The organism is Streptomyces sp. NPDC021019 (assembly GCF_044333295.1).
In the GTDB taxonomy this organism is placed as follows: domain Bacteria; phylum Actinomycetota; class Actinomycetes; order Streptomycetales; family Streptomycetaceae; genus Streptomyces.
The window spans coordinates 221165-273929 of the sequence record NZ_JBIRQR010000009.1 but is presented as its reverse complement, the minus strand read 5'-3'; the positions used below and the strand labels follow the sequence as shown (position 1 = coordinate 273929).

At 72.6% G+C, this 52765-nt stretch carries 46 protein-coding genes (1 of these 46 only partly in view); 18 read left to right on the top strand and 28 right to left on the bottom strand.

Features of this window, described 5'->3' with window-relative positions; translation table 11 throughout:
• Window positions 1–102 precede the first annotated feature (102 nt).
• Both ACH4RG_RS34005 and ACH4RG_RS34000 read right to left on the bottom strand, forming a co-directional pair.
• Window positions 103–633: a hypothetical protein gene (locus ACH4RG_RS34005; protein ID WP_397925210.1), complete on the bottom strand. Its 531-nt coding sequence runs from the start codon at window positions 631–633 to the stop codon at window positions 103–105.
• Window positions 634–676: 43 nt separating this feature from the next.
• On the bottom strand, window positions 677–1042 hold the full coding sequence (locus tag ACH4RG_RS34000; RefSeq protein WP_018959684.1) for an SH3 domain-containing protein: 366 nt from the start codon (window positions 1040–1042) through the stop codon (window positions 677–679).
• A 133-nt stretch (window positions 1043–1175) separates the two neighbouring features.
• On the opposite strand from ACH4RG_RS34000, the gene ACH4RG_RS33995 reads away from it, so the two are divergent.
• Window positions 1176–3350: a PQQ-binding-like beta-propeller repeat protein gene (locus ACH4RG_RS33995; RefSeq protein WP_398540717.1), complete on the top strand. Its 2175-nt coding sequence runs from the start codon at window positions 1176–1178 to the stop codon at window positions 3348–3350.
• A gap of 298 nt (window positions 3351–3648) precedes the next feature.
• Here the strand turns inward: ACH4RG_RS33995 and ilvD are convergent, their stop codons facing one another.
• The 4 genes from ilvD to ACH4RG_RS33975 all read right to left on the bottom strand — a co-directional run bounded on the left by ilvD (window position 3649) and on the right by ACH4RG_RS33975 (window position 8273).
• A complete protein-coding gene (ilvD, locus tag ACH4RG_RS33990) occupies window positions 3649–5499 on the bottom strand; it encodes a dihydroxy-acid dehydratase (protein ID WP_397925208.1) in 1851 nt (616 codons plus the stop codon).
• A 145-nt stretch (window positions 5500–5644) separates the two neighbouring features.
• Window positions 5645–6262 (bottom strand): TetR family transcriptional regulator, encoded by a 618-nt coding sequence (locus ACH4RG_RS33985; protein ID WP_397925252.1) that lies wholly within the window; start codon window positions 6260–6262, stop codon window positions 5645–5647.
• 23 nt (window positions 6263–6285) lie between these two features.
• Window positions 6286–7119, bottom strand: a complete 834-nt coding sequence (locus tag ACH4RG_RS33980) for a sugar phosphate isomerase/epimerase family protein (RefSeq protein ID WP_397925250.1) — start codon at window positions 7117–7119, stop codon at window positions 6286–6288.
• Between the two features lie 203 nt (window positions 7120–7322).
• Complete coding sequence (locus ACH4RG_RS33975) at window positions 7323–8273, bottom strand: Ppx/GppA family phosphatase (RefSeq protein ID WP_397925206.1); 951 nt, start codon at window positions 8271–8273, stop codon at window positions 7323–7325.
• A 39-nt stretch (window positions 8274–8312) separates the two neighbouring features.
• Between ACH4RG_RS33975 and ACH4RG_RS33970 the strand changes: the two genes are divergently transcribed.
• On the top strand, window positions 8313–9182 hold the full coding sequence (locus ACH4RG_RS33970) for a hypothetical protein (protein ID WP_398162396.1): 870 nt from the start codon (window positions 8313–8315) through the stop codon (window positions 9180–9182).
• Window positions 9183–9274: 92 nt separating this feature from the next.
• Here ACH4RG_RS33970 and ACH4RG_RS33965 read toward each other — a convergent pair whose 3' ends face one another.
• The gene (locus ACH4RG_RS33965; RefSeq protein ID WP_398540713.1) at window positions 9275–11272 is read right to left on the bottom strand and encodes a hypothetical protein; all 1998 of its coding nucleotides are present in this window, start codon (window positions 11270–11272) and stop codon (window positions 9275–9277) included.
• Between the two features lie 156 nt (window positions 11273–11428).
• On the opposite strand from ACH4RG_RS33965, the gene radA reads away from it, so the two are divergent.
• The gene (gene radA, locus ACH4RG_RS33960; protein WP_018959693.1) at window positions 11429–12850 is read left to right on the top strand and encodes a DNA repair protein RadA; all 1422 of its coding nucleotides are present in this window, start codon (window positions 11429–11431) and stop codon (window positions 12848–12850) included.
• 79 nt (window positions 12851–12929) lie between these two features.
• The gene (gene disA, locus ACH4RG_RS33955; RefSeq protein WP_007456913.1) at window positions 12930–14054 is read left to right on the top strand and encodes a DNA integrity scanning diadenylate cyclase DisA; all 1125 of its coding nucleotides are present in this window, start codon (window positions 12930–12932) and stop codon (window positions 14052–14054) included.
• Between the two features lie 285 nt (window positions 14055–14339).
• Here disA and ACH4RG_RS33950 read toward each other — a convergent pair whose 3' ends face one another.
• Window positions 14340–15086, bottom strand: coding sequence for a hypothetical protein (locus ACH4RG_RS33950; RefSeq protein WP_397931332.1), 747 nt, complete (start codon window positions 15084–15086; stop codon window positions 14340–14342).
• A 292-nt stretch (window positions 15087–15378) separates the two neighbouring features.
• On the opposite strand from ACH4RG_RS33950, the gene ACH4RG_RS33945 reads away from it, so the two are divergent.
• The 5 genes from ACH4RG_RS33945 (at window position 15379) to cseC (ending at window position 20275) form a co-directional block, all read left to right on the top strand.
• Complete coding sequence (locus tag ACH4RG_RS33945; RefSeq protein ID WP_026290844.1) at window positions 15379–16284, top strand: A/G-specific adenine glycosylase; 906 nt, start codon at window positions 15379–15381, stop codon at window positions 16282–16284.
• A 309-nt stretch (window positions 16285–16593) separates the two neighbouring features.
• Window positions 16594–17265 (top strand): SigE family RNA polymerase sigma factor, encoded by a 672-nt coding sequence (locus tag ACH4RG_RS33940; protein ID WP_397925198.1) that lies wholly within the window; start codon window positions 16594–16596, stop codon window positions 17263–17265.
• Window positions 17266–17486: 221 nt separating this feature from the next.
• Window positions 17487–18164: a hypothetical protein gene (locus tag ACH4RG_RS33935; RefSeq protein WP_397925248.1), complete on the top strand. Its 678-nt coding sequence runs from the start codon at window positions 17487–17489 to the stop codon at window positions 18162–18164.
• 63 nt (window positions 18165–18227) lie between these two features.
• Window positions 18228–18941 (top strand): two-component system response regulator CseB, encoded by a 714-nt coding sequence (gene cseB / locus ACH4RG_RS33930; protein ID WP_397925196.1) that lies wholly within the window; start codon window positions 18228–18230, stop codon window positions 18939–18941.
• Entirely contained in the window at window positions 18938–20275 is a 1338-nt protein-coding gene (gene cseC / locus ACH4RG_RS33925) for a two-component system sensor histidine kinase CseC (RefSeq protein ID WP_397925194.1), read from the top strand. The genes cseB and cseC overlap by 4 nt, the downstream gene beginning before the upstream one ends.
• Window positions 20276–20585: 310 nt before the next feature.
• Here the strand turns inward: cseC and ACH4RG_RS33920 are convergent, their stop codons facing one another.
• The gene (locus ACH4RG_RS33920) at window positions 20586–21290 is read right to left on the bottom strand and encodes a M23 family metallopeptidase (protein ID WP_397925192.1); all 705 of its coding nucleotides are present in this window, start codon (window positions 21288–21290) and stop codon (window positions 20586–20588) included.
• A gap of 457 nt (window positions 21291–21747) precedes the next feature.
• On the opposite strand from ACH4RG_RS33920, the gene ACH4RG_RS33915 reads away from it, so the two are divergent.
• On the top strand, window positions 21748–22134 hold the full coding sequence (locus ACH4RG_RS33915) for a trypco2 family protein (RefSeq protein WP_397925190.1): 387 nt from the start codon (window positions 21748–21750) through the stop codon (window positions 22132–22134).
• Window positions 22131–25391 carry an NACHT domain-containing protein gene (locus ACH4RG_RS33910; protein WP_398540712.1) on the top strand — a complete coding sequence of 1087 codons (3261 nt, stop codon included), beginning with the start codon at window positions 22131–22133 and terminating at the stop codon, window positions 25389–25391. Before ACH4RG_RS33915 ends, ACH4RG_RS33910 begins: the two co-directional genes overlap by 4 nt.
• 84 nt (window positions 25392–25475) lie before the next feature.
• On the opposite strand, the gene ACH4RG_RS33905 is transcribed toward ACH4RG_RS33910, so the two are convergent.
• Window positions 25476–28004 carry an ATP-dependent Clp protease ATP-binding subunit gene (locus ACH4RG_RS33905; RefSeq protein WP_018959703.1) on the bottom strand — a complete coding sequence of 843 codons (2529 nt, stop codon included), beginning with the start codon at window positions 28002–28004 and terminating at the stop codon, window positions 25476–25478.
• A 450-nt stretch (window positions 28005–28454) separates the two neighbouring features.
• On the opposite strand from ACH4RG_RS33905, the gene ACH4RG_RS33900 reads away from it, so the two are divergent.
• On the top strand, window positions 28455–29057 hold the full coding sequence (locus ACH4RG_RS33900) for an SCO3374 family protein (protein ID WP_397925186.1): 603 nt from the start codon (window positions 28455–28457) through the stop codon (window positions 29055–29057).
• On the opposite strand, the gene ACH4RG_RS33895 is transcribed toward ACH4RG_RS33900, so the two are convergent.
• From ACH4RG_RS33895 to ACH4RG_RS33845, 11 genes are all read right to left on the bottom strand, one after another.
• Window positions 29036–29371: an Lsr2 family protein gene (locus ACH4RG_RS33895; protein WP_003968298.1), complete on the bottom strand. Its 336-nt coding sequence runs from the start codon at window positions 29369–29371 to the stop codon at window positions 29036–29038. The genes ACH4RG_RS33900 and ACH4RG_RS33895 overlap by 22 nt on opposite strands.
• Before the next feature lie 144 nt (window positions 29372–29515).
• Window positions 29516–30085 (bottom strand): amino-acid N-acetyltransferase, encoded by a 570-nt coding sequence (locus ACH4RG_RS33890; RefSeq protein ID WP_397925184.1) that lies wholly within the window; start codon window positions 30083–30085, stop codon window positions 29516–29518.
• Between the two features lie 9 nt (window positions 30086–30094).
• Window positions 30095–30550 carry a BlaI/MecI/CopY family transcriptional regulator gene (locus ACH4RG_RS33885; RefSeq protein WP_397925182.1) on the bottom strand — a complete coding sequence of 152 codons (456 nt, stop codon included), beginning with the start codon at window positions 30548–30550 and terminating at the stop codon, window positions 30095–30097.
• A 131-nt stretch (window positions 30551–30681) separates the two neighbouring features.
• The gene (locus tag ACH4RG_RS33880) at window positions 30682–30861 is read right to left on the bottom strand and encodes a hypothetical protein (RefSeq protein WP_097967278.1); all 180 of its coding nucleotides are present in this window, start codon (window positions 30859–30861) and stop codon (window positions 30682–30684) included.
• An 82-nt stretch (window positions 30862–30943) separates the two neighbouring features.
• Window positions 30944–31528 carry a hypothetical protein gene (locus ACH4RG_RS33875; RefSeq protein ID WP_397925246.1) on the bottom strand — a complete coding sequence of 195 codons (585 nt, stop codon included), beginning with the start codon at window positions 31526–31528 and terminating at the stop codon, window positions 30944–30946.
• Between the two features lie 162 nt (window positions 31529–31690).
• A complete protein-coding gene (locus ACH4RG_RS33870) occupies window positions 31691–32488 on the bottom strand; it encodes a type III pantothenate kinase (protein ID WP_097915092.1) in 798 nt (265 codons plus the stop codon).
• Window positions 32488–33555 (bottom strand): carboxylating nicotinate-nucleotide diphosphorylase, encoded by a 1068-nt coding sequence (nadC, locus tag ACH4RG_RS33865; protein ID WP_397925180.1) that lies wholly within the window; start codon window positions 33553–33555, stop codon window positions 32488–32490. The genes ACH4RG_RS33870 and nadC overlap by 1 nt, the downstream gene beginning before the upstream one ends.
• 112 nt (window positions 33556–33667) lie before the next feature.
• A complete protein-coding gene (locus ACH4RG_RS33860; protein WP_397931322.1) occupies window positions 33668–35359 on the bottom strand; it encodes an L-aspartate oxidase in 1692 nt (563 codons plus the stop codon).
• Window positions 35356–36375, bottom strand: a complete 1020-nt coding sequence (gene panC, locus ACH4RG_RS33855; protein ID WP_397925176.1) for a pantoate--beta-alanine ligase — start codon at window positions 36373–36375, stop codon at window positions 35356–35358. Before panC ends, ACH4RG_RS33860 begins: the two co-directional genes overlap by 4 nt.
• Window positions 36372–36524 carry a hypothetical protein gene (locus ACH4RG_RS33850; protein ID WP_398540711.1) on the bottom strand — a complete coding sequence of 51 codons (153 nt, stop codon included), beginning with the start codon at window positions 36522–36524 and terminating at the stop codon, window positions 36372–36374. The genes panC and ACH4RG_RS33850 overlap by 4 nt, the downstream gene beginning before the upstream one ends.
• On the bottom strand, window positions 36521–37471 hold the full coding sequence (locus ACH4RG_RS33845; RefSeq protein ID WP_397925172.1) for a Rossmann-like and DUF2520 domain-containing protein: 951 nt from the start codon (window positions 37469–37471) through the stop codon (window positions 36521–36523). The genes ACH4RG_RS33850 and ACH4RG_RS33845 overlap by 4 nt, the downstream gene beginning before the upstream one ends.
• A gap of 257 nt (window positions 37472–37728) precedes the next feature.
• Between ACH4RG_RS33845 and ACH4RG_RS33840 the strand changes: the two genes are divergently transcribed.
• Together ACH4RG_RS33840 and ACH4RG_RS33835 are read left to right on the top strand one after the other, a co-directional pair.
• Window positions 37729–38892, top strand: coding sequence for a threonine aldolase family protein (locus ACH4RG_RS33840; protein ID WP_398540710.1), 1164 nt, complete (start codon window positions 37729–37731; stop codon window positions 38890–38892).
• A 451-nt stretch (window positions 38893–39343) separates the two neighbouring features.
• Window positions 39344–40456 carry a DUF5937 family protein gene (locus ACH4RG_RS33835; RefSeq protein WP_397925244.1) on the top strand — a complete coding sequence of 371 codons (1113 nt, stop codon included), beginning with the start codon at window positions 39344–39346 and terminating at the stop codon, window positions 40454–40456.
• A gap of 13 nt (window positions 40457–40469) precedes the next feature.
• Here ACH4RG_RS33835 and ACH4RG_RS33830 read toward each other — a convergent pair whose 3' ends face one another.
• Both ACH4RG_RS33830 and ACH4RG_RS33825 read right to left on the bottom strand, forming a co-directional pair.
• Window positions 40470–41150, bottom strand: coding sequence for a response regulator (locus ACH4RG_RS33830; protein WP_397925168.1), 681 nt, complete (start codon window positions 41148–41150; stop codon window positions 40470–40472).
• 159 nt (window positions 41151–41309) lie between these two features.
• A complete protein-coding gene (locus tag ACH4RG_RS33825) occupies window positions 41310–42512 on the bottom strand; it encodes a sensor histidine kinase (protein ID WP_397925166.1) in 1203 nt (400 codons plus the stop codon).
• 96 nt (window positions 42513–42608) lie between these two features.
• Here ACH4RG_RS33825 and ACH4RG_RS33820 point away from each other — a divergent pair, with 96 nt between their 5' ends.
• Both ACH4RG_RS33820 and ACH4RG_RS33815 read left to right on the top strand, forming a co-directional pair.
• A complete protein-coding gene (locus tag ACH4RG_RS33820) occupies window positions 42609–43622 on the top strand; it encodes an SAM-dependent methyltransferase (protein WP_398540709.1) in 1014 nt (337 codons plus the stop codon).
• 52 nt (window positions 43623–43674) lie between these two features.
• Window positions 43675–44817, top strand: coding sequence for an NADH-quinone oxidoreductase subunit D (locus ACH4RG_RS33815; protein WP_398540708.1), 1143 nt, complete (start codon window positions 43675–43677; stop codon window positions 44815–44817).
• 36 nt (window positions 44818–44853) lie between these two features.
• Here ACH4RG_RS33815 and ACH4RG_RS33810 read toward each other — a convergent pair whose 3' ends face one another.
• From ACH4RG_RS33810 to ACH4RG_RS33795, 4 genes are all read right to left on the bottom strand, one after another.
• Window positions 44854–45951, bottom strand: coding sequence for a hypothetical protein (locus tag ACH4RG_RS33810; protein WP_397925162.1), 1098 nt, complete (start codon window positions 45949–45951; stop codon window positions 44854–44856).
• 101 nt (window positions 45952–46052) lie between these two features.
• Window positions 46053–47021 carry an ABC transporter substrate-binding protein gene (locus ACH4RG_RS33805; protein ID WP_397925160.1) on the bottom strand — a complete coding sequence of 323 codons (969 nt, stop codon included), beginning with the start codon at window positions 47019–47021 and terminating at the stop codon, window positions 46053–46055.
• Between the two features lie 63 nt (window positions 47022–47084).
• Window positions 47085–47759, bottom strand: a complete 675-nt coding sequence (locus tag ACH4RG_RS33800; protein WP_398540707.1) for an ABC transporter permease — start codon at window positions 47757–47759, stop codon at window positions 47085–47087.
• A gap of 3 nt (window positions 47760–47762) precedes the next feature.
• The gene (locus ACH4RG_RS33795; protein ID WP_397925156.1) at window positions 47763–48524 is read right to left on the bottom strand and encodes an ABC transporter permease; all 762 of its coding nucleotides are present in this window, start codon (window positions 48522–48524) and stop codon (window positions 47763–47765) included.
• A 183-nt stretch (window positions 48525–48707) separates the two neighbouring features.
• Between ACH4RG_RS33795 and ACH4RG_RS33790 the strand changes: the two genes are divergently transcribed.
• Complete coding sequence (locus ACH4RG_RS33790) at window positions 48708–49910, top strand: ABC transporter ATP-binding protein (RefSeq protein WP_397925154.1); 1203 nt, start codon at window positions 48708–48710, stop codon at window positions 49908–49910.
• Between the two features lie 31 nt (window positions 49911–49941).
• Here ACH4RG_RS33790 and ACH4RG_RS33785 read toward each other — a convergent pair whose 3' ends face one another.
• Window positions 49942–51063 carry an alpha/beta hydrolase gene (locus tag ACH4RG_RS33785; protein ID WP_398540706.1) on the bottom strand — a complete coding sequence of 374 codons (1122 nt, stop codon included), beginning with the start codon at window positions 51061–51063 and terminating at the stop codon, window positions 49942–49944.
• A 160-nt stretch (window positions 51064–51223) separates the two neighbouring features.
• Between ACH4RG_RS33785 and ACH4RG_RS33780 the strand changes: the two genes are divergently transcribed.
• Window positions 51224–52765 carry the 5' portion of a phosphatidylglycerol lysyltransferase domain-containing protein gene (locus tag ACH4RG_RS33780; protein WP_397925150.1) on the top strand. The gene runs 291 nt beyond the window's last position, so the window shows 1542 of its 1833 coding nt (coding positions 1–1542); it begins with the start codon at window positions 51224–51226; its stop codon lies beyond the right edge, outside the window.

Here is a 52765-nt window from a genome sequence, read left to right as displayed (position 1 = left end):
ACCCCCCGGATCATGGTTAACAAGGGGGGGAAGTCATGCCGGGCCCGGAGGCCGGCAGCCCCGTTGCGAGGCCACCAAAAAGGTAATGGGGGGGGGCGGCCCTCAGGCGCGCTTCGGGCGCTTGCGGCCGGAGGTCCTGCGGGCCGCCGGGTTGCCGGCCCGGGTCGAGCGGCGCTTCTCGAACTGGGCGCGGGCCTTCTCGTACTCGGTGCGGCGCAGCTTCTCGCCCGGGGCCTCGGTGAGCGAGCGGACGAAGTAGGCGAGGAGCGAGCCGATGAAGCCGATCGACTTCAGGCCGCGCAGGGAGTCCTCGCGGTCCGGGTCCTTCGGGCGGGCGCCGAAGCCCTCCCAGGTCTTGCGGAACGCGATGGCGCTGCAGATGGAGAACATCCCGATCACCAGCATCCCGACGATGCCCCCGACCTCCGCGATCTCCAGCCCCTCGTAGGCGAAGCGCAGGAGGAGACAGGCGGCCACGGCGGCGGCCAGCGAGCCGACGGCGACGCCGGCCCGCCGGAGGCCGTAACCGCCGTCGTGGTCGACCCAGGTCGTGCCGAAGAAGCGGATGGGCTCGGGCCGCGGGCCCGGGGCCGTGGCGGGCGGGGTGCCGGGGGCTGCGCTGTTCTCGCTCACGAGGTCGATTATCCCCGCAGCCCCCGGGTGCCCGGCGGAGCCGTCAGTCGCAGCGCGGTGCGACGTAGCCGTCACGCCCCGTGTAGACGTAGGCGTCCGCGACGAACTGGCCGTTGGCGATGTTGTCCCAGAGGTTCGACGTGCCGTACGGACCGGTGACCCACTCGCCCGGCTTCTGGCAGTAGATCGGGATCTTCTGCCCGTACGGCATGGTCCTGACGATGCGGTAGCTGGTGCCGGGGCCGGTGCGGACGTTGACCCGGTAGCCCGGGGCGACCGGGTAGCGGGTGCCGGACGCGGTGGTCTCCACCTTCAGCTCGGCCTCCGCCACGGCCGTCGCCCTCTCCGCTCCTTCCGCCCCGTCCACCTCGTCGCGCGTGGGCTCTGCGGTGTGCTCTTCAACGCCCATGTGGGCCTCCCCCGTTGAGATGTCGCGTACGCGAGGCGCGTACGACGCGCAGGCTAGCAAGCCCCGTGTCTCTCGCACGCACCATCGACTAGGCTCCGTGCGTCGCATGCGCACGAACACACGGGGGTGGACGATGCCGCCGCTGCGAGAGCCCGGAGCGCATCCGGAAGCGGAGTTTCCGCAGTACGCCGGCGCGTACCGTCTTGAGGCCCGTCTCGGCTCGGGCGGCATGGGGGTCGTGCATCTGGCGCGCTCGGCGTCGGGGATGCAGCTCGCGGTGAAGGTGGTGCACGCGCCGTACGCGGCGGATCCCGAGTTCAGGGCGCGGTTCCGGCAGGAGGTGGCGGCCGCGCGGCGGGTGAGCGGGGCGTTCACGGCTCCCGTCGTCGACGCCGATCCGGAGGCCGGGCGGCCCTGGATGGCCACCCTCTACGTTCCCGGGCCCACGCTCGCCGAGCAGGTGAAGCGGAGCGGCCCGATGGCCCCCGCCGAGCTGCGCAGGCTGACCGCCGGGCTCGCCGAGGCGCTGCGGGACATCCATCGGGTGGGCGTGATCCACCGCGATCTGAAGCCGAGCAACGTGCTGCTGACCGACGGGGGCCCCAAGGTCATCGACTTCGGGATCTCCCGGCCGTACGACAGTGATCTGCGCACCGAGACGGGCAAGCTGATCGGTTCGCCGCCCTATATGGCTCCCGAGCAGTTCCAGCGGCCGCGCGAGGTCGGGCCGCCGGTCGACGTGTTCGCGCTGGGGGCCGTGATCGTGCACGCGGCGACGGGCCGGGGCCCGTTCGACTCGGACAGCCCGTACATCGTGGCGTACCAGGTGGTGCACGATCAGCCGGACCTCGGTGGAGTGCCGGAGGACCTCGCGCCGCTGGTCGCCCGGTGCCTGGCGAAGGACCCGGCCGACCGGCCCACGCCGGGCGAGGTGATGGAGGCGCTGCTGCCCCCGTCGTACGAGGCCGACGCGTTCCTGCCGTCGCAGCGGCGCCGGGCGGTGGTCGCGGCGGCGGTGCCGGCGGCGCGGGAGCGGGACGGTTCGGAGGCGGACACGCATGTGAGCCCCGCGCCCGTGGTGCGGCGCCGGCGGTTGCCGCGCGTCCGGCTGGTCGTGGCGGCGGCGCTGCTCCTGCTGGTGGCGGGGGCGGGCGCCGGGGCGTACGCCGTGTGGGGCGCGGGTACGGCCGCGAGCCGCCCGGAGGCGGGACGCGCGGGGGCCGGAGACGGGCAGGACGACGACGCCGTCACCCCGTGGCGTACCGCGTTGCGGACCTCCGGCACCGCCACGCCCGCCTGTTCCACCGCCGGGGCGGGGGGTGCCCTGTACTGCTCTGCGGCCGGGGGCGGCACCGCCAGGATCGATCCGGCGGACGGGCGCGTGCTGTGGTCGGCCCGGTCCTCCTCCTCGCGGACGGCCGCCCACGCTCCGGTCGTCTCGGGCGGGGTCGTGCTGTCCGCCGGTCCGGACGGGAAGCTGCGTGCGTTCGACCCGGTGAAGGGCACCGCCGTCCGGGACACCGCCCTGTCCGCGAGTCCCGGTGGCGCCTTCCCGGCGGGCGACACGCTGCTGACCGTCGCGGACGACGGCACGGTGACGGCGCTGGACGGGGCGAGCGGGGCGACCCGCTGGGAGGGGCCGCTGGCGAAGCACAGCCGGCCCGACTTCGCCCTGTACGACGGGGCGTCCGGGCTCGCCTACGCCTTCGAGCAGACGTCCTCCGGCGCGTCGACCCTGGTCACCGCGGTGGACGCCGCGACCGGCCGGGCGTCCTGGCAGCGGCGGCTGGACGGGGCCCTCACCCCGGTCGGGACCGCCGGGGCCGGGGAGCTGGTGCTGTCGGCGATGGACGAGAACTCGGACACCACCGAGCTGGTCCGGTACGTGCCCGGCACCGGCGGATCGGTCCGGATCCCGCTGCCCTTCACGTTGAACGGGCCGCAGGTGGTCGTGGCCGGGGACGTCGCGTACCTGCTGGCGCGGGGCGGGTCGCTGTTGGCCGTCGACACCGCGGCGGACGGGGCGAAGGCCGAGCTGTGGCGGCTGGAGACGGGGGTCGGGCGGGCTTCCGCCCCGGTGCTCGGGGAGGGCGGCCACCTGTACTTCTCCGCCGCGGACGGGCGGTTGCTGGCCGTCGACACGGATCGGGGTGCGCTGGTGGGGCAGACCCGGGCGCGGCTGAGCGGCGGGAAGCTCGCCTACGCCTCCGACCTGCCCGCCCCGGTCACGGCGGGGCGGGCGGTCGTGGGGACGGCGCCGGACGGGTCGGTCTTCGCGGTGGACGGGGCGGAGCCGGGGGGCTGGTGACGGCGGGCCCGGCCTCGGGTTCCTCCCGGGGCTCTGCCCCGGACCCCGCTCCTCAATCGCCGGAGGGGCTGAAATGGGCCGCCCGGAGCCGCTGGGACAGCCGGTGGAGAGACTGAACGGGTCGCCCGGATCCGCTGGGAGAGTCGCCGGAGGGACTGAGAAGTCGTCCGGAGCCACCGGGCAGGCCGGGACGGTCACCGGAGCCCTCGGAGAGGTACCCGAAGCACCGGCGAGGTTCCCGAAGGCGCCGGAGAGGTGCCCGAAGGCCCCGGGGAGGCCGAGCCCCTGAGCAGAAACGTCAGCCCAGCTTCGAGACGTCCCTGACCGCGCCGCGGTCCGCGCTCGTCGCCATCGCCGCGTAGGCGCGCAGCGCGGCCGAGACCTTGCGGTCGCGGTTCTTCGGCGCGTACACGCCGTTCAGCGCCTCGCGGCGGGTGGCCAGCTCGGTGTCGTCGACGAGCAGTTCGATGGAGCGGTTCGGGATGTCGATCCGGATCCGGTCGCCGTCCTCGACGAGCGCGATGGTGCCGCCGGAGGCAGCCTCGGGCGAGGCGTGGCCGATGGAGAGGCCCGACGTTCCGCCGGAGAACCGGCCGTCGGTGACCAGCGCGCAGACCTTGCCCAGACCCCGGCCCTTGAGGAAGGAGGTGGGGTAGAGCATCTCCTGCATGCCGGGGCCGCCGCGCGGGCCCTCGTAACGGATGACGACGACGTCGCCCGGCTCGATCTCCTTGCGGAGGATCTTGTCGACGGCCTCGTCCTGCGACTCGCAGACGACGGCCGGGCCCTCGAAGGTCCAGATCGACTCGTCGACGCCGGCCGTCTTCACGACACAGCCGTCCACGGCGAGGTTGCCCTTGAGGACGGCGAGGCCGCCGTCCTTGGAGTAGGCGTGCTCGACGTCGCGGATGCAGCCGCCCGCCGCGTCCAGGTCGAGGGTGTCCCACCGCTCGGACTGCGAGAAGGCGGTGGCGGAGCGGACGCAGCCGGGGGCGGCGTGCCACAGCTCGATGGCCTCGGGGGACGGGGAGCCGCCGCGGACGTCCCAGTTCTTCAGCCACTCGGCGAGGGTGTCGGAGTGCACCGCGTGCACGTCCTCGTTGAGCAGACCGCCGCGGTGGAGCTCGCCGATGAGGGCGGGGATACCGCCGGCCCGGTGGACGTCCTCCATGTAGTACGTGCCGCCGGGGGCGACGTTCGGGGCGACCTTGGAGAGGCAGGGGACCCGGCGGGAGACCTCGTTGATGTCGTCGAGGCCGTACGCCAGCTCCGCTTCCTCGGCGGCGGCCAGCAGGTGCAGGATCGTGTTGGTCGAGCCGCCCATGGCGATGTCCAGCGCCATCGCGTTGTCGAACGCGGCGCGGGTGCCGATGGCGCGCGGCAGGACCGTCTCGTCGTCCTGCTCGTAGTAGCGCCTGGTGATCTCGACGACCGTGCGGCCGGCCGCCTCGTACAGCCCCTTGCGGGCGGTGTGCGTGGCGAGGACGGAGCCGTTGCCGGGGAGGGAGAGGCCGAGGACCTCGGTGAGGCAGTTCATCGAGTTGGCGGTGAACATGCCGGAACAGCTGCCGCAGGTGGGGCAGGCGTTCTCCTCGATGCGGAGGATGTCCTCGTCGGAGATGGACTCGTCGACCGCGTCGCTGATCGCGTTGACCAGGTCGAGCTTGCGGACCGTGCCGTCGACCAGAGTGGCCTTGCCGGCCTCCATCGGGCCGCCGGAGACGAAGACGGTCGGGATGTTGAGGCGCATGGCGGCCATCAGCATGCCCGGGGTGATCTTGTCGCAGTTGGAGATGCAGATCAGCGCGTCCGCGCAGTGCGCCTCGACCATGTACTCCACGGAGTCGGCGATCAGGTCGCGGGAGGGCAGGCTGTAGAGCATGCCGCCGTGGCCCATCGCGATGCCGTCGTCCACGGCGATGGTGTTGAACTCGCGCGGGACCGCGCCCGCCGCCAGGATCGCCTCGGAGACGATCCGGCCGACCGGGGCGAGGTGGGTGTGGCCGGGGACGAACTCGGTGAACGAGTTGGCGACCGCGATGATCGGCTTGCCGATGTCCGCGCTCGCTACGCCCGACGCGCGCATAAGGGCGCGCGCGCCCGCCATGTTGCGTCCGTGGGTGACCGTGCGGGACCTCAGCTGCGGCATCGTCGCTCGCTCCTTCGGCAGGGGGACTGCCTCTGACAGTTAAAGAAAGACTGCCTTCGAGCGTACGCCTCGAATCCAAGATCTGGACAGCCTGTCCGGAATGCGGGACGCGGTGGCCGGTGGACGGTCAGCCCCGGCCGGGGTTTCAGCGCTCGCCCAAGTATCGCTGGAGCGTGGGAGCGACCATCGCCACGATGTCCTCCGGGTCGGCGGAGGCGAGCGGTTCGGCGCGGATCACGTACCGCAGCATCGCGATGCCGAGCATGTGCGAGGCGGCCAGCTCGGCGCGGAACGTGGCGTCCGGAACGTCCAGCTCCGCCGCGATCCGCTCCAGCAGCCGCCGCAGGACGAAGTCGCGCAGCACGTTCGCCGCCGCCTCGTGGGTCAGCGCGGAGCGCAGGATCGCCAGCAGGGGGGAGCGGGTGGCCGGGTCCTCCCACACGGAGAGGAAGAAGCGCGCCAGCCGCTCCCCCAGGCCCTCCGGCGGGCCGCCGAGAACAGTGGGGACGACCAGGGCGGGCTCGAAGGTGACCTCGACGGCGGCGGCGAAGACCTCGTCCTTCGTGCCGAAGTAGTGGTGGACGAGGGCCGCGTCGACCCCGGCGGCCTTGGCGATGCCCCGGATCGACGTCTTGTCGTAGCCCCGCTCGGCGAACTCCGTACGGGCCGCCTCCAGGATGCGCGTACGGGCGTCGGGCCCCTCGGACGCGGCCTTGCGGGCGGGCCGGCCCCGGCGGCGCGGGGCGGGGGCGTCCCCGGTCACGGGCGGCCGGTCGGGCTCCTCGGTCACGGGCGGTGGATCTTCGGGGACGGGCCGTCGGCGGCGGGCGCGGTCGCCAGGTGCAGGCGGGTGAAGGCCAGCGCCTCCGCGAGGTCGGCCTCGCGTTCGGCGGAGGACATCGCGCGGCGGGTGTTGACCTCGATGACGACATGGCCGTCGAAGCCCGTACGGGCGAGGCGCTCCAGCAGCTCCGCGCACGGCTGGTCCCCCCGGCCGGGCACCAGGTGCTCGTCCTTGGCCGAGCCCTTGCCGTCGGCGAGGTGGACGTGGGCGAGCCGGTCGCCCATCCGGTCCACCATGGCGAGCGCCTCGGTGCGGGCGGTCGCGGTGTGCGAGAGGTCGACCGTGAAGTGCCGGTAGTCGTCGTTGGTGACGTCCCAGTCGGGGGCGTACGCGAGCATCTCGCGGTCCCGGTAGCGCCAGGGGTACATGTTCTCGACGGCGAACCGGACGTCCGTCTCCTCCGCCATCCGCCAGATCCCGGTCACGAAGTCGCGGGCGTAGTTGCGCTGCCACCGGAACGGCGGATGCACCACGACGGCGGAGGCCCCGAGCTTCTCGGCGGCGGCCCTGGCCCGCTGGAGCTTGACCCAGGGGTCGGTGGACCAGACGCGCTGGGTGATCAGGAGGCAGGGGGCGTGCACCGCGAGGATCGGGACCCGGTGGTAGTCGGAGAGCCGGCGCAGGGCCTCGATGTCCTGGCTGACGGGGTCGGTCCAGACCATGACCTCGACGCCGTCGTACCCCAGGCGCGCGGCGATCTCGAAGGCCGTCGCGGTGGACTCGGGGTAGACCGAGGCCGTTGAGAGGGCGACCTTCGCATCGGGGATGCGCACCAATGGTTCTGCCACCTGGACAGCGTACGGGCACGCGTGCGCCGCGCCGAGGGCTCCTGGCGGAAAGTGATCAGGGCCATGAGGCCGTCACCGTAGGTCACCGGAGGGATGCGGGCGGAGTCCGCCGCCCACGTCACCCGCGGGGTAGGACCCGTACGCCGCCGTACGCCGCCCGAGCGGTGCGGCGTGGAGTCCGCCGCCCGGGGTCAGCCCAGCAGGGCGGCGCGTTCCGCGGGGAGGTGGTCCAGGCGGCGCAGGATGACGCCCTCGCGCAGGGCCCAGGGGCAGATCTCCAGCTCCTCGACGCCGAACAGGTCCATCGCCCCCTCGGCCACCAGGGCTCCGGCGAGCAGCTGGGCGGCCCGGCCCTCGGAGACCCCGGGGAGCCGGCCGCGCTCCTCGACCGTCATCGCCGCCAGCTTGGGCACCCAGTCCTCCAGCGCCTTGCGGCTCAGCGAGCGCTGGACGTACAGGCCCTCGGTGGAGCGGGCGGCGCCGGCGATCCGGGCGAGCTGCTTGAAGGTCTTGGAGGTGGCGACGACGTGGTCGGGGCGGCCGACCCGGCTGAACTCGCCCACCGTCCGCGCGATGCTGGCCCGGACGTGCCGGCGCAACGCCCTGACCTGCTCGGGGTCGGCAGGGTCGTCCGGCAGCCAGGCGCCGGTGAGGCGGCCCGCGCCGAGCGGCAGGGAGACGGCGGTGTCCGGCTCCTCGTCGATGCCGAAGGCGATCTCCAGGGAGCCGCCGCCGATGTCGAGGACGAGCAGCTTCCCCGCCGACCAGCCGAACCAGCGGCGGGCGGCCAGGAAGGTCAGCCGGGCCTCCTCCTCGCCGCTGAGGACCGCGAGGTCGACGCCGGTCTCGACCCGTACGCGCTCCAGAACCACGTCCGCGTTGGTCGCCTCGCGCACGGCGGAGGTGGCGAAGGCGAGCACGTCCTCGCACCCCTTGTCCTCGGCGGCCTGGACCGCGCCGGCGATCGTCGCCACGAGCCGGTCCACGCCGAGGGGGCCGATCGCGCCGTCCTCGTCGAGGAGTTCGGCGAGCCGGAGCTCCGCCTTGTGCGAGTGCGCGGGCAGCGGGCGGGCGCCGGGGTGGGCGTCGACCACCAGCAGATGAACCGTGTTCGATCCCACGTCGAGGACTCCGAGTCTCATGGGGGAACGCTACTGCGCCATCGGACTTACGCTGTCCGCGTGCCAAAGACGAAAAAGGCTAAGCAGGACAAAGCCACGAAGAAGCAGAAGTCGAACAAGCAGGCAGCACAGCCGGAGGCGAGCGGACCGGTCCCGTCCGCGGTCCCGTCCGACGAGAAGGGCATCGACTTCGCGCGGGCGTGGGTGGAATTCCCCGACCCGGCCGACGACGAGCAGGTCTTCCGCTGCGATCTGACCTGGCTGACCTCCCGGTGGACCTGCATCTTCGGCAGCGGCTGCCAGGGCATCCAGGCGGGCCGCGCGGACGATGGTTGCTGCACGCTGGGCGCGCACTTCTCCGACGAGGACGACGAGAAGCGGGTCGCGGGGCACGTGGCCCGGCTCACTCCCGAGCTCTGGCAGTTCCACGACGTGGGTACGGAGACGGGGTGGGTCGGCGTCGACGAGGACGGTGAACGCCAGACGCGCCGCTGGGAGGGCTCCTGCATCTTCCAGAACCGGCCCGGCTTTCCCGCCGGGGCGGGCTGCTCGCTGCACATCCTGGCCCTGCGGGAGGGCAAGGAGCCGCTGGAGACCAAGCCGGACGTGTGCTGGCAGCTGCCGGTGCGGCGGACGTACGACTGGATCGACCGGCCCGACGACACGCGGGTGCTCCAGGTGACGATCGGTGAGTACGACCGCCGGGGCTGGGGTCCGGGCGGTCACGACCTGCACTGGTGGTGCACGTCGGCCACCTCGGCGCACGGGGCCGGTGACCCGGTGTACGTGTCCTACCGCCCGGAGCTGATCGAGCTGATGGGCAAGGAGGGGTACGACCGGCTGGTCGGGCTCTGCGAGGAGCGGCTGTCGTCGCTGCTGCCGATGGCCCCGCACCCGGCGGACCCGCTCCCGGCGCCGAAGAAGCGCTGAGGGCGGCCGGCGGGCCCTCGGCCCGCCGGGCCCGGGGGCTGCTCGGCCCGCCGGGCCCGGGGGCTGCTCGGCCCGCCGGGCCCGGGGGCTGCTCAGCCCGCCGGGCCCGGGGCGGAGGGGCCGGGGCCGGGGTCGGTCGGGGCCGGGTCCGTGGGGCCGGGGTCGGTCGGGGCCGGGGTCGGGTCGGTCGGGTGCGGCGGGTCCGTGGGGTCCGGCGGATCGGTGGGGTCGGTCGGGCCCGGCCCGGGGTCGGTGGGGCCGGGGTCGGTCGGACCTGGATCGGTCGGGCCGGGGTCGGTCGGGCCCGGGTCCGTGGTGCCCGGGTCCGTGGGCCGGGGGGAGTCCGTTCCCGGGCGCGTGGGACGCGGGCCGCCCGTCGTCGGGGCCGTCGCCCCGTGACCGTCGATGACCACGGCGGAACCCGAGGGCGTCATCGAGACCCGGGCCCGCCACGGTCCGCCCGGTTGCGCGTCCCGGATCACGGAGACCGTGATCGTGGTGCTCTGCCCGGCCGCGAGCACGCCGGACGTACGGCTGAGGCGCAACCACGGGGCGTCCGTCACCGCCGACCAGCTGACCGGTCCCCGGCCGGAGGCGGTCAGCGTGAGCGTCGTGACGGCCCCGGAGGTCCGGGCCGTCACCGCGAGCCGGGTGTCGCCGTGCCGCACACCGCCGGCGCTGACGACCTCGGCGGTGACGTCCGGAACGCGGGCGCCGAAGCGGTTGCCGGGGCGGCCGTCGCCGGTGTGGTCGGTGTCGTTGGGGGAGTCGCCGCTCACACCGCCGACGCCGTCGGCGTCCGTGGCGGTGACCGAGGTCCCGTCGTGGCCCTCGCCGGTCTGGGGCGCCCCCCGGTACGCGGCCCACAGGGCGATCACGGGGGCGGCGACCACCGTCACGACGACCGTGGTCGTCACGACCCGGGCGCGCAGCCGGTCCCGGCGGGCGGCCTGGTCCTTGGGGTCGAGCGGGAACCCGGCCCGGTCGAAGCGCGGGCCGGCGGCGCGGGAGCGCTGGGCCTGGGCCATCGCGACGTACACGGAGGGGCGGGGGGCCTCGACGACGGGCAGGGCGGAGACCGGGGCGAGGGCCGCTCCGGGCCAGGGTCCCGCCGCATCGGCCCGCTCGGCGGCACGGCGGCAGCGGGGGCAGTCGTCGACGTGCCGGACGAGCTCGCGGCGCAGGGTGGCGGAGAGCAGCACCTGGTGGTCACCGGTGATCCGGCCGACGGTGGGGCAGCCGCCGGTCTCGACGACCGCGAGGGCCGCGCGGGTGCGCTCCACCTCGCAGGCCGCGCCGGCCAGCAGCTCCCGGGCGGTGGCCGGCTCCAGACCGAGCACGGTGGCGACGGCGTGCGGGGCGAGCCCGTGGCGTACGGCCAGTTCGAGGGCTTCGCGCTGCTCCGGGGTGGTGCCCGCGGCCTCGGGCCAGGCGAGTGTGGCGAGCTCCCGGCGGCGGGCCTCGGCGGCGGGCGACTCGGAAGGGGCGGGCGCGGTGGCGTCCTCGGGGGTGGCGGGCAAGGTGTGCTCCGGCGTGCGCCGGGCGGTGTGCGCCCCCTGGTGCCAGGACGGCGCGGAGGTTGTGGAGCCCTTGCGCCTGTCGGAGCCCTTCCGTGAAGCGGAGCCCTTCCGGGAGGCGGAGGTCTCGCGCGTGGCGGACCTCTCGCGCGTGGCGGAGGCCTTGGCCGTGCGGGAGGGCTTGACCGTCCCGGAGGGGCGGCGGTGGGCCTGGCGGCCGCGTCCGCGCTCGCTGAGGGTGCGCAGGCAGGTCCAGCGGGCCAGCGCGTACAGCCAGGATTTACGTTCCTCCTCGGCCGTGGGGCCCCGGGCGTCCTGCCGGTCCGCGACCGACAGGGCGGCGCCGAGCGCTTCCGCGGCCGCGTCGTGGTCGCAGAGCACGGAGAGGCAGTAGGTGAAGAGTCCGTCGAGATACGGCTCGTAACGTGCGGGCGGTCGCTGTGCCGGGGAGTGGGTCACTCGCCGGTGCGCCCGGTGTGCGCCGGTGGTGTGCGTCGGGGTCTGCAGCCTGCTGCTCGTCACCCGGCGACCGTAGGCAAAGGAGCGTATGCCCCAAGTGACCCTTGAGGACATTTAATCCTTACGAGTGAACGTATCCCTCGAAAGAGGACAGGGATCGCGGATTCCGCCCGTAGTGCTCCGGCGCGCTTCCGTGCGCCCTGCGCGCGGTAGCGCGCCGCACGCCGCCGCCCTGGAGGCGTTGTCGTACCCCACCTATACGGTGGCGCCATGGCTGCCCGTACGAAATCCGCGAAGGACCGGCCGTCCTACCGCTGTACCGAATGCGGCTGGACCACCGCCAAGTGGCTCGGCCGTTGCCCCGAGTGCCAGGCGTGGGGGACGGTCGAGGAGTTCGGCGGCGCCCCCGCCGTGCGCACCACCGCGGCCGGCCGGGTCTCCACGGCGGCCGTGCCGATCGGCCAGGTCGACAGTCGGCAGGCCACCGCCCGTTCGACCGGCGTCGGTGAGCTGGACCGGGTGCTCGGCGGCGGGCTCGTGCCGGGCGCCGTCGTCCTGCTGGCGGGCGAGCCGGGCGTCGGCAAGTCGACGCTGCTGCTGGACGTGGCGGCCAAGGCGGCGAGCGAGGACCACCGCACGCTCTATGTGACCGCCGAGGAGTCCGCGAGCCAGGTCCGGATGCGGGCCGACCGGATCCGGGCGATCAACGACCACCTCTACCTCGCGGCGGAGACCGACCTCTCCGCGGTGCTCGGCCACCTGGACGCGGTGAAGCCCTCGCTGCTCGTCCTGGACTCGGTGCAGACGGTCGCCTCGCCCGAGATCGACGGCGCGCCCGGCGGGATGGCCCAGGTCCGAGAGGTGGCCGGGGCGCTGATCCGGGCCTCCAAGGAGCGCGGGATGGCCACGCTGCTCGTCGGCCACGTCACGAAGGACGGCGCGATCGCCGGGCCCCGGCTGCTGGAGCACCTGGTGGACGTGGTGCTGTCCTTCGAGGGCGACCGCCACGCCCGGCTGCGTCTGGTGCGTGGCGTCAAGAACCGTTACGGGGCGACCGACGAGGTCGGCTGCTTCGAGCTGCACGACGAGGGCATCACCGGTCTCGCCGACCCTTCGGGCCTCTTCCTGACCCGCCGCGACGTGGCGGTGCCCGGCACCTGTCTGACGGTGACGCTGGAGGGCAAGCGGCCCCTGGTCGCCGAGGTGCAGGCGCTCACCGTCGACTCGCAGATCCCCTCGCCCCGGCGCACCACCTCGGGTCTGGAGACCTCCCGGGTCTCGATGATGCTCGCCGTGCTGGAGCAGCGCGGCCGGATCACCGCGCTCGGCAAGCGCGACATCTACAGCGCGACGGTGGGCGGCGTGAAGCTCACCGAGCCCGCCGCCGACCTCGCGATCGCGCTCGCACTGGCCAGCGCGGCCAGCGACACCCCGCTCCCGAAGAACCTGGTCGCGATCGGTGAGGTGGGGCTCGCGGGCGAGGTCAGGAGAGTCACCGGAGTGCAGCGGAGACTGGCCGAGGCACACCGTCTGGGCTTCACCCACGCGCTTGTTCCCACGGATCCGGGGAAGGTCCCGGCCGGGATGAAGGTCACGGAAGTCGCCGACATGGGCGACGCTCTGCGGGTCCTCCCGCGCCGGTCCCGTCAAGAGGCGCCGCAGCCTCGTCAGGAAGACAACGCGCGCCGGTAGACTTTGCCCTGGTCTCGCCCGCCCGTGGACACGGCATGGGGGACGCAAGGGCACCGCAACCTGTGACCGGAGGAGTGCAGTGGCAGCCAACGACCGGGCGACGACGCCCGGAAAGTCCGGCCAAGGCACCGGTAACGAGGCGCTGATGCGCGCCTCGTTGAGCGCGGTCGCGCCCGGGATGGCCCTGCGGGACGGCCTGGAGCGCATTCTCCGAGGCAATACCGGTGGGCTGATCGTGCTGGGCATGGACAAGACCGTCGAGTCGATGTGCACCGGCGGATTCGTGCTGGACGTGGAGTTCACGGCGACGCGCCTGCGCGAGCTGTGCAAGCTCGACGGGGCGCTGATCCTCGACAAGGACATGACCAAGATCCTGCGGGCCGGCGTGCAGCTGGTCCCGGACGCCTCGATCCACACGGAGGAGACGGGCACCCGTCACCGCACGGCGGACCGGGTCTCCAAGGCGTGCGGCTTCCCCGTCGTCTCGGTCTCCCAGTCGATGCGCCTCATCGCGCTGTACGTGGACGGGGAGCGGCGGGTCCTGGAGGAGTCCTCCGCGATCCTGTCCCGGGCCAATCAGGCGCTCGCCACGCTGGAGCGGTACAAACTGCGCCTCGACGAGGTGGCGGGCACGCTGTCCGCGCTGGAGATCGAGGACCTGGTCACCGTGCGGGACGTGACGGCGGTGGCGCAGCGGCTGGAGATGGTGCGGCGGATCGCGACGGAGATCGCGGAGTACGTGGTCGAGCTCGGCACCGACGGGCGGCTGCTCTCCCTCCAGTTGGACGAGCTGATCGCCGGGGTGGAGCCGGAGCGGGAGCTGGTCGTCCGGGACTACGTCCCCGAGCCGACGGCGAAGCGGTCGCGCACGGTGGCCGAGGCGCTGACCGAGCTGGACGCGCTGAGCCACACCGAGTTGCTGGAGCTGGCGGTGGTGGCGCGGGCACTGGGCTACAGCGGCTCGCCCGAGACGCTGGACTCGGCGGTGTCCCCGCGGGGCTTCCGGCTGCTGGCGAAGGTGCCGCGGCTGCCGGGCGCGATCATCGAGCGGCTGGTGGAGCACTTCGGCGGTCTCCAGAAGCTGCTGGCGGCGAGCGTGGACGACCTCCAGACCGTGGACGGCGTCGGCGAGGCGCGGGCGCGCAGCGTGCGGGAGGGGCTGTCGCGGCTGGCGGAGTCGTCGATCCTGGAGCGGTACGTCTGAGGTCGGCCGCGGGTGAGGGCGTCCAGGTGGGCGCCCTCTTTCGCGTGCCGCGCGCGGTTCAGCTCGCCGGGCCACCGCGCCCGTCCTCCGGGCCGCAACCAGCCCGTCCGGCGCTTGAGGGCGGAACCCCGGGCCCACAACCAGCCCGTCCGGCGTTTGAGGACGGAACCCCGGGCCGGGGCGGGCGGCGCTCATACGGGCTCGCCCGGCCCCGTAAGCGCGCCGCCCGCCCACGTAGACGGTTCCGTCCTCAAACGCCGGACAGGCTGGGGTGGGACGGCGCGGTCAGTCCTTCGCGAGGACGAAGGACGCTCGCTGGACCGGTTCGCCGGGGGCCTTCGCCTCCAGGAGGTACGTCCCCGGGCCGGCCTTGCCGGCCGGCGGGGTCGCACAGCCGGGGGCGGACAGCGTGCGGTTCCAGTCGACCGTGTGGATCACCGTCGCGCCCGCCGGAACCTTCAGGAACAGCGGGCCGACCGCCGTGGGGCAGTCCTTCGAGGACCAGATCGGATCGTCGTCCTCGCCGCCGGCCTCGGTCACCGTGAGGACCGTGCTCTTCGGCCCGAGGTCGGCCTTGCACGCGGCCGACGAGGTGTTCTTGGCGATCAGTTCGAACTTCGGCTTGTCGTCGGGGCCGTAACTGACCTTCGTCCGCAGGCTCAACCGCACCGCGTCGGGCTTGCACTCGGGGAGCGGGGAGCCGGCCGGGACCTGCTGACCCGCCGTGCCACCGCCGCCCGCACCCGCACCGGCCGTGTCCGCACCGCCCGTTGACGCCCCGTCGGGCGAAGCCCCGTCGCCCGCTCCGCCGGAGGACGCTCCCGCGCCACCGTCGGAGCCGCCCGGCCCACCCGAGCCCCCGGATCCGCCGTCCTCACCCGACTCGTCGCGGCCGCCCGGCTGTTGACTGATCGCGGGGCCCGAGCCCGACGGCCCGGGAGTGATCGACTCGATCGGATCGGAGCCGCCGGACTTGCCGTCGTTCCGGTCTCCCCCACCGCCTCCGGACGTCACGCCCCAGGCGATCAACACGGCGAGCAGCGCAACCAGAAGTCCCGCTACCGCCCTTCGTCGCCAGTAGATGCTGGAGGGAAGCGGACCGACCGGATTGCGCATAGATCCCACGTCCCGAACTCTACGAGAGATCCGGGCCGACTCAGGCCCCACCCGCCGCTCCGGCGGCAAGTTTTGCCGATCATCATCACGGGGATCCGGTCACAGGGGACAGAACGGGTGGCGTTGTCACCCCCTGGGCCACCGCGTGGGCCGACACTCCCGTGCCCGTGACCGCCGCCCCCTCTTCCGTGCCAGGATCGTCCGTGCGATGACTGCCATGACTTCGACACAGACGCCCCCCGCCGCCTCCCTCCACGCCCCCGTCATCGGGTGGTTCGAGCAGCATGCCCGCGATCTGCCCTGGCGCCGCCCCGAAGCGGGCGCCTGGTCGGTGATGGTCAGCGAGTTCATGCTGCAGCAGACCCCGGTGAGCCGGGTGCTCCCGGTGTACGAACAGTGGCTCGCCCGCTGGCCCCGCCCCGCCGACCTGGCCGCCGAGGCGCCCGGGGAGGCGGTCCGTGCCTGGGGCCGGCTCGGCTACCCGCGCCGTGCGCTGCGCCTGCACGGGGCCGCGCAGGCGATAACGGAACGGCACGGCGGCGATGTGCCGAGCGAGCACGCCCAGCTGCTGGCACTGCCCGGGATCGGCGAGTACACGGCGGCGGCCGTGGCCTCGTTCGCGTACGGACAGCGGCACGCGGTGCTCGACACGAACGTCCGCCGGGTGTTCGCCCGCGCCGCCTCCGGGGTCCAGTACCCGCCGAACGCGACCACGGCCGCCGAGCGCAAGCTCGCGCGGGCGCTGCTGCCCGAGGAGGACGAGCGGGCGGCGCGCTGGGCGGCGGCCACGATGGAGCTGGGCGCCCTCGTGTGCACCGCGCGCAACGAGGACTGCGACCGGTGCCCGATCGCCTCGCGGTGCGCCTGGCGGCTGGCCGGGAAGCCCGCGCACCAGGGTCCGCCGCGCAAGGGCCAGACGTACGCCGGCACCGACCGTCAGGTGCGCGGGCGGCTGCTGGCGGTGTTGCGGGACTCGGTGAGCCCCGTGGCCCAGGCCGCGCTGGACGCGGTGTGGGAGGAGCCGGTGCAGCGGGCCCGTGCGCTGGACGGGCTGGTGGCCGACGGACTGGTCGAGCCGCTGGCCGACGGCCGGTACCGGCTGCCGCTGACCTGATCTCGGGGCCGGGGTCGAGGTCGCGGGCGGGCTGGGATCCGGTCGTAGTCCGTGATCCGCAGTCCGTGGTCCGCACTGCGTGGCCCGTGGTCCGTGGACCGCGCGCCCCGGCCCATGGCCCCGGTCCGCGGGGAACGTCCTCTCCTGCGCTGTTACACAACCGATGGGCAGCCGTGCACCGGCCTACGGCTGCTCCGCACGTCGCCGTGACAACGCCTCCGTAGCGTCTCCGACAGCAGGACGGCCGGGCCGCGGAACACCCGCGGCCCGGGCGGAACACGGGGATGTTCGGGGACGGAGGCGGTTGTCATGGCGCAGGGCGAGGTACTCGCATTCGAGGACTACGTACGCACACGGCAGGAGGCGCTGCTGCGCAGCGCGCGCCGTCTGGTTCCCGACCCCGTGGATGCCCAGGACCTGCTGCAGACCGCCCTGGTGCGCACCTACGGCCGCTGGGACGGCATCGCCGACAAGTCGCTGGCCGACGCCTATCTGCGCCGCGTCATGATCAACACCCGTACGGAGTGGTGGCGGGCGCGCAAGCTCGAGGAGGTCCCGACCGAGCAGCTGCCCGACGCGAGTGTCGACGACGGCAGCGAGCAGCGCGCCGACCGCGCCCTCCTGATGGACATTCTGGGCATTCTGGCTCCCAAGCAGCGCAGCGTCGTCGTGCTGCGACACTGGGAGCAGATGAGCACGGAGGAGACGGCCGCGGCGCTCGGCATGTCGGCCGGTACGGTCAAGAGCACGCTGCACCGGGCCCTGGCACGACTGCGCCAGGAGCTGGAGAGCCGCGATCTGGTCAGCCGCGAGGCGGTCGCCCGGGAGACCGGGGGCCACCGGAGCGCGGCACCGGTCGCCTCCGCCCGTGTCCCCGCCCAGCGGTCGCCCGTCACGACGGCGCCGGGGGCGAGGGCACACACACCGGCGCAGCGCAACGGGCGTCACGACGAGCGGGGGATGGAGCGGTGCGCGGCCTGAGTGGCAGCAGCGGCGGCGGGGGCGGCTTCGGGGACGGTTCCCCGGGCAGCGTTTCCGGGAGTGGCTCTGCGTCGAGTGGTTCCTCCTCGAGCAACTCCTCCCTGAGCGGTTCCTCCTCGACCAGATGCTCCCTGAGCGGTTCGCCCATGAACGGTTCCGGGGGGTCGGACGACGGCGACGATCCGGGGAGAGCGGGCCGGACCCGGGGGTTCCGGAGCGGTGTGGCGGCGAGTGGCACGGCCTTGGCCGGACTCGTCGCCTTCGGGCTGTTCGGCGTCGGCTGCTCCACGGGCGGCACCGGCACCCGGGACGAGGGCCCCGCCGGCAGTCAGCCGGTCGCCCAGATCACCCCCCAGTCCAGCCCTTCCGGCACGACCCCGCCCGTCAGGCGGGTCGACGCCGTGCGGCTGCTCAAGGGCGACCCCAAGGTGGGCGAGCAGGTCAGGGACGGGCTCAAGCCCTGCGCGGGCAAGGCCTATCCGGTCGACACCTCCTACGGGTCGATGACGGGCGGCCGGGCCGCCGACGTGGTGGTCAACGTGATGAGCTGCGCCGACTCGGTGGGCGTCGGAACGTATGTGTACCGCGCGGACGGCGACGGCTCGTACAAGAACGTCTTCGCGGTCGAGGTTCCCGCCGTCTACGGGACGATCGACCGTGGCGACCTGGTGGTGACGACCCAGGTCTACGGGTCGAAGGATCCGTTGGCGTACCCGTCCGGCTCGGAGGTGGTCACCTACCGTTGGGCGAGCGACCGCTTCACCGAGCACGACCGGGTGCACAACGACTTCAGCCGTCCCGTCGAGGGCACGGACGGCGAGCTGCCGGTGCAGTCGGAACCGGTGGACCCGGTCGAACCGGTTCCGTCGGAGGCGCCGGTGGAGCGGGGCAGGAACTGAGACCGGCAGGCACGAAGCCGTGCCGGTGGAACCGGGCGGGAACGGAAAGCGAGAAGCAGCCCCATGGCCGAGACCCACGTCCTCTTCGTCGAGGACGACGACGTGATCCGCGAGGCCACCCAGCTGGCCCTGGAGCGGGTCGGCTTCACGGTCACCGCGATGCCCGACGGGCTCTCCGGCCTGGAGGCGTTCCGCGCCGACCGGCCGGACATCGCCCTGCTCGACGTGATGGTGCCGGGTCTTGACGGGGTCAGCCTGTGCCGCCGCATCCGGGACGAGTCGACCGTCCCGGTGATCATGCTCTCCGCGCGGGCCGACTCGATCGACGTGGTGCTGGGGCTGGAGGCCGGGGCGGACGACTACGTCACCAAGCCCTTCGACGGGGCGGTCCTGGTGGCCCGCATCCGGGCGGTGCTGCGCCGCTTCGGCCACGCGGCCGGCCCGGACGGGCTGGGCCAGGGCGGTGCGGAGGGGGACGCCGAGACGTTCGGTGGAGTGCTGGTCTTCGGCGATCTGGAGGTCGACACGGACGGCATGGAGGTGCGGCGCGCCGGTGAGCAGGTGGCGCTGACACCCACCGAGATGCGGCTGCTGCTGGAGTTCTCGTCCGCGCCGGGCACCGTCCTGTCCCGCGACAAGCTCCTGGAGCGGGTCTGGGACTACGGCTGGGGCGGTGACACCCGGGTCGTGGACGTCCATGTCCAGCGGCTGCGCACCAAGATCGGCCAGGACCGGATCGATACGGTCCGCGGCTTCGGCTACAAGCTGCGCGGATGAAGCGACTGGCCCTGCGGACCGGAGTCCGCTGGAAGATCAGCATCGCCATCGCGGCGGTGGGCGCGCTCGTCGCGGTGGCGCTGAGCCTCGTGGTGCACAACGCGGCCCGCGTCTCGATGATCGAGAACGCCCGCGAGGTGCAGCTGGAGCGGCTGCTGGGCGCCCAGCGGTTCTACGAGGCGACGAGCATGCAGAAGGGCGGGCCGAAGTTCGGGGCGAAGCTCAACGACCCGAGGATCCCGCCGAGCCTGCGCGACGAGGTCCGCAAGAACCGCCGGGCCACCCATGTGACGCAGGGATCCGACGGGGTCCCCGAGGTCTGGGCGGCGGTTCCGCTGGCGGGCGGGGACGTGCTCTCGCTGCACTCCCGGTTCGCGGACCGCTCCGCCACGATCATGGACGACCTGGACCGGGCCCTGATCATCGGCTCGGTCTCGGTGGTCTTCGGCGGCTGTGCGCTCGGGGTCCTCATCGGCGGCCAGCTCTCGCGCCGTCTGCGCAAGGCGGCGGCCGCGGCGGGCCGGGTCGCCGAGGGGCAGACGGACGTACGGGTGAGGGAGGCCGTCGGCGGGGTCGTCCGTGACGAGACCGACGAGCTGGCACGGGCGGTCGACGCGCTGACCGACGCGCTGAACGAGCGGATCGAGGCGGAGCGCCGGGTCACCGCGGACATCGCCCATGAGCTGCGTACCCCGGTGACCGGGCTGCTCACGGCGGCCGAGCTGCTGCCGCCGGGCCGCCCCACCGAGCTGGTACGGGACCGGGCGCAGGCGATGCGGACGCTGGTCGAGGACGTGCTGGAGGTGGCCCGTCTGGACAGCGCCTCGGAGCGGGCGGAGCTCCAGGAGCTGCCGCTCGGCGAGTTCGTCAGCCGCCGGATAGGCCTGCTGAACCCCGAGGTGACCGTGCGGGTGGTGCACGAGTCGTGGGTGTCCACCGATCCACGCCGGCTGGAGCGCATCCTCGGCAATCTGCTGGGGAACGCCGCCAAGCACGGCTCGACCCCGGTGGAGGTCACGGTCGAGGGCCGGGTGGTGCGGGTCCGCGACCACGGTCCGGGATTCCCGGAGGAGCTGCTGCGGGACGGGCCGAGCCGGTTCCGTACCGGAAGCATGGACCGGGCCGGTCACGGGCACGGTCTCGGCCTGACGATCGCGGCGGGCCAGGCGAGGGTGCTGGGGGCCCGGCTGACCTTTCGCAACGCGGCGCCCTCGGGTGCGGCGGAGGGCACGGGCGGGGCGATCGCGGTGCTGTGGCTGCCGGAGCACGCGCCGACGGTCACCGGGAGCTTCCCGGTGCTCCGGATGGCGGACCAGCGGCCTGCGTCGGACTGAGCCGTACCCACGGTGGGGAGAGGTGTGCCTGAGCCGTACCCACGGTGGAGGCCGGACTGAGCCGTACCCACGGTGGACGAGGTGTGCCTGAGCCGAACGCGCGGTGGACAGGTGGGGTGGAACGCCGAAGGCGACCCCGAGGAGTGAGCCGTGAGGCTGTCCTCGACGTCGCCGTCGGACGGGTGACCCGGGCGCACGCCCCGGGTACCGGGGTGTAACGGGTCCACTGACTCTTTTCGGTTGTGCTGCGCGTCCGCCGGGTGCTCGGAGTTCCGGGCGTCGGCGGTAGCGCGCGGTTACGCCGGCCGGATCAGATGGAGACGTGCACCGAGCGGAGGAACGCGGCCGGGTTCAGCGCCGAGCCGTAGTTCGGGCTGGTGCGGATCTCGAAGTGCAGGTGCGGGCCGCTGGAGTTCCCGGTGTTGCCGGACAGGGCGATCTTCTGGCCCGTCTTCACGGTCTGGCCGATCTTCACGTTGACCGTCGACAGGTGCGCGTACTGCGAGTACTTGCCGTTGGAGTGCTTGATCACGACGGCGTTGCCGTAGGCGGGGCCGTCGCCGGCGCCGTTCGGGCCGGCCTTCACGACGGTGCCCTTGTGGACGGCCGTGACCGTGGTGCCGACCGGCACGGCGAAGTCCTGGCCGGAGTGCTTGGCGGCCCAGCGGGCGCCGCCGGTGCCGTAGCTGGCGCTCAGCGTGTACTTCTTGACCGGGGTCTTCCAGGAGGCGGCGTTCTTCTTCGCGGCCTTCTTCTTGTCCTCGGCCTTCTTCTTCGCGTCGGAGGCCTTCTTCGCGGCCGCCTCGGCGGCCTTGCCCTGCGCGGTCGCCTGGGCGGCGACGGAGTTGGCGGTCGTGCCCGCGGCCAGGGGAGCTGCGGCGGCGTCGGTGCCGCCGGACGCGAACGCCGTTCCGGCACCCAGCACCACGGACGCTCCCAGGCCGGCGGCCAGGAAGGCGCCACGGACGCGGAGGGCGGACGGGCGGATGGTGTGCTGGTTCGTTGCGCGCTTCATACGAGGAAGTCCTCCGAAGGTGAGTGGACCCGGCGTGCTGTCCGGGCTTGCTCCACCTTGGTAACCCGCACCCCCGCCGGTGCTCAAACACCCCATCTACGATGAAAAGCCGTAGAGAGGGCCGGGGGAATTCGTCGCGCTTGTCCCCTTACGAGGGGTCGGCGCGCACCTCGGAATCCTTCCCGCGGAACACGTTTAACGCCTGCTCCGATGGGCCATTTCCGGACATGGCACCGCGAAAAGGCTGTAGCGCCCGGAACCTCGGAAGGGCCCGTCGGCGCCGGGCCGAAGGTCCTGCGGCCGATCACGGCCCTCTCTCCTAGCCGGGGTAGTAGGCCTGTTTCGGCCTGTGCGCCTTGTCACCGCCGGTGGGACGTAGGTCCTTCCGATTCGGGACCTTCGGCCTGCTACTTCACTACGCTGACGGGAAAGCGGCACCGCACCCCGGGGGGACCCCATGACAGCCGAGAACACCCACGTACCGGACACCCACGTACCGGACACCCACGCGCTGGACGGCATCGAGCTCGCCGATGCCGTCGCGTCCATCCGCAACCAGCTCATCGACGCGGCGACCCGGGCCACGGACCACCCGGTCTCGTTCGCGGTCGGCGACATCCAGATGGAGTTCACCCTCGAGCTGCGCCGGGAGGCCAGGGCGGGCGGCAAGGTGAAGGCGTGGGTGGTCGAGGCGGGCGTGGACGCCGCGCGCACCACGGGCCGCACGCACAAGGTGGCCTTCACCCTGACCCCGCGCGACGCCGCGACGGGACAGGCCTGGGAGATCGGGACCGAGGACGACGGGTCCACGGCGGGGTTCGGTGACGGGACCTCCCGTACATGAGCCCTCCCGTCGTCCACCCCGCCGACCGTACGGTGGTCGTCACCGCGATCCAGCAGGGCAGCGGCGTCCTGCTCACCGACCGGCTGGTCCTCACCTGCGCCCACGTGGTCAAGTCCGGGTCCGTCCTGATCGCCCACCCGGCCGTCTCCGGCCGGGTACGGGCCACGGTCGCCTGGATCGACTACCGGCTGGACGTGGCCCTGCTGGAGGCCGTCGAACCGGTGCGGCCGGTCCCGCCCGTACGGCTCGGCGTGGTCGACACCCGCCAGGCGATACCCGAGTGCGAGATCACCGGCTTCCCCCGCGTCCAGCGCTACGGCCGCGACCAGCGCCTGGAGGCCGACCAGTACACGGCGACCGTCCTGCCCCTGGCGGGCCGGGTGCGCGACCTGCTGGTCTGCGACCTCGACGGTCCGCCCGCAGCCGGCCCGGACGACGAGCCGACTCCCCTGTCCGGGCTCTCCGGCGGCCCGGTCTTCATGGGGGACGTGCTGCTGGGCGTGGCCCGCCAGGTCCCGCGGCAGCGCGACGGCCGCCGGGTCGAGTGCGTCCCCCTCGGCCCGGTCCTGGCGGCGACCCCGTTCCGCCTCGTCTACCGGCGGACCGGGGTCGACCTGCGCGAGGAACGCGTCCACGGCAGCTTCCCGCGCGACCTGCGGTACGAGGCGGAGTACGCGCAGGCTCTCGGCGTCGCCTACCGCCGCACGAAGATCTTCGGCCTGGACGAGTTGAGCCGGCACGACGCCGAGTGGGACCTGGACACCGCCTACCTCAGCCTGGAGGCGCAGACACGGGACCGGACCGCCCCCGGGGCCCCGGCGGCCCACGCCCCGCCCCTCCCCCGACGCGTCCACGCCCTCCTCGCCGACCGGCCCCGGGTCCTGCTGCGCGGCGAGGCGGGCGCGGGCAAGACGACGCTGCTGTGGTGGCTTGCCGCCCACGCCTCGGCCCGCACCCTTGAGGACGACCTGGCCCCGCTCAACGGCCTGGTCCCCTTCGTGGTGCCCCTGCGCACGCTCCGGGCCCGTGGGGCGACGCTCCCGAGCCCGGCCGAGCTGTCGGGTGCGGCGGGACTGGTGGTCGACGGGGCGCCGGAGGGCTGGGCGGGCCGGGTCCTGGAGTCGGGACGGGCGCTGCTCCTGGTGGACGGGCTGGACGAGGTACCGCCGGAAGAGCGCGAGCAGACGCACGCCTGGCTCACGCAGCTGCTGACCCGCTACTCGGACACCCGGTGCGTCGCGACCGTACGGCCCCTCGCCGTCGAGCCGGACTGGCTGCGCTCGGAAGGCTTCGCGGAGCTACGGCTGCTACCGATGAGCAACGAGGACATCCAGGCGTTCGTGGCCTCCTGGCACCGGGCGGCCCTGCTGTCCGAACCGGACGACCACGACCGGCTGAACGAACTCGAAGGCGACCTGTCCCGCCAGTTCGACCAGAACGCCACGCTCCGTGACCTCGCCCGTACGCCACTGCTCTGCGCGGTGATCTGCGCCCTGCACCGCCGCCGCGACGGCTTCCTCCCGGAGACCCGCTGGAAGCTGTACCGCTCGGCACTGGAGATGCTGCTGGGCCACCGCGACCGCCGCCGCCGGATCGGGGGGCCCGAGGGCGTCGAACTGGAGGTGGAGGAGCACACCCAACTGCTCCAGCGCATCGCGGTGTGGCTGGTCCGGGAGGGCCAGTCGGAGTTCACCCGGGGCCAGGCGCTGCGCCAACTCGGCCGTGCGCTGGCGGGGATGGGCCGGGCCAGGGCCGAGGGCCCGCCCGAGAAGATCCTCACCCATCTCCTCAACCGCAGCGGTCTGCTCCAGGAACGCGCCGACGCCACCTACCAGTTCATCCACCGCACCTTCCAGGACTACCTGGCCGCGAAGGAACTCGTCGAGGACGACCACCTCAACGAGCTGCTGCGGCACGCGGACGAGGAGTCCTGGCAGGACGTGATCCTGCTGGCGGCGGGGCACTGCGGCAGGCACGAACTCGCGGTGCTGGTGGACGGCTTGCTGGACGCGGGGCTGAAGCACCCGGAGGGCTCGGCCGAGCGGAGCGCCCTCCATGTCCTCGCGGCGCTGTGCGAGCAGCACGCGACCTGGCTGGACGGCTCGGTACGGGACCGGGTCCGCCACAGTACGGCGTCGCTGTTCCCGCCCGCCGACGCGGACCAGGTGGCCGTCCTGTCCCGGCTCGGGGCGGCGGCGCTGGACCACCTGCCGGACCCGGAGAGCATGCCGGTGGACAGCCCGGGCGCCCACCACGTATCCCGCCTGCTCCGCAGAATCGGCGGCGCCGAGGCCATCCGGCACGTCCGCGCATGGCTTACCGCGCACCCCGCGCTGTTCAGCGACTTGGCCGTTCTGTGGAGCAACTTTCCACCGGAGGCCTACGCCCGTGAGGTGCTCGCCCCTCACGACCTCTCGAAGCGCATCGTCCTCGTCGACCGGGGCCGGCTCGACGCCCTGCGCCACCTGCCGTCTTTGGAACGACTCGTCCTGTTCGGTGACCTGACCGATGACGAACTGCGCACTGCCCTGGCCGAGACCCGTCTGAGGCATCTGCGCCTCCACGGAAACACCCTGTTCGCGGACGTCTCCCTGCTGGGCTCCCAGGCGGAGACGCTCCGCCATCTCAGTCTCAGCCAATGTCCCGCGATCGAGGATCTGACGCCGCTCGGCGCGCTGCCCTCCCTCACCGAGCTCGGGGTGGACCTGGGACAGCGATCGGCCGGTCTCCTCGCCCCCGTGGAGGGCATGCCGGGCCTCACCTACCTGAGTGTCGTCGGATTCGACCCGGCCGAGTGGGACGAGCTGCCAGTCCTCCCGGGACTGACGCAGCTCTGGATCCGCAGTGACCAGCCCCTGTCCGTGCGGGGGCTCGGGGCGTGGAAGTCGCTCACCGCGCTGCGCGTCTCGGAGGTCGCGTCGCTCGGCGACGTGCTGACCGAGCTCCGCGCGAACCCCCGCATCACCCTGTTCGAGCTCCAGCCGTTCCCCTTCCCGGCGTCGGCCGCTCTCGAACCGGTCCCCTCGGTCAAGGCCCTGGAGGTCGATGCGTTCCGCGACGCCGAGCAGGCGCACCTTTTGCACCGGCTCTTTCCCGGACTCACCACGCTGACGCTGAACGTTCCGGCGGGCACGGCGGAACTGGACCTCACGCCCCTGCTCTCCTGGACCGGTCTACGGGTAACCGTCCACGGACGCGTTGGCACGCACCTGATGGGCGGCGACGCACTGGGAGACCGGCTCAGCATCCATGTCTGACGCGAAGGGGCTGCCCCGGACCGGTACGCATACCGGTTCCGGGGCAGCCCCTTCACACGCTCGGGCTCACGCCCTACACGCGCGTCACGCGTCCTTCGTGAGGTTCGGGCCGGCGCCGCCTGCCGCCTGCTCGATCGGCGGGACGTCGGGCAGAGCCGACTTCTCCTCGCCGCGGAAGGTGAACGTCTTCTCGTCACCCTCGCCCTCGGTGCCCACGACCACGATGTGACCGGGACGCAGCTCGCCGAAGAGGATCTTCTCGGAGAGGATGTCCTCGATCTGCCGCTGGATCGTCCGGCGCAGCGGCCGGGCGCCCATCACGGGGTCGTAGCCCTTCTTCGCGAGCAGCATCTTGGCCTCGCCACTGAGCTCGATGCCCATGTCGCGGTCCCGGAGGCGCTCGTCGACCTTGGCGAGCATGAGGTCGACGATCTGGATGATGTCTTCCTCGGTCAGCTGGTGGAAGACGACCGTGTCGTCGACACGGTTGAGGAATTCCGGCCGGAAGTGCTGCTTGAGCTCCTCGTTGACCTTGGTCTTCATCCGCTCGTAGTTCGTCTTGACGTCGCCCTGGGCGGCGAATCCCAGGTTGAAGCCCTTCGAGATGTCCCGGGTCCCGAGGTTGGTCGTCATGATGATGACCGTGTTCTTGAAGTCCACGACCCGACCCTGGGAGTCGGTCAGGCGACCGTCCTCCAGAATCTGGAGCAGGGAATTGAAGATATCCGGGTGGGCCTTCTCGACCTCGTCGAAGAGGACGACGGAGAACGGCTTGCGGCGCACCTTCTCGGTGAGCTGCCCGCCCTCCTCGTAGCCCACGTAGCCGGGGGGCGAACCGAAGAGACGGGAAACCGTGTGCTTCTCGCTGAACTCCGACATGTCGAGGGAGATCAGCGCGTCCTCGTCGCCGAAGAGGAATTCGGCGAGCGTCTTGGAGAGCTCGGTCTTACCGACACCGGACGGGCCGGCGAAGATGAACGAGCCGCCGGGGCGCTTCGGGTCCTTCAGACCGGCTCGCGTACGGCGGATCGCCTGCGAAAGGGCCTTGATGGCGTCCTTCTGCCCGATGACGCGCTTGTGGAGCTCGTCCTCCATGCGCAGCAGACGGGAGGACTCCTCCTCCGTCAGCTTGAAGACCGGGATTCCGGTGGCCGTGGCCAGGACCTCGGCGATGAGCTCGCCGTCGACCTCGGCGACGACGTCCATGTCGCCGGCCTTCCACTCCTTCTCCCGCTTGGCCTTCGCCGCCAGCAGCTGCTTCTCCTTGTCGCGGAGGGAAGCCGCCTTCTCGAAGTCCTGGGAGTCGATGGCCGACTCCTTGTCGCGGCGGACGCCCGCGATCTTCTCGTCGAACTCGCGGAGGTCCGGCGGCGCGGTCATCCGGCGGATGCGCATCCGGGAACCGGCCTCGTCGATCAGGTCGATCGCCTTGTCCGGCAGGAAGCGGTCCGAGATGTACCGGTCGGCCAGGGTCGCGGCCTGGACCAGCGCCTCGTCCGTGATGGAGACCCGGTGGTGGGCCTCGTAACGGTCGCGCAGACCCTTGAGGATCTCGATGGTGTGCGGCAGCGACGGCTCCGCGACCTGGATGGGCTGGAAGCGGCGCTCGAGAGCGGCGTCCTTCTCCAGGTGCTTGCGGTACTCGTCGAGCGTGGTGGCGCCGATGGTCTGGAGCTCACCGCGCGCCAGCATGGGCTTCAGGATCGAAGCCGCGTCGATGGCGCCTTCCGCGGCACCCGCACCGACGAGCGTGTGGAGCTCGTCGATGAACAGGATGATGTCGCCGCGGGTGCGGATCTCCTTGAGGACCTTCTTCAGGCGCTCCTCGAAGTCACCCCGGTACCGGGAGCCGGCGACCAGGGCGCCGAGGTCCAGCGTGTAGAGGTGCTTGTCCTTGAGGGTCTCGGGCACCTCGCCCTTGACGATCGCCTGGGCCAGGCCCTCGACGACCGCCGTCTTGCCGACGCCGGGCTCGCCGATGAGGACCGGGTTGTTCTTGGTCCGGCGGGACAGCACCTGCATGACCCGCTCGATCTCCTTCTCGCGCCCGATGACCGGGTCGAGCTTGGACTCACGAGCGGCCTGGGTGAGATTCCGGCCGAACTGGTCGAGCACCAGGGACGTGGAGGGCGTGCCCTCGGCGGGACCGCCTGCGGTGGCCGCCTCCTTGCCGCCCGAATACCCGGAAAGCAGCTGGATGACCTGCTGCCGGACCCGGTTCAGGTCGGCGCCCAGCTTCACGAGGACCTGGGCGGCGACGCCCTCGCCCTCGCGGATCAGGCCGAGCAGGATGTGCTCGGTGCCGATGTAGTTGTGGCCCAGCTGAAGAGCCTCGCGGAGCGACAGCTCCAGGACCTTCTTGGCTCGCGGAGTGAAGGGGATGTGCCCGGAAGGAGCCTGCTGCCCCTGCCCGATGATCTCCTCCACCTGCTGGCGGACCGCCTCGAGCGAAATCCCGAGGCTCTCCAGGGCCTTAGCGGCGACACCCTCACCCTCATGGATCAGGCCCAGGAGGATGTGCTCGGTGCCGATGTAGTTGTGGTTGAGCATCCGGGCTTCTTCCTGAGCCAGGACGACAACCCGCCGCGCGCGGTCGGTGAACCTCTCGAACATCGTTAATCGCTCCTCAGAGCGGTCGGTCAGTGAGGGGTCGGTCCCCTCCCAGTCCTTCCGCATGCTAGTCCCGCAGGACGGGACAGCTCATTCCAACTGCCGACATCCGTCCGGATCACCCCGCGCCGAGCGGGGATTCTTACTGCCGAACAGCTGACAACTGCTCCAACCCGATGGTGCGAGACGATGTTCCCGCAGGCCAGGCAGATACCCCTTTCGCCAGTACGCCGATGGCGAACGCGAGACGCCTCGGCCAGCGTGTCGCCCCTTCCCACTAGGAAAGTCTTACCCGCAATCACTGACAGTCCATGCGGCGCGCCCCGGTTCCCTCCGCTACGGGCGAACATCCTTGCGCTGCTGAACGCTCTCGCGCGCCCCCGCGGCCAGGACTGAACGTGACACTTCAGGGACCCTGCGTAACTCCGGTGGCGGTTCGACTGTTCATCGGACATGTCTCCCACCGTCCCGCAGCCCCGATCGTCACCCGATGCCGCTCCGGGTTCGGCCGATGCCGCACTCGCTCAGCGGTACGCGAAGGAGCTGGGCTGGGCCACCGCGGGACGGACTCCGCTGCGGCTGCTCACCGGGGCGCTCTTCGATGTGCTGGAGCTGCCCGCCGAGGCCGGCCACGCCGTGCTGCTGCGCGGGGTGCGCACCGGTCCCGTGCTGCTGTCCGGTACGCGGATGGGGCTGCTGGTCGCCGCGGGCGGCGCGGATGAGCTGCCGGGGCTGCTCGACTGGCTGGAGTGGGGCCCGGTCGCGCTGGACCTGACCGCCGTGGGCGCGGGGGGACGCGTCACGGCCCCGCCTCTCCCGGGCGCCCCGGGGGACTCGCCGGGGGCCGCTGTGTGGCTGCGGCCCCCAGAGCCGAGGCGTGCGCCCGAGAGGATGCTGCCGGCCTTCACGGGCTTCGGGAGCAGCGGTGGGGATGCCCCCGATCTCGTACGCCTGGTGGACGCCGCGGCAACCGAATGCCATCGGGTCCGGCTGTCACGCGCCCGTTCCGGGGCGCCGACAAGGGGTGGAACGGATCAGCCGTTGGCCTTCTCGTAAGCCTCGCGGATCTCGGCGGGAACGCGGCCGCGGTCATTCACATTGTGGCCGTTCTCCCGCGCCCACCGGCGGATTTCCGCGGTGTCCTTGTTACCGCCGGCCACGGCGCGGCCCTTGCCGCGGCCCGTGGCGGCACGGCCACCGGTGCGACGTCCACCCTTGGTGTAGGGCTCGAGAAGGCCGCGAAGCTTGTCCGCGTTGGCCGTGGTGAGGTCGATCTCGTACGTCTTGCCGTCAAGGGCGAACGTGACGGTCTCATCGGCCTCGACGCCGTCGAGGTCATCGACAAGAAGGACCTGAACCTTCTGTGCCACGGGATTTCCTTTCATCGAAAATGGAGTACGCGGAAAGGAAACCGCTTTTCCCTCGAAAACACAAACCCCCTGCAGGGGTTCAGCAGCCCGAGAAGACGGGAAACGTGCGCGATTCGGACATAGGGTTGCAGGTCCTTCTGCGGATCACAGGTGCAGAAGCATCCGGCTGTTGCCCAAGGTGTTCGGCTTCACTCGTTCGAGACCGAGGAACTCCGCGACACCCTCGTCGTACGAACGCAGCAGCTCACTGTAGACATCGGTGTCCACAGGCGTCTCCCCGATCTCGACGAAGCCGTGCTTCGCGAAGAAGTCCACTTCGAAGGTGAGACAGAAAACCCTGCGGACACCGAGCCATCGGGCGGTCTGCAAGAGCTTGTCCAGTACGTGGTGCCCGACTCCGGCGCCCTTGATGCGGGGGTCGACGGCAAGGGTCCGCACTTCCGCCAGGTCTTCCCACATGACATGAAGTGCGCCGCAGCCGATGACCGTCGCGTCCTCGTCGCGTTCCGCGACCCAGAACTCCTGGATGTCCTCGTAAAGGGTGACGGTCGCTTTGTCGAGCAGGATGCCTCCGGACACGTACCCGTCGAGGAGTCGTCGTACGGACGCGACATCACTCGTCCTGGCCCGCCGGACGGTGATGGCGGGCTTATTTACCGACGGGTCGGTATGAAGTTCGGTATCCGGATCGCTTTGCGGCTGCTCTGAGGACATGCACCGACGCTATCTCCCGCTCTCCGGCGGCACGTCATCGGCCGGGGCGTCATCTCCGTCGGCACCGGCGGTCGGTTCCGCGGGGTTGCCGGAGGTTTCGGCGGGGTTGGGGGAAACCATGCGAACAGCGTCCTGCAGCGCTTCGCGCTGTTCGGCGGACATCATGCCGAAGAACGCGACGAGAGCGGCGGCGGGGTTGTCACTGCGTGACCAGGCTTCGTTCATCAGTGCGGCCGAGTAGGCGGCCCTGGTGGAGACGGCCGTATATCGATAGGCCCGGCCGTCGACTTCCCTGCGGACCCAGCCCTTCTGATGGAGATTGTCCATTACCGTCATCACGGTCGTGTAGGCGATGGACCGCTCCCGCTGAAGGTCCTCGAGGACTTCCCGCACGGTGACCGGTCGGTTCCATTGCCAGACGCGTGTCATCACGGCGTCTTCGAGGTCTCCCAATGGGCGGGGCACAGGATCACTTTAGTGCCAGATGTCCTGAATGTTCTGGTATTTACACAGCGAAAGAGCGCACGGCTCCGATGAGTCGTGCGCTCCGGGGTGCGCGTCGGGAGGATTACGGGGCGGACGGGCCGCGCGCGCGATCAGGCGTTCTCCGGACGAGCGGTCTGCTTTACGGATTCCGCGCGGGCGAGCGCCGCGTCCACCACGGCGTCCTCCTTGGTCTTGTTCGGACCGCCCTGACTCTTGACGATGATCACGATCAGGGCGATGAAGAAGACGGCCATCACCACGGGGGGCACGAGCGCGGATACGTAGTCCATGCCGTCCAGAGTAGCGAGGCCGGAACGGTCCGACGCGGCGACCTCCCGGTGGGGGGCCGCCGCGTCGGACACCGCACAGAGGTCAGCCGGCCGCCCGCTCCTCGGACGGCGGCGGCGCGGGGCGGCGGCGCGGCGGGAAGACCTCGGAGGGCTTGGGCATCGGGCGGTCGCCGGGCTTCTGCGGGCGGTCCGGGGCGGCCGGGGTCCTGGGGCGGTCCGTTTCCCGGTCGGCGGCGCGGCCGCCGGGCAGGGCGAGCAGCCGGCTGCGGGGTCCGGGGGCCGTGAGCGCGGCGGAGCGGCCGGCGAGCCGGGCCCGTACGGAGCGCTCGGCGAGCACCTGACAGCGCTCCAGGAGGGCCGCCGCGAGCCGCCCGCCGCGCAGCGCCCGCAGGGCGGCCAGATCGTCCGGACGGGGGTCGTAGCCGGCCGCCAGGGCGTCCTGGAGCAGCTCCAGGTAGCCGGTGGCGGAGCCGGGGAGGGCGTTGCGGTAGCGGGCGAGGTCGGCGAGGAGGAACGCTCGCAGCCGACCCGCCTCGCCGGCCGCCTCGTCCACGGAGCCGGCGAGCCGCAGGCAGTCCTGGACGTCCTCGTCGGACAGGGGCGTGGGGTGGAGGGCGATGGCAAGGGCACGTCGGAGCACCCGCAGCTCGTCCGCGCTGAACGCCATGCCGCCTCGTGAACCGTAGGGCGTGGGCATAACGCGACAATACGTGCTAAATGGACAAAATCCGTTTAACTGGCCGCCGATGGCGCGGCGTACGCCCGCGGGGTCCCGGCCCCCGCCCCCGGCTGTTGCCGCAGGTACCGCCCGGTTCCGGCAGGGCGCCCCCTACGACCGGGAGACGTTCCGCTCGTACACCAGGCGCAGCCCGATGAGCGTCAGCCACGGCTCGTGCTCGTCGATGACCGAGGACTCCCCCAACACCATCGGAGCAAGGCCGCCCGTCGCGATGACGGTGACGTCGTCCGGGTCGGCGGCCAGCTCCTTCTTCATCCGGGCCACCACCCCGTCGACCTGGCCCGCGAAGCCGTAGACGATGCCGGACTGCATGGCCTCGACGGTGTTCTTGCCGATCACGCTGCGCGGCCGGGCCAGCTCGATCTTGCGGAGCTGGGCGCCCTTGACGCCGAGGGCCTCGACCGAGATCTCGATGCCGGGGGCGATCACCCCGCCGGTGTACTCGCCGCGCGGGGAGACCGCGTCGAAGGTGGTGGCGGTGCCGAAGTCGACGACGATCGCCGGGCCCCCGTACAGCTCGACGGCGGCGACCGCGTTGATGATGCGGTCCGCGCCGACCTCCTTGGGGTTGTCCATCAGGATCGGCACGCCCGTCTTGACGCCGGGCTCCACCAGGACGGCGGGGACGTCGCCGTAGTAGCGGCGGGTGACCTCGCGCAGTTCGTGCAGGACCGAGGGGACGGTGGCGCAGATCGCGATGCCCTCGATGCCGTCGCCCAGCTCCATGCCGAGCAGCGGGTGCATGCCCATCAGGCCCTGGAGCAGGACGGCCAGCTCGTCGGCGGTGCGGCGGGCGTCCGTGGAGATCCGCCAGTGCTCGACGATCTCCTCGCCGTCGAAGAGACCGAGGACCGTGTGCGTGTTGCCGACGTCGATGGTGAGCAGCATCAGGCGTCGGCCCCGTCGGTGGCGTCGGCGTCGGCGTCGCGGAAGTCCAGGCCGATGTCGAGGATCGGCGAGGAGTGGGTGAGCGCCCCGACCGCGAGGTAGTCGACGCCCGCGTCGGCGTAGGCGCGGGCCGAGTCGAGGGTCAGGCGGCCGGAGGACTCCAGGATCGCCCGGCCGGCGACCAGGGCGACGGCCTCGGCGGTCTCGGCCGGGGTGAAGTTGTCCAGCAGGATCAGGTCGACGCCCGCGTCCAGCACCTCACGGACCTGGTCCATCGTGTCGACCTCGACCTCGATGGGCAGCTCGGGGAACTCGGCGCGGACCCGTTTGAAGGCCTCGGCGACGCCGCCCGCGGCGATCACGTGGTTGTCCTTGACCAGGGCCGCGTCGGAGAGCGACATGCGGTGGTTGACGCCACCGCCGCAGCGCACCGCGTACTTCTCCAGCGCGCGCAGGCCCGCCGTCGTCTTGCGGGTGTCGCGGACCTTGGCCTTGCTGCCCTCCAGCACGTCCGCCCAGGCGCGGGTGGCGGTCGCGATGCCCGAGAGGCGGCAGAGCAGGTTCAGCGCGCTGCGCTCGCCGGTCAGCAGGTCGCGGGTGCGGGTGGTGACGGTCAGCAGCTTCTCGCCGGGGGCGATCCGGTCGCCGTCCTCGACGTGCCGCTCGACCTCGAACTCCTCGGTGCAGACGATCGACAGGACCGCCTCGGCGACCCGGAGCCCGGCGACGACGCCTGCCTCGCGGGCGGTGAAGTCACCGGTGATCACGGCGTCCTCCGGGACGGTCGCCACGGTCGTGACGTCCACCCCGCCGTCGAGGTCCTCCTCGATCGCCACATGGGCGACGTCCTCGACCTGGACGGGGTCGAGCCCCGCCCGGGCCAGCAGCAGGGCGAGCGCGGGGTCCAGACCGCACTCCAGGGCTTCGGGGTCGAATCCGTCGTCACCGCCGCAGCCGCAGCCGTCGCCGCAGCCGCCTTCCGCCGGTACGGAGGATGCGGGCGCGCCGACGCTGATCAGCGGTACGTCCACGGGTGTGGGGCGCGGATTCTCTTCGGGCGTGCTCACGGTGACGGCTCCTCGGGGGCGTGGCGGGTGGTGCGGTCGGGGCGGGTGGTTCTCATGTGCCGCCGGCGCCGCCCTGTGGTCTCCGGCGGTGCGGCTGCTTCCAGCAGTCTGCTCAATCCGACGGGCGTACGGGCGGGAACGCGGCGGTCTCCGTGCGGTGCACGACCGGGGTGTGGTCCGGCGCGATACGGACGACCAGGTGGCGGCGGCCGTGGGCGTCGTCGCGGTCGGGCCGGTCCTCGCGCCAGTGACAGCCGCGGGTCTCCTCGCGGTCCCGGGCGGCGGCGACCAGGACCCGGGAGACCAGGAGCAGGTTGGTGACCTCCCAGGCGTCGACCCCGGGGACGACCGCCTTGGCGTCTCTCGGCCCCTCGGCGTCGGCGGCGGCATCGCGGTGCAGGGTCTCCAGCTCCTCGGCGGCGGCGGCCAGGCTGTCGGCGGAGCGCAGGACCCCGGCGCCCCGGGTCATGGCGCGCTGGATCGCCGCACGGGCCTCGGGGGCCAGCAGCGGCACGGGGTCACCGGCGTCCGGGCTCCCGGCCGGCTCGGTGCGGGGCGGGCGGGCCCCGGCGATGTCGGCGGCGATGCGCTCGGCGAAGACCAGGCCCTCCAGGAGGGAGTTGGACGCGAGGCGGTTGGCCCCGTGCACCCCGGTGCAGGCGACCTCGCCGCAGGCGTACAGGCCGGGGACGGTGGTGCGGCCCCGCAGGTCGGTGCGGACGCCGCCGGAGGCGTAGTGCGCGGCCGGGGCGACCGGGATCGGTTCGGTCACCGGGTCGATGCCGTGGGACCGGCAGGCGGCCAGGATGGTGGGGAAGCGCTGCTCCCACATCCGCGCCCCGAAGTGCCGGGCGTCGAGATACATGTGCTCGGCACCGTGGTCGAGCATGCGGCGGGTGATGGCCTTGGCGACGATGTCGCGGGGGGCCAGCTCGGCCAGCTCGTGCTGTCCGAGCATGAAGCGGACGCCGTCGCCGTCGACGAGATGCGCGCCCTCGCCGCGTACGGCTTCGGAGACCAGCGGCTGCTGGCCCTCGGAGTCCGTGCCGAGGAACAGGACGGTCGGGTGGAACTGGACGAACTCCAGGTCGGAGACCTCCGCCCCGGCCCGCAGCGCGAGCGCCACCCCGTCACCGGTGGAGACGGGGGGATTGGTGGTGGCGGAGAAGACCTGACCCATGCCGCCGGTGGCCAGGACGACCGAGGGGGCTCGGACCGCGCCGACGCCGTCGTGCTGCCCCTCGCCCATGACGTGCAGCGAGACGCCCGCCGTGCGGCCTTCGGCGTCCGTGAGCAGGTCCAGGACCAAGGCGTTCTCGATGGTGTGCAGGGCGGCCTCGCGGACCGCGCCGACCAGGGCGCGGGAGATCTCCGCGCCGGTCGCGTCGCCGCCCGCGTGGGCGATGCGGCGGCGGTGGTGGCCGCCCTCGCGGGTCAGCGCGATGTCGCCGCTGTCGGTGGTGTCGAAGTGCGCGCCGGTGTTGATCAGCCGGCGTACGGCGTCGGGGCCCTCGGTGACCAGGGTGCGCACGGCCTCCTCGTCGCAGAGGCCCGCGCCCGCGACCAGGGTGTCGTCGAGGTGCTGCTCGGGGGTGTCGCCCTCGCCGAGCGCGGCGGCGATGCCGCCCTGGGCCCAGCGGGTCGAACCGTCGTCGAGGCGGGCCTTGGTGACGACGACGGTGTCCAGGCCGGCGGCGGCGCAGCGCAGCGCGGTGGTGAGCCCGGCGACACCGGAGCCGACCACCACGACGTCCGCGTCGATGGCCCAGCCGGGGGCGGGGGCGGTCAGCCGTATTCCGGTCACGTCAGGGCTCCGAAGGTGAGGGGGATGTTGTCGATGAGGCGGGTGTCCCCGACCCGGGCCGCGACGGCGAGGATCGCCTCCCCGCTCTCACGGTCGTCCGGGATCTCGGTGAAGTCCGCCGGGTCCACCAGGGCCAGGTAGTCGAGGGCGAGCGGCGCCCTGTCCCGGGCGGCGGCCTGCTCCAGGACCGTCCGCGCGGCGGCCCGGACGGCGGCGGGCGCCCCGTTGGGCCGGGCCAGCGCCACGGCCTGGGCGTCGGCGGCGGCGCGGGCCTCGCCGAGCCTGTTGAGCCCGGCGGCCCGGTCGCCGCCGGGTGCGGTGGCCCGGGCCCGCTCGTGCAGCGCCTGCTGGGCGGCGAGCCGGTCGCGGGCCGCGAACAGGGCGCGGGACAGGGCGAGGGCGGTGTGCCGCTCCGCGGCGGTCAGGAAGCGGTTGCGGCTGGAGAGCGCGAGGCCGTCCGGGTCCCGGACGGTGGGCACGCCGGTGATCCGGACGCCGAAGTTCAGGTCGCGGACCATGCGGCGGATCAGGGCGAGCTGCTGGGCGTCCTTCTGCCCGTAGAACGCCTCGTCGGGACGGGTGAGGTGGAGGAGCTTGGCGACGACGGTGAGCATGCCGTCGAAGTGTCCGGGGCGGGCCGCGCCTTCGAGGCGCTCGCCCATGGGGCCGGCGGTGATCCGGACCTGGGGCTCCCCGCCCGGATAGACCTCGTCCACACCGGGGGCGAAGACCGCGTCGGCCCCCGCCGCCGCGGCGGTCTCCAGGTCGGCGTCCAGAGTGCGCGGATAGCGGTCCAGGTCGGCGGCCTCGCCGAACTGGAGCGGGTTCACGAAGACGGTGACCACGACCTGGCCGTCCGCACCCGCGGCTTCGCGTGCCGCGCGGATCAGGGAGGCGTGGCCGTCGTGGAGCGCGCCCATCGTCATGACGACGGCCCGCTCGGCCCCGGCGGGGCGGGACAGCGCGTCCAGCTCGGCGGCGGTGCGCAGGAGGGCGGGCCGGACCGTGTGCGTCATCGGGTCTCCCCGGCTCCGGTGCGGCCGGTGATCGGCGCGAGGGCCGGTCCCGTACGGCCGGTGACCGTCCTGCCGGTGACCGTCCTGCCGGTGACCGTACGACCTGTGACCGTACGGCCGGTGACCTTCCGGCCGGTGATCGGCGTCATCGGGTCTCCCCCGGTCCGGGGCCGCCGGGGCGGCGTTCCTGGTCGGCCAGGACGTCGAGGAGGTCCTCGGCCAGCTCGGCCTTGAGCAGGCCGTGGGCGAGCGCCCGGTCGGCCGTGGCGCGGGCCATCGCGAGATATCCGGCCACCGCCTGCGGGGCGTGCTCGCGCAGCTCGCCGATGTGGGCGGCGACCGTGCCCGCGTCACCCCGGGCGACCGGGCCGGTCAGCGCGGCGTCGCCGGAGCGCAGGGCGTTGTCCAGGGCCGCGCCGAGCAGCGGGCCGAGCATCCGGTCGGGGGCGGCGACCCCGGCCCTGGCCAGCAGCTCCATCGACTGGGCGACCAGCGTGACCAGGTGGTTCGCGCCGAGGGCGAGGGCCGCGTGGTAGAGCGGGCGGGACTCCTCGGCGATCCACTCCGGCTCGCCGCCCATCTCGATGACCAGGGCCTCGGCGGCGAGCCGCAGCTCCTCGGGGGCGGTGACGCCGAAGGAGCAGCCCGCGAGCCGCTGCACGTCGACGGCGGTGCCGGTGAACGTCATCGCGGGGTGCAGCGCGAGCGGCAGGGCCCCGGCCCGCAGCGCGGGGTCCAGCACCCTCGCCCCGTACCGCCCGGAGGTGTGGACGAGCAGCTGGCCCGGCCGTACGGCGCCGGTCCCGGCGAGGCCCTCGACCAGCGTGGGCAGCACGTCGTCGGGGACGGTCAGCAGCACCAGCTCGGCGCGGGCCAGCACCTCGGCGGGCTCCACCAGGGGCACGTCGGGGAGCAGCTCGGCGGCGCGGCGCCGGGAGACGTCGGAGACGCCGGACACGGCGACCGGGCGGTGCCCGGCGAGCCGGAGTGAGGCGGCGAGAGCGGGTCCGACCCGGCCCGCACCGACGACGCCGACCGTGAGTCGGGCGGGGCGGTCCCTCGCGTCGAGGGGTTCCTTCGAAACTGGTGTGTTCACGCGGCGATGGCCTTCCGTTCCAGTCCGCGGGGGGTACCGGACGATTTCTCTGCATGCTACGCCAGCGTTTCGGCGAACCCCTCCGGCCACCCACAGCCTGTGGATAACTTTTCCGCTCGACCCCGCCCCGACCGCTGCCCGCCCTCTGCCGGTCCCCTTCCCGTCCCCGCCCCGCCCCCGGCGGGGCTCCGGACCGGCCGGGACGCCGGGCGCGAATCGGCAGGCGCGCGGATGGCGGACCGGGCGATGATCGTCCCATGGTGACCATGGATGAGCAGGAGCGGCGACGGCGACGGCTGACCGCGTGGCGGGCGTCGCGGCGGACGCTGGCCCGGGTGGGGGCGGACGGCACGCTGGGCGAGCGGCTGGCGGCGCTGGCCTCCGACGCCGCCTCCGTACACGATCTCGAGGACTGGAGCGATGTGTACGGGGGCGGGGTCGTCGCCGAGCTGGAGCGGCGGGTGGCCGCGCTGCTGGGCATGGAGGCTGCGGCGTTCTTCCCGACCGGGACGATGGCCCAGCAGATCGCGCTGCGGTGCTGGGCGGGGCGTACGGGCGACGCGACGGTGGCGCTGCACCCCCTGTCCCACCCGGAGCTGCACGAGGGCGGGGCGCTGGGCGCGGTGAGCGGGCTGCGCACGGTGCATCCGACGTCCGAGCCGAGGCTGCCGAGCGCCGAGGAGGTCCGGGAGTTCCCCGAACCGTTCGGGACGCTGATGCTGGAACTGCCGCTGCGGGACGCCGGGTTCGTGCTGCCGTCCTGGGATGAGCTGACGGCGGTGGTGGAGGCGGCCCGGGAGCGGGACGCGGTGGTCCACTTCGACGGGGCGCGGCTGTGGGAGTGCGGCCCGCACTTCGGACGGGAGCTGTCGGAGATCGCCGCCCTCGCCGACAGCGTGTACGTGTCGTTCTACAAGTCCCTTGACGGGCTGTCGGGCGCGGTGCTGGCGGGCTCCTCCACGCTGGTGGAGGAGGCCCGGGTGTGGCGCCACCGGTATGGGGGCCTGCTCTTCCAGCAGTACCCGGCGGCGCTGTCCGCGCTGCTGGGCCTGGAGCGGGAGCTGCCCCGGCTGCCGGACTACGTGGCGCACGCCAAGGTGGTGGCCGGAGCGGTGGCGGAGGGGTTCGCGGCGTCGGGGGTGCCGTGGTTCCGGGTGCGTCCGGAGCCGCCCCACACGCATCAGTTCCAGGTCTGGCTGCCGTACGGGGCCGACGTCCTGGACGAGGCGTCGGTGCGGCAGGCCGAGGAGACGGGCGTGACGCTGTTCCGGCGCTGGTCCGCCGGGGCGGGCGGGGCGGGCCTGCCCCTGCCGCCCGGGGTCTCGTGCACGGAGATGACGGTGGCGGGGGCGGGCCTTGAGTGGTCGGCCGAGGATGTGCGGGACGCGGTGGCGGGGTTCGTGGGGTATCTGGCGCGGTAAGGGCTTCGTCGGGTGGCCGCACCGGCCTCGGGGTCCTGTCGAGTGGCCGGGCCCCGCCCTCGGGGTTCCGCCCTCGCGGTTCCGCCCTCGGGGTTCCGTCCTCACACGCACGACGGGCTGGGTGTGCCGGGCCCGCTGAGGGTACCCGGCCCGCCGGCTGTACCAGGCCCGCTGGGGGTATCCGGTCCGCCGGCTGTGCCGGGTCCGCCGGCTGTGCCGGGTCGGCGGAGGCTTCGGTACAGGTCGCGCAGGACCGAGCGGTCGTGGCGGCCCGGGGGCGGGGGTGCGGGCTGCGACAGGCGGGCCGTGCGGTGGAGGTCGAGCAGGTGCTGCTGGGTGGCGTTCACGCGGCCCAGCCTGTGCGGGGCACGGCGGCACCGCGCATGGATTGACACCCCCCGTCAAATGGCACGACGGCCCGCCCGCGTACCCCCACTATGGAGAGGTGAGCGTGCACATAGACATCGCGGGCCTGCCCGCCGACCGCGTCGTTTTCGCGACCTCTCCCCTGGCCGAACTGGGCCTCGCCCTGCACGCGCTCTCCGAGCCCGGGCACCACCCGGGGCTGCACGGCTGGGCCACCGCGACCGCGACGGCCCTGGAGCCCGACCTCGCGGACCGGCTGCTGGAGGCGGAGTTCCTCTGGCGGAACACCTACTCCGACATCTTCATGCCGTTCTCCGGGATCCGGGGCGGCGACGGCAGGACCGGAGCGACGCTCGCCGAGGACCTGGACCTGCTGGACAAGCTGGACGACGAACGGTTCGTCGCCGCGGCCCTGGAGTTCACCTGCGCCAGCCATTACGGGGCCGGGTCGCCGTCACCGCTGAACGACACCGGGATGCGGGGCCGCGCTCTGGACCTGGCTGCGGCGCGCGGCCCGCGGCAGATGGACTTCACCCGGCGGCTGCTGGCCGACCCCGCCTCCGTACGCGGCTGGGTCCGGCGGCTCTTCGAGGACTGCGACCAGGCGTTCTTCGCCGACACCTGGCGCAGGGTCTCCGTCCAGCTGGTCGCCGACGCCCGGCACAAGACGGAGCTGCTGCGGCGCAAGGGGCTGGCCGACGCGGTCGGGGCGGTGTCGGCCGCCGTGACGCTGGACGAGGGCGCGGGCCGGATCAACGTCGACAAGCTGTCCGAGGGCCGGACCACCGCCGTCGACCCGGGCGTCGGCCGGGGCCTGACGCTCATCCCGACCAGCTTCGGCTGGCCGCACCTGATGGTGCTGCACGCCCCGGGCTGGCGGCCGGTGATCCACTACCCGGTCCACCTGCCCGACCTGCCCGCGCCCGCCTCCGTGGAACTGCTCCAGCTGCGCCTGGAGGCGCTGGCCCACCCGATGCGGATGCGGCTCTGCCGCAACCTGGCCCGCTCCCCGTACACCACCGGCGAGCTGGCCGACTCCAACGGCATCACCTCCCCCGAGGTCTCCCGCCATCTCTCCATGCTCAAGAAGGCCGGCCTGGTCTCGACGCGCCGCCGCGGCCGCTACGTCCTGCACCAGCTGGACCTGACGGTCGTCGCCCGGCTCGGCAGCGACTTCCTGGAGGGAGTCCTGCGCTGAGCCCGTCAGGCTCTCAGCCCGCGCCGCCGCCTGCCCGGACCAGGCCGGTCTCGTAGGCGAGGACGACGACCTGGACCCGGTCGCGGAGGTTCAGCTTGGTGAGGATCCGGCCGACGTGCGTCTTGACCGTGGCCTCCGAGAGCACGAGCCGGGCGGCGATCTCCCCGTTCGACAGGCCCTGGGCAACCAGGAGCATGACTTCCCGTTCGCGCTCGGTGAGCCTGCTGACGTGCTTGTTCTTCGGCTCCTTGTCGCCGCTGGGAAGCATCGGCGAGAAGCGGTCGAGCAGCCGGCGGGTGGTGGAAGGGGCGACGACCGCGTCGCCGCTGTGCACCGAACGGATCGCGGCGAGCAGCTCGGCGGGCGGCACGTCCTTGAGCATGAAGCCGCTGGCCCCCGCCTTCAGCCCGGAGAAGGCGTACTCGTCGAGGTCGAAGGTGGTCAGGATGAGCACCTTCGGCGGGTCCTGCTGCGCACAGATGCGGCGGGTCGCCTCGACGCCGTCCAGCCGGGGCATGCGGACGTCCATCAGCACCACGTCGACGGCGGTGGACCGCAGGATCTCGATCGCCTCCGCCCCGTCCCCGGCCTCGGCCACGACCTCCATGTCGGGCTGGGCCGCGAGCACCATCCGGAAACCGGTCCGCAGCAGCACCTGGTCGTCGACGAGCATCACGCGGATGGCCGTGGTCATGGGGATCGTGTCCTGTCCTGGGTCGGTCGTGTCCTGCGGTCGGTCGGGTCCTGCGGGCGGTCGGGGCCTGCGGTCGGTCGGGTCCTGCGGGCGGTCGGGTCCTGCGGGCGGTCGTGGTGGTCGCCGTGGTCGTGAAAGGCGGGCCGACCGGGCGGCGGGTCAGCCCGGGGGCTTGAGCGGCAGCAGGGCACTGATCCGGAATCCGCCGCCGGGGCGGGGCCCCGCGTCGAGAGTGCCGCCGACCATGCCGATCCGCTCCCGCATCCCGATCATCCCGTGCCCGGCGCCGTCCGCGCCGCCGTCCTCGTACAGTTCGTGCGCCGCGCCCCGGCCGTCGTCCTCGATCAGCAGCCCGAGGCCGTCGTCGAAGTAGACCAGCCGGACGCTGGCCCCGGCGTCGGGTCCGCCGTGCTTGCGGGTGTTCGTCAGGGCCTCCTGGACGACCCGGTACGCGGTCAGCTCCACGCCGCTGGGCAGCGGGCGGGGGGTGCCCTCCACCTTGAAGTCGACCACCAGGCCGGTCTGCCGCACCTGCGCGACCAGGTCCTCGATCTGCTCCACATCGGGCTGGGGGACGTACTCCCCGCTCTCCGGGGCGTCACCGGTCCGCAGCACCCCGAGCAGCCGCCGCATCTCCGCGAGTGCCTGGCGGCCGGTGCTGGAGATGGTCTCCAGGGCCTGCTTGGCCTGGTCGGGGGCGGCGTCCATGACATAAGCGGCACCGTCGGCCTGGACGACCATCACGGAGACGTTGTGCGCGACCACGTCGTGCAGTTCGCGGGCGATCCGGGCCCGCTCGGCGGCGACCGCGACCTTGGACTGCGCCTCGCGTTCCCGCTCCAGGCGGGCGGCACGCTCCTCCAGCTGGTCGAAGTAGGCGCGCCGGGTCCGCAGCGAGTCCCCGAGCACCCAGGCCAGCACGAACGGCACGGTCATGATGATCGTCACGAAGACCACCTGGGGCCAGGACGCGCCCGGCTCGGCCTCCCACCGCAGCTGGGACAGGGCCGCCGCGCCCAGGCTGCAGACCAGGGCGAGCCGGGACGCCCAGCGCTCACCCACCGTCGCCACGGTGTACGTGATCACCAGCATCGCGAAGTTCCCGATGCCGGGCCGGACGTCGAACACCAGCTGCACGACGCCCACCAGGATGGCGAGCAGCAGCATCTTCTCCGGAACCCTGCGGCGCAGCGCCACCACCGTGGAGAAACCCAGCGCCACCGGAACGGCGACGATCTCCTCGCGACCCGCGTCGTACATGCCCGACGCCATCGACATGCCGGAGAGCCCGAGGAGGAAGACGGCCCAGAAGACGTCGACGCCCGTCGGGTGTCTGCGGATGAAATCGTAGAGGCGCTGCACGTAACCCAGCGTAGGGACAGCGGATCGGTGCCCGGGTCAACCGAAGGGCCGATCCAGGTCCTGGGACCGTACTCCCCAAGGTGGAGACTTGCCTATGTGACGGACGAGTGGCGCGGGTGGCGGGAGGCGGCTCAGGCCGCTCTGTACGGATACGAGGGGTTTTATCGCAGCCGGCTGCGGAGCCCGGAGGGGCCGGCGGGTCACTTCCGTACATCGGTCCATGCCTCGCCCCTTTTCGCTGCGGCGGTGGCCCGGCTGCTGACCGGAACGGCGCGGGAGCTGGGCACCGGCACGGTCGCGCTGGTCGACGTCGGGGCGGGGCGCGGCGAGCTGCTGACCGGAGTGCTGGCCGCGCTGGCCGGGCGGCCCGGCGGACCGGACGTGACCGCGTACGCCGTCGAGGTCGCGGACCGGCCCCCGGGCCTGGACCCCCGGATCGAGTGGTGCGCGGAGCCGCCGGCGGGGGTCACCGGGCTGCTGTTCGCCAACGAGTGGCTGGACGACGTTCCGGCCGAGGTGGCGGAGGCGGACGCGGACGGCGTCCCCCGGTACGTCCAGGTACGGACCTCGGACGGCGCGGAGCGCCTCGGCGCGGCGGTGAGCGGTGCGGACGCGGCCTGGCTGGAGCGCTGGTGGCCGTTGACCGCGCCGGGCGAGCGGGCCGAGATCGGCCGGACCCGGGACGCGGCCTGGGCGCGGGCGGTCGGCTCCCTCACCGCCGGTCTCGCGGTGGCGGTGGACTACGCGCACGTACGGGGCGCCCGGCCGCCCTTCGGAACGCTGACCGGCTTCCGGGGCGGGCGTGAGGTGCGCCCGGTGCCGGACGGCTCCTGCGACCTGACCTCGCACGTGGCGCTGGACGCCTGCGCGGCGGCGGTCCCGTACGCGAGCGCGGAGCTGACCGACCAGCGGACGGCGCTGCACCGGCTGGGCGTCGGCGGCGACCGGCCGCCGATCGGCCTGGCGACGACCGATCCGGCGGGCTATGTACGGGCGCTGTCGGCCGCGGGCGAGGCGGCGGAACTGACGGCCCGCGGCGGCCTCGGTGACTTCGGCTGGCTGCTGCACCGGGTGGAGCCGGTGCGGCCGGATCGCGGGTGCCCCCCGTAGCGGGTCGGCGTCAGGAACCGTGGCGGGTCGGCGTCAGGGAATACTGTCCCGCATGACGGAGACGACGATCGGCATCGGCGGAGCGGCGGAGAGCACCGACATGGTGCTGAACATCGGTCCCCAGCACCCCTCGACGCACGGGGTCCTCCGACTGCGGATCGTGCTGGACGGCGAGCGCGTACAGCACGCGGAACCGGTCATCGGCTATATGCACCGGGGCGCGGAGAAGCTCTTCGAGGCGCGCGACTACCGGCAGATCATCATGCTCGCCAACCGCCACGACTGGCTCTCCGCGTTCTCGAACGAGCTGGGCGTGGTGATGGCCGTCGAGCGGATGCTCGGCATGGAGGTCCCCGAACGCGCCGTGTGGACGCGGACGCTGCTCGCCGAGCTGAACCGGGTCCTCAACCACCTGATGTTCCTCGGCTCCTACCCCCTCGAACTCGGCGGCATCACCCCGGTCTTCCACGCCTTCCGGGAGCGCGAGGAGCTCCAGGCGGTGATGGAGGAGGTCTCCGGCGGGCGGATGCACTACATGTTCAACCGGGTCGGCGGACTCAAGGAGGACGCCCCTGCGGGCTGGGCCGGCCGGGTCCGCGACGCCGTCGCCTCGGTGCGCTCCCGCATGGACGTGTACGAGAACCTCGTCCTCGGCAACGAGATCTTCCGGGGCCGTACGCGCGACGTGGGCGTGCTGTCCGCCGCGGCGGTGCACGCGTACGGGGTGTCGGGGCCGATCGCCCGCGCCTCGGGCGTCGACTTCGACCTGCGGCGCGACGAGCCCTATCTCGCGTACGGGGAGCTCCAGGACACCCTGAAGGTCGTCACCCGGACCGAGGGCGACTGCCTGGCCCGCTTCGAGTGCCTGCTGGAGCAGACCCTCAACTCCCTGGACCTGGCGGACGCCTGCCTGGACCGGATGGCCCACCTGGCGCCGGGGCCGATCAACCAGCGGCTGCCCAAGGTGCTCAAGGCGCCCGAGGGCCACACCTACGCCTGGACGGAGAACCCGCTCGGTGTCAACGGCTACTACCTGGTGTCCAAGGGCGAGAAGACGCCCTACCGGCTGAAGCTGCGCTCCGCCTCGTTCAACAACATCCAGGCGCTCACCGAACTGCTGCCGGGCACCCTGGTCGCCGACATGGTGGCGATCCTGGGCTCGCTGTTCTTCGTCGTCGGCGACATCGACAAGTAGGGGCCCCGGGGCCTTGCCCCGGGAGACCGCGCCTTCTCAGGAGACCGCGCCGCGCAGTTCCGCCACCTCGATCTGCTCGGTCTCGTCGTGCGCGGTGAGGTCGATGACCTTGCCGACGGCCCGGTTGTCGACGGCTCCCGTGCGGTGGGCGGCGAGCGCCTCCTCGCCGACGACGTCCGCGAGGTCCTCGTTCTGCATGGACTCGATCGCGGCGTTCACCTGCTGGGCGTCCGCGATGTTCGCGGCGTTCTGTGCGTTCTCGGCGTTCTGTGCGCCGAAGAAGTCGAAGTTGCCCTGGGGTGCCGGGTTGCGGCGCGCGGCGTACGGGACGACGGCCGAGGCGCCAGGGATCGCGCGCGGCACGGGCACCGACGCGATGGAGGCCGGGGCCTTCGCGTTCGGGAGCGCCGGGGCGGGCAAAGGGGTGGAGGGGCGGCGGTGCTGGTGGTCCCGGTGCTCGCCCGCCCCGGGGGCCGCCGCGTGCTTCCCCTGCGGGCCCTCCCCCTCCGTGTCCTGGCGGCGGTCGCCGACGGCCGGCTGTCGCTTCCGGGCCGCCTCCACCGCCCGGCGGGCCTCCTGGAGCGCCACGTTGCGTGTGAGGTTCATCAGGGCCTCGTCCGCGCGCCGGTACGACTCGGGGGTCGGCGTGGACCGCGCGGGCAGCAGCTCCCTGGGGGCGGCGGCCTCGATGGCGAGCTGCCTGCGGCCCTCCAGCGCGCTGGCCCGCTCGGTCTCGGCGTTGGCGTAGCGGCGCAGCAGTCCGGCGTGCTCCCCGCGCAGTCCCGCGAGCTCGACGCGCTTGCGGCGGAGCTTGGTCTCCAGACGGGTGCGCAGCTCGCGCGACTCCTCCAGATCCTGCTCCAGCTCGGCTATCCGTTCCTCGGCCCGCCATGCGTCACTGGCGCGGGCCCGGGTCAGCTCGGCGACCCGCAGCCCCGCCGCCCGGTCCCAGCTGCGCATCAGATACGCGCCGGTGACGGCGGCGGCCGCCACGGCGGCCACCAGGCCGCGCAGGACCAGGGGCTCGGCCAGGAGCCAGGCGCCGGCGGCACCGCCGACCGACACTCCCGCCACCACGGAGGGGGGCAGGATTCTGTGGAGGGGTGGGGAATGACGGTGGCGTCCACGTGGCATGGCCTGAAATTTACCGTGTGTACGCGCCACTTGGGGGCCGCTCGGCAATCTGTTCCCCGCCGGTTACCTCGCGGCCCCCGAAAAGACCCGTGGTGTGAGCCCTACTTCTTGATCAGCCCCTTCGATTCCAGATACTCCTTGGCCACGTCCGCAGGCTTCGCGCGCTCGGCGTCGACCTTGCGGTTCAGCTCCGCGAGGTCCTCCGTGGTGAGCACGTCGGTGAGCTTTCCGAGCGTGTCGGCGATCTCCGGGGCCCCCGCGTCCCTGGCATTGAGGACCGGCAGGACGTTGTCGGCGTTCTGCAGCTTCTTGTCGTCCTCCAGGAAGACCAGCCCGTCCAGCACCGCGTCCGTCGTGGTCGTCAGGACCAGCTCGACCTTGCCGTCGCGGACGGCCTGCTTGGACTGCGGGGTTCCGACGCCCTTGGGGTCGATACCCGTGACGTCGATGCCGTACGTCTTCTTCAGGCCGGGTGCGCAGAACGGCCGCACCTCACACTCGTCGCCCGCCGCGATCTTCACCTTGAGCTTCGACTTTCCAAGATCGGAAAGGGTCGTGAGCTTGTTCTTCTCGGCGAATTCCTCCGAGACCGCGAAAGCGTTCTGGTCGACGGCCTTCCCGGCCGGGAGCACCTTGAGGCCCAGCGGGCCCGCGAGCTTCTCCAGCGCGGCGACCGTGGCGTCGGCGTCCGGGGAGGCGAGGGGGGTGTTCCGGGCCTTCTCCGCCCCGTTCACCTTGGCGTTGAGGAATTCGGTGATCGTCGCTGCGTACTCGGGGACGACGTCGATCTCCCCCTTCTCCAGCGAGGGCTCGTACAGCTCGCGGTTCTTCACCGTGGTGATCGAGGTGTCGTACCCGGCGTCGCCGAGGATCCGCGCGTACAGCTCGGCGAGCACCTTGGACTCGGTGAAGGAGGCCGAGCCGACGACGAGGGAGCCCTTCTTGCCGTCGCCTCCCGAGGAGCCGGAGCCCTTCTCCTCCTCCAGGCTGTCGCCGCCGCAGGCCGCCAGCGACCCCGCCAGCGCCACCATGCCGAGGACCGCTCCGGCTATCCGCGAGGTTCTGCTCATGTCTGTTCTCCGTCCGAACCGAAAAAGGGTGACCAAAGGGAAGTCGGGGGCCGCCGGGTTCCGTCACGCGGGCCGGCGGCGGCGCAGCGGTGACAGCAGCCGGTCCAGGCCCACGAGCACCCCTTCCACCAGCAGGGCGAGTCCGGCGACCAGGATCGCGCCCGCGAAGACCTGGGCCGTGTCGTAGGTGTTGAACCCGGCGGTGATGATCCGGCCGAGACCGCCGAGGCCGACCATCGCGGCGATCGACGCGGTGGCCACGATCTGGACGGCGGCGGACCGCAGCCCGGTCATGATCATCGGGTAGGCGAGCGGCAGCTCGACCCGGACGAAGAGCTGCCCGCCCGACATCCCCATGCCGCGCGCGGCCTCCACCACGGCCCGGTCCACCTCCCGCATCCCCACATAGGCGTTGGTGAGCAGCGGCGGCACCGCGAACAGCACCAGCGCGATGATCGTGGGCCAGTAACCCGAGTTGCGCAGGGGCGTGACCATGAACAGGGCGAGCACCGCGAAGACCGGGACGGCCCGCCCCACGTTGGAGATGTTCACCGCGAGGGCACCGCCCCTGCCGATGTGCCCCAGATACAGGGCGAGCGGCAGGGCTGTCGCGCAGGCCACCGCGAGGGCGACCCCGCTCACGTACAGATGCTCGCCGAGCCGGTGCGCGGCCCCGCCGTCGCCCGACCAGTTGGCCCCGGTCGTCAGCCAGGTCCAGGCATCGCCGATGACTCCCACGGGTCAGCCCGCCTCCACCTTCGCCGGGGCGGGGAGGCCCGCCGGTCCGTCCGGGTCCGTGCGCCCGGCCCTCTCCGCACCGGCCGTCCCGGGCGCCCGGGATATCCGGGCCCAGGGCGTCAGCAGCCGCTGGAGGCCGAGCAGCAGCAGGTCCGCGGCCACCGCGAGCAGCACGCAGAGGACCGAGGCGGCGAGCACCTGGGCCTTGAAGAAGCTGGGCAGCGCGTCCTCGATGAGATTGCCGAGGCCACCCTTGCCGACGAGCGAGCCGACCGTGGTCAGCGCGACCGTCGACACGGTGGCTATCCGCAGCCCCGCCATCACCGCGGGCAGCGCCAGTGGGAGCTCCACCTCCCACAGCAGCCGCCCCGGCCCGTACCCCATGCCGCGGGCGGCGTCCCGGGCCTCGTCGGGGACCGCTTCGAGCCCGGCCAGGATGTTGCGTACGAGGATGGTCAGCGAATAGAGCACCAGGCCCGTGACGACGAGCGCGGCCGACAACCCGAACAGGGGCAGCAGCAGCGAGAACATCGCCAGCGAGGGCACGGTGTAGAGCACGGTCGTCAGCCCGAGCACCGGCCCGGCGAAGCGCCGGCCCCGGCGGGCGAGCAGCGCCAGCGGAAAGGCGACCGCGAGCCCGATCAGCACCGAGACCACCGTGATCCCGATGTGCTGCACGGTCGCGTCGGTCAACTCCTGGCTGCGGGAGCGCAGATACTCCCCGCAGATCCAGTCGTTCGTCACCAGGCAGTTCTGCTCGGCCACCCGCCCCCACCTCCTGCTTTCGCTCGTCGCCCGGAGTCACGCCCGGATCCCGCCGGGTTCTCCCCCGGATCGCCCCGGATCGAACTGATGACTGGCGAGCCTATCCTCGACCACTGACAATCGCGGAGGCTGTCGCATTACGGCAACACGCCCTTCACAGAACACCCTCCACAATGGGGAACCATGATCCGTTTCGAGCACGTCACCAAGCGTTACGCAGACGGCACCACCGCCGTCGACGACCTTTCCTTCGAGGTCGCCGAGGGTGAACTGGTCACGCTCGTCGGACCTTCCGGTTGCGGCAAGACGACCACCATGAAGATGGTGAACCGGCTGATCGAACCGACCGAGGGCGGGATATTCCTCGACGGGGACGACATATCCACCATCGATCCCGTCCAACTGCGCCGCCGAATCGGCTATGTGATCCAGCAGGTGGGACTCTTCCCGCACAGGACGGTGCTGGAGAACACCGCGACCGTTCCCCATCTGCTGGGCTGGAAGCGCGGAAAGGGACGCGAGCGGGCCGCCGAACTCCTCGACCTCGTCGGACTCGACCCTTCCGTTTATGGCGACCGCTATCCGGAACAGCTTTCCGGTGGCCAGCGCCAACGCGTGGGCGTGGCCCGCGCATTGGCCGCCGATCCGCCCGTTCTCCTGATGGACGAGCCTTTCGGTGCGGTCGATCCGGTCGTCCGCGAACGGCTCCAGAACGAATTCCTGAAACTCCAGGCCCAGGTGCGCAAAACCGTGCTGTTCGTCACGCACGACATCGAGGAGGCCGTCCGCCTGGGCGACCGGATCGCCGTCTACGGCCAGGGCCGCATCGAGCAGTTCGACTCCCCCGCCACCGTGCTCGGAGCCCCCACGACCCCGTACGTGGCCGACTTCGTCGGCGCGGACCGCGGGCTCAAGCGGCTCTCGGTGACGCCCATCGAGGAGAGCGACCTCGACCAGCCGCCGGTCGTCCACCTCGACGACCCGCTGGCCACGGCCACCGAACGGCTCAGGTCCCAGGGCGCGCGCTGGGCGGTCGTGCTCGACGGCCGGAACAACCTCCACGGCTGGATCCCCACCGACGCGACCGCCGGCGCGGCGACCGGCGGCGCACCGGCCACCGCCAAGGGCACCGTCCGCGAACACGCCCGCCGGATGGAGGCCTGGCTCCCGCTCGGGGCGCCCCTCAAGCAGGCCTTCGCCACCATGCTCCAGCACGACGCGGGCTGGATCGCCGTCATCGACAAGGAGAGCGAGGGGCGCTTCCTCGGCGTGCTGACCCCCGCCCGGCTCCACGAGGCCCTGCGCCGCTCCATCGACGCGGACGCCCAGGACGTACCGCGCGCCGAGGTCGCCGTGGAGACGGTCGCGACGATCCCCGCCCCCTAGACGATCCCCACCGGCCAGGGGCCGTCCCGCATCAGTTCTCGCTGAGCCGGGCGCTCAGCCACTCCAGGGCCGGCGGGATCTCCCGCCGCCAGGTCGTGAAGTTGTGCCCGCCGCTGTCGAGCACGATGGAGGACACCTTCGCGGGCGCCTTCACCTTCTCGATGAATTCCATCGTGCTCCCGAGGTTGTCCTCGCCCTCCCTGGACGTCGTCACCAGGAAGGAACCGCCGGACGGCGGCCGGTTCTCCAGGGTCCACATCAGGTCGGCGCGGTCGCGCAGTGCCTCGTTCCCGTGGAACAGGTCGCCCGTCGTCGGGTCCTCGGCCGCTTTGTAGTACGCGGAGAGCCCGGCGCTCGCCGCGTACCGTTCCGGGTGGTGCAGGCCGATCTTCAGCGCGCAGTAGCCGCCGGTGGAGTTGCCGATGATGCCCCAGTTGCGGGCCTTCTCCCCGACCCGGTAGGTCCCCGAGACCGCCTCCGGGAGGTCCTTCGCGAAGAACGTCTCGGTCCGCGGCCCCCCGGGGACGTCCACGCACTCGGTGTCCCGGGGCGGCGCGACCGTCGGCCGCAGCATGACCAGGATCATCGGCCGGGCCTTCCCCGCCTTCACCCGGTCATGCGCCGTCTGCGGGTAGCGCAGCCCCTTCAGCAGGTTCTCCGCCGTGCCCGGGTAGCCGGTGAGGACCACGGCCGCCGGGAACGTCCGCCCGGCGTACGCCGCGCGGAAGTACTCCGGCGGCAGATAGACGTACGCCGGGGACTCGATGCCCGAGGTCCGCCCGGAGACGACCACCTGGTCGATCCGCCCGCCGACCGAGGGCACCCGGCCGCCCGGCACGTCCGGGTGCTGGGTGCCGATCCGCTTCATCTGCCGCGAACCGGCCCCGTTCCCCGCGTGGTCGGTGACCACACCGAGTTCCTGCTGCCGGCCGAAGAGGTCGGCCCAGGAACCGTAGAAGAGGAAGGCGTTGTTGGCGGCAAGACCCACCGCCGCGAACAGCGTCAGCTGGGTCGCCAGCAACAGCCCGACCCGGCCCGACACCGCGGCGGCCCCGGGCCGGGCCAGCCGCGGCCAGAGCCCGACCGTGGCGGCGAACAGCGCGACGGCGACCGCCGCCACGACCGCCAGGACTGCGGAACTGGTGAGACCCATGAGCGTGCTTTCTCCGTGATTCCTTACGCGGGCCGGATACGGGAAATTTCCGGAATGTGGGTGAACCCGCGCTCCACAACCCACGTCCTAGAGGGCGCACATCGTCCGTGGGGCTCCAGCCGGCGGACTCAACGAATCTCTCGCGAAGCCACGGGAAGCGATGTCTGTCACGCTAGATGGGGACAAGTCGGTGTCGGTTCCGCAGCGCGTACGCCGGTTGCTCCGCGGACCGCGCCCCGAATCCGTACCGGCGCTCGTCGGTACCGCCTGCACCGTCGTCGGGCTGATCGACGTCGCCGCCGGGGTCTTCCCCCGCTTCCGGCACAGCCGGATGCACGCCCTCGCCGAGGTGCTCCCCGGGGCGCTCGGCCCGTTCGCCGCCGCGCTCTCGCTCAGCGCGGGCATGCTGCTGCTCCTGCTCGCCCACGGGCTGAAGCGGCACAAGCGGCGGGCCTGGCGCGCGGCGGTGATCCTGCTGCCCGCGGGGGCCGCGGCCCAGTTCGCGTACCGCCACTCGATCGTCGGGGTGCTCGTGTCGCTGGCGCTCTGCTGGCTGCTGGTGCGGCACCGGGACCAGTTCCGGGCGCTGCCCGACCCCCGCAGCCGCTGGCGCGCGCTCGCCAACTTCGTTCTGCTCGGGGCCGGGTCGCTGGGGCTGGGGCTGATCATCGTCAGCGTCCACCCCGGCCGGGTCGTCGGCGACCCGTCCATCGCCGACCGTCTCCAGCACGTGCTGTACGGCCTGTTCGGCGTCGAGGGGCCCGTCGGCTACGCCGGGCGCACCAGCTGGACCGTGGCCTACTCGCTGGGCGCGCTCGGCCTGCTCACCGCCGTCACCACCATCTACCTCGCCTTCCGCCCCGAACACCCGGCCGCCCGCCTCACCGAGGACGACGAGAGCCGGCTGCGGGCCCTCCTGGAGCGGCACGGCGGCCGGGACTCGCTCGGCCACTTCGCGCTCCGCCGCGACAAGGGCGTCGTCTTCTCCCCCAGCGGCAAGGCCGCCGTCTGCTACCGGGTCGTCTCCGGGGTGATGCTGGCCGGCGGCGACCCCATCGGTGACGTGGAGGCCTGGCCGGGCGCGATCGAACGCTTCATGGACGAGGCGCGGGCGCACTCCTGGACCCCCGCCGTGATGGGATGCAGCGAGACCGGCGGCCAGGTCTGGACCCGCGAGACCGGCCTCACCGCCCTGGAACTGGGCGACGAGGCGGTGGTGGACGTGGCGGATTTCTCCCTCGCCGGACGGGCCATGCGGAACGTGCGCCAGATGGTCAAGCGCATCGAACGGAACGGCTACGAGACCCGGGTCCGGCGGGCACGTGACATCGGCGACACCGAACTGGACCGGATCCGCCGCGCCGCCGCCGACTGGCGCGGCACCGACACCGAACGCGGCTTCTCCATGGCGCTGGGCCGGATCGGCGACCCGGCCGACGGAGACTGCGTCATCGCCACCGCCCACCTGACCGGCTCCGGTACGGAGGACTCCCCGGGCGGCGACCTGAAGGCGGTCCTCCACTTCGTCCCCTGGGGGCCGGACGGCATGTCCCTGGAGCTGATGCGCCGCGACCGCTCGGCCGACCCCGGTATGAACGAGCTCCTGATCGTCGCCTCCCTCCAGGCCGCCGAGAAGCTCGGCGTCGCCCGGGTCTCGCTGAACTTCGCGATGTTCCGCTCCGCACTGGCCCGCGGCGAGCGG

Excerpts from the sequence above, each read along its gene's own strand:
- ACH4RG_RS33940 (WP_397925198.1), top strand. The coding sequence starts at position 16,594 with ATGGCGCAGGGCGAGGTACTCGCATTCGAGGACTACGTACGCACACGG.
- ACH4RG_RS33945 (WP_026290844.1), top strand. The coding sequence starts at position 15,379 with ATGACTGCCATGACTTCGACACAGACGCCCCCCGCCGCCTCCCTCCAC.
- ACH4RG_RS33905 (WP_018959703.1), bottom strand. The coding sequence starts at position 28,004 with ATGTTCGAGAGGTTCACCGACCGCGCGCGGCGGGTTGTCGTCCTGGCT.
- ACH4RG_RS33830 (WP_397925168.1), bottom strand. The coding sequence starts at position 41,150 with ATGACCACGGCCATCCGCGTGATGCTCGTCGACGACCAGGTGCTGCTG.
- radA (WP_018959693.1), top strand. The coding sequence starts at position 11,429 with ATGGCTGCCCGTACGAAATCCGCGAAGGACCGGCCGTCCTACCGCTGT.
- ACH4RG_RS33850 (WP_398540711.1), bottom strand. The coding sequence starts at position 36,524 with ATGACGCCGATCACCGGCCGGAAGGTCACCGGCCGTACGGTCACAGGT.
- ACH4RG_RS33890 (WP_397925184.1), bottom strand. The coding sequence starts at position 30,085 with ATGTCCTCAGAGCAGCCGCAAAGCGATCCGGATACCGAACTTCATACC.
- ACH4RG_RS34000 (WP_018959684.1), bottom strand. The coding sequence starts at position 1,042 with ATGGGCGTTGAAGAGCACACCGCAGAGCCCACGCGCGACGAGGTGGAC.
- cseB (WP_397925196.1), top strand. The coding sequence starts at position 18,228 with ATGGCCGAGACCCACGTCCTCTTCGTCGAGGACGACGACGTGATCCGC.
- ACH4RG_RS33815 (WP_398540708.1), top strand. The coding sequence starts at position 43,675 with ATGACGGAGACGACGATCGGCATCGGCGGAGCGGCGGAGAGCACCGAC.
- ACH4RG_RS33900 (WP_397925186.1), top strand. The coding sequence starts at position 28,455 with ATGTCTCCCACCGTCCCGCAGCCCCGATCGTCACCCGATGCCGCTCCG.
- panC (WP_397925176.1), bottom strand. The coding sequence starts at position 36,375 with ATGACGCACACGGTCCGGCCCGCCCTCCTGCGCACCGCCGCCGAGCTG.
- ACH4RG_RS33915 (WP_397925190.1), top strand. The coding sequence starts at position 21,748 with ATGACAGCCGAGAACACCCACGTACCGGACACCCACGTACCGGACACC.
- ACH4RG_RS33910 (WP_398540712.1), top strand. The coding sequence starts at position 22,131 with ATGAGCCCTCCCGTCGTCCACCCCGCCGACCGTACGGTGGTCGTCACC.
- ACH4RG_RS33965 (WP_398540713.1), bottom strand. The coding sequence starts at position 11,272 with ATGTCCTCAAGGGTCACTTGGGGCATACGCTCCTTTGCCTACGGTCGC.
- ACH4RG_RS33805 (WP_397925160.1), bottom strand. The coding sequence starts at position 47,021 with ATGAGCAGAACCTCGCGGATAGCCGGAGCGGTCCTCGGCATGGTGGCG.
- ACH4RG_RS33920 (WP_397925192.1), bottom strand. The coding sequence starts at position 21,290 with ATGAAGCGCGCAACGAACCAGCACACCATCCGCCCGTCCGCCCTCCGC.
- ACH4RG_RS33875 (WP_397925246.1), bottom strand. The coding sequence starts at position 31,528 with ATGGCGTTCAGCGCGGACGAGCTGCGGGTGCTCCGACGTGCCCTTGCC.
- ACH4RG_RS33790 (WP_397925154.1), top strand. The coding sequence starts at position 48,708 with ATGATCCGTTTCGAGCACGTCACCAAGCGTTACGCAGACGGCACCACC.
- ACH4RG_RS33785 (WP_398540706.1), bottom strand. The coding sequence starts at position 51,063 with ATGGGTCTCACCAGTTCCGCAGTCCTGGCGGTCGTGGCGGCGGTCGCC.
- cseC (WP_397925194.1), top strand. The coding sequence starts at position 18,938 with ATGAAGCGACTGGCCCTGCGGACCGGAGTCCGCTGGAAGATCAGCATC.
- ACH4RG_RS33870 (WP_097915092.1), bottom strand. The coding sequence starts at position 32,488 with ATGCTGCTCACCATCGACGTCGGCAACACGCACACGGTCCTCGGTCTC.
- ACH4RG_RS33880 (WP_097967278.1), bottom strand. The coding sequence starts at position 30,861 with ATGGACTACGTATCCGCGCTCGTGCCCCCCGTGGTGATGGCCGTCTTC.
- ACH4RG_RS33810 (WP_397925162.1), bottom strand. The coding sequence starts at position 45,951 with ATGCCACGTGGACGCCACCGTCATTCCCCACCCCTCCACAGAATCCTG.
- ilvD (WP_397925208.1), bottom strand. The coding sequence starts at position 5,499 with ATGCCGCAGCTGAGGTCCCGCACGGTCACCCACGGACGCAACATGGCG.
- ACH4RG_RS33840 (WP_398540710.1), top strand. The coding sequence starts at position 37,729 with ATGGTGACCATGGATGAGCAGGAGCGGCGACGGCGACGGCTGACCGCG.
- ACH4RG_RS33995 (WP_398540717.1), top strand. The coding sequence starts at position 1,176 with ATGCCGCCGCTGCGAGAGCCCGGAGCGCATCCGGAAGCGGAGTTTCCG.
- ACH4RG_RS33975 (WP_397925206.1), bottom strand. The coding sequence starts at position 8,273 with ATGAGACTCGGAGTCCTCGACGTGGGATCGAACACGGTTCATCTGCTG.